Genomic DNA, 57,671 nt, shown 5'->3' on the forward strand with positions numbered 1-57,671 from the left:
GCCGGGAAGACGCAACGCCTGGGCATCAGCCCGGGCACATTCCCCGGAGGCGGCGCTGGCGCGTCTGTCCGGGCTACCGGACCGCAGACGGCTGTGCCCGGTAGCCCGGCTAAGCGCAGCGCGAGCCGGGTAAGATCGTATCCAGGAAAATACCGTGAAACAGAGACTTATTTCAGCGGGCACGCTGGCGGCGCTGCTGGTGCTGGTGGCATTGCCGCTGCTGTTTATTGTCCTCCAGGCAATTTTTCCCCAGTTTAGCGCCGGTTCGCTGGGCGGCGCGTTTAGCGGCGTATCAACGCTGATTGCCGACCCGCAGCTGCCGACGATGCTCGGCGGTACCCTGTGGGTGGCCTGCGGCGTGGCGCTGATGAGCGTGGTCATCGGTCTACCGCTGGGCGTCTTGCGGGGATTGTTTACTATCCCGCTGCCGCGGCTGTGGGATCTGCTCTTTCTGATCCCGTTTCTGACGCCGCCCTATATTGCCGCGCTGTCGTGGATGCTGATGCTGCAAAGTCATGGCTATCTCCAGCAGCTGACCGGCTGGGATCTTAACGATCTGCTTTTTAGCCGCATCGGGATCGTGCTGGTGATGACCCTCAATATCTTTCCGGTGGTCTACTTTGCCGTCTCGCGCAGCCTGTTGGCCAGCGGTCAGCGGCTGGCGATTGTCGCCCGGGTGCACGGCGCCAGCGCCTGGCGAGCGTTCTGGCACATCACGCTGCCGATGCTTTCTCCGGCTCTGGCGGCGGGGATGCTGCTGGCGTTTACCCTGGCCATTGAAGAGTACGGCGTTCCGGCGGCCCTGGGGGCGCGGGCAGGGCTGGTCATGCTAACCGTAGGCATTGAGAAAAAGCTCGCCGACTGGCCTGTCGATCTGCCCGGCGCGTCGCTGCTTTCGCTGCTGCTGATCGCGGTGGCGCTGCTGGCCTGGTGGCTGCAAAAACGGCTGACCGGCGATAAAGAGGTCACCAGCGTCACCGGCAAGCCGGGAGAGAATAGCGGGGCGGAGTTGGGCTGGCTGACGCTTCCGGCGGTGCTAGTGATGGCGGGCGTCGGGGGGCTGGCGGTGGTGATGCCGGGCGCGTCGATGGTGCTGACCAGCCTGATGAGCACGCTGTCGGGCGGTATCCACGCTGACAACGTTACCCTTCATCATTTTGCCGCGCTGTTTGCTCAGCAGGGCGACGCGCTGTCGGCACTGGCAACCAGCCTTTCGCTGGCGCTGGCTTCGGCAGGGGTTGTCGGCCTGGTGGGGCTGCTCGCCGCCTGGCTGGTTGTGGTGCAAAAAATGAAGGGGTGCGCCTTTGTTGATGCGCTATCGCTGCTGCCGGCGGCGCTGCCGGGCGTGGTGGTGGGCGTCGGGCTGATTCTGCTGTGGAACCAGCCGTTCTGGCCGGTGTCCCCCTACAACACCTGGTTTATGCTGCTGCTTTCCTACTGCTGTCTGCTGCTGCCCTGGCCGGTGCGCTACGTCAGCAGCGCGCTGCGTCAGCTTGGCAATAATCTCGAACCCGCGGCGCGGGTGCACGGCGCAACGGCCCTGCAGGCGCTGCGTCTGATCGTTCTGCCGCTGGTCTTTCCCGCGCTGCTGGCGGCGATGCTGATGGTGTTCGCCGTTGCCTCCCGCGAGCTGGTGACCTCGTTGCTGCTTGCGCCGGCCGGGACGCAAACCGTCTCGGTGTTTATCTGGCGCCAGTTTGAGCAGGGCTCGGCGGGAGAGGGAATGGCAATGGCATCGCTGACGCTCTTTACCGGTCTGGGGCTGATGCTCTGCGCGCTGGCGCTGATGCAGCGGGGCACGCGCGGATAAATACGATCGCACAAAATAGCTGGTCAGGCGGGAAAAACAGGCTATAAATGTCGGACACCGATTGCTGGAGGCATTGATGAGTCCCTTTTTAAGCGCCTATTTTTCTCGTCTGGGCTGGACGGGCACCCCGGACGTTTCACTTCACACCCTGCGCGAACTGCATATTCACCATAACGGCGCGATCCCCTTTGAAAATCTGGATGTGCTGCTGCCCAGAGAGATACATCTCGACGATCGCACCCTCGAAGAGAAGCTGATTCACGGTCGTCGCGGCGGCTACTGCTTCGAGCAAAACGGCCTGCTGGAAAGAGCGCTGCGCGAGATCGGCTTTACCGTGCGCAGCCTTCTGGGGCGCGTGGTGCTGGCCAATCCGCCGCATATGCCGCCGCGTACCCATCGGCTGCTGCTGGTGGAGGTAGAGGGGGAACGCTGGATTGCCGACGTTGGTTTCGGCGGCCAGACCTTGACCGCGCCGATTAAGCTGCTGGCAGATATAGAACAATCCACCCCGCACGGCGAATATCGCCTGATTTACGAAGGGGAAGAGTGGGCGCTGCAGTTCAGCCATCACGGCCACTGGCAGTCGATGTACCATTTTGATTTAGGTCGCCAGTACGCTTCCGACTATGTGATGGGCAACTTCTGGTCGGCGCACTGGCCGCAGTCGCACTTCCGCCATCATCTGCTGATGTGCCGCCACTTGCCGGACGGCGGCAAAATGACGCTAACCAATTTCCACTTTACCCATTGGGATAAAAACCACGTCGTCGAAAAGCTCGATTTAGCGGACGTTCCGGCGCTGTATGAGGCGCTGCAAACGCGTTTTGGCCTCGGCGTGGATGATGCCAAATACGGCTTTAGCGAAGCGGAGCTGGCGGCGGTGATGGCGGCGTTTGATACCCATCCCGAGGCCGGAAAATAAATATCGTTCAGGAACCGTTGGCTGGATAAGGGGTGACGGTCAAACGGGGATGTTACCCGGCTTGCGCTACGCATAGCCGGGCTACGGGGCGATCCTGTCGCCCGGGTTAGGCGTTTTTGCCGCGACCCGGGATGATTGCGGATTTTGCTCAGCGTCTTGAACGTACCACCTGGTAGCGGCGGGTGAAATATTCAAACGGCGCGCTCCAGACGTGAACCAGCCGGGTGAACGGGAACAGCAGGAAAATCGTCATCCCCAGCACCAGATGCACGCGGAAAACAAAGGCCACGCCGCTGAGCATTTCTGACGAGCCGCCGCGGAAGGTGACGATGCCCTGCGCCCAGCCCACTAGCTTCATCATTTCACTGCCGTCCGGATACTGCGCCGAGAAAGGGATGGTGCTCAGCCCGAGCAGGCACTGAATCAGCAGAATGCTCATGATGATGATGTCCGGCGCGGTCGAGGTGGCGCGAACGCGCTGGTTGGTCAGACGACGCCAGAGCAAACCGGCGCCGCCAATCAGCGTCAGAACGCCGCAGACGCCGCCGAGCACCATCGCCATCTGCTGCTTGACCGCAATGGGTAAAAACCAGGCATACATCCAGTGCGGCGTTAACATGCCGAACAGATGGCCAAAGAAAATGCCGAGTATGCCGATATGGAACAGATTCGACCAGATCACCATCCCGCGTTTATCCAGCATCTGGCTGGAGGAGGCGCGCCAGGTGTACTGGCCGTAGTCATAGCGCAGCCAACTGCCGAGAAAAAAGACCGTCGCGCAGATGTAGGGGTAGATGTCGTAAAAAAAGACGTTCAGATACTGTATCATTTCGGGCCTCCCGCGCTGACGTCGACGTACTGCGGCGCCACGTCCTGGCTAAAGCGTCGTTGATATTGCTGTAACGGTGAGCTGTCACAGGCCGTGGCGTTGTCTTCGATAAATTTCACCTGTTCTTCTTCCCAGACCGCATCCAGCGCCTGCCGGGTGTCATCGCGGGACTCGTTGTTGACCTGCTGCGTGACACTGTCACTTGATAGCGGGATCCCGCCGAGGCTGAGCAGGGCGTCAAACAGCTGATACCAGGGGACACCGCGCTGCTTCAGCCGCCCGCCCAGCAGCGCCAGAATCGGCGCGACGTTTTGCAGACCTTCGCGCGCTTCGTTTTCCGGCAGGATGCTGAGGTATTCCAGATACAGCGGCAGGTGGTCGGGAAGCTCGCGACAGTTGAGCACCAGGCCCGCCTTTTCATACTGAGCGAGCAGGTCGACCATCGCCTGACCGCGGTCGCGAGACTCGGCGTGCACGTGTTCAAACAGCAGTAGCGACGTGGCGCGGCCCCGGTCGAACACTTCGCACCATTCGGCCTGCTTGTCCAGCAGCGGGGCATTCAGCATCTCAGCGGCGAAGTCGTTGAGCACAGGGGCGTCGTGACGCACCATGCTCAGCACCTCGTCCTTGCACTGCCAAAGAAACTCATCCGGGTACTCCATCAGCAGGCCGATCGCTTTGAGGATTTGCATTATTCGCCCTCCGCTTTATCGCGTACTTCGGTGATGTTGATGGCGTCAATGCGGCTACTGTTGAACAGGTTGAATTTGGTGTCGGAGCCGTGGCAGCCGTCGCCGAAGGTAAAGCCGCAGCCGTTGCGCTCGGGGAAGGCGTCGCGCGCCATTTCGCGGTGGCTGGTCGGGATCACGAAGCGGTCCTCGTAGTTGGCGATCGCCAGATAACGGTACATCTCCTCGACCTGTTCAACGCTCAGGCCCACCTCCTCGATGGCGCGAGTATCGGTGACGCCTTCCACCGTTTGCGAGCGCATGTAGTGACGCATCGCCATCATGCGCTTCAGCGCGCGCAGTACCGGGCCGGTATCGCCCGCGCTGAGCATATTGGCGAGATACTGCACCGGAATGCGCAGGCTTTCGATGGCCGGAAGCACGCCGTCGCTTTTCGGCAGACCGCCGGCGTCGGCGTAGGACTGAATCGGCGACAGCGGCGGCACGTACCAGACCATTGGCAGGGTGCGGTATTCCGGATGCAGCGGCAGCGCCAGCTTCCAGTCCATCGCCATTTTGTACACCGGCGAGCGCTGGGCGGCATCAATCACGTTTTGTGGAATCCCCTGTTTCAGCGCTTCTTCAATCACCGCCGGGTCGTGGGGGTTGAGGAACACCTCGCACTGCCGCTCGTAGAGGTCTGTTTCGCGCTCGGTGCTGGCGGCCTCTTCAATGCGGTCGGCGTCGTACAACAGCACGCCGAGGTAGCGGATACGTCCCACGCAGGTTTCGGAACAGACGGTGGGCTGTCCGGACTCGATACGCGGGTAGCAGAAGATGCACTTCTCCGATTTGCCGCTTTTCCAGTTGAAGTAGATTTTCTTGTACGGGCAGCCGCTGATGCACAGACGCCAGCCGCGGCATTTGTCCTGGTCGATCAGCACGATGCCGTCTTCTTCACGCTTGTAGATGGCGCCGCTGGGGCAGGTGGCGACGCAGCTCGGGTTCAGGCAGTGCTCGCACAGGCGCGGCAGATACATCATGAAGGTATTTTCAAACTGGCCGTACATCTCCTTCTGAATCTTGTCGAAGTTACGGTCGCGGGCGCGCTTTTCAAACTCGCCGCCGAGCAGCTCTTCCCAGTTGGGGCCCCAGATGATTTTATCCATCCGCTTGCCGTCGATAAGCGAACGCGGACGGGCGGTGGGCAGGTGTTTTCCCTCCGGCGCGTTGTGCAGATGCTGGTAATCAAAGGTAAAGGGTTCATAGTAGTCGTCGATCTGCGGTATCACCGGATTGGCGAAAATTTTGGTGATGACGCCCATTTTGCCGCCCAGACGCGGGCGTATTTTGCCATTAACATCGCGCACCCAGCCGCCTTCCCACACCTCCTGATCTTCCCAGTTTTTCGGATAGCCGATGCCCGGTTTGGTTTCGACGTTGTTAAACCAGGCGTATTCCATCCCTTCGCGTCCGGTCCAGACGTTTTTACAGGTGACGGAGCAGGTGTGACAGCCGATGCATTTATCGAGATTGAGAACCATACCGACCTGTGAACGTATTTTCATTTTTTCGCCTCCTGTACCCCATCGCGACCTTCGTCATCCAGCCAGTCAATATTTTTCATTTTGCGGATCATGATGAACTCGTCGCGGTTGGAGCCGACGGTGCCGTAGTAGTTGAAACCGTAAGCCAGCTGGGCGTAGCCGCCAATCATATGGGTCGGTTTCGGGCACACGCGGGTGACCGAGTTATGGATCCCGCCGCGCCGTCCGGTGACTTCCGAGCCCGGAATATTCATCAGGCGCTCCTGCGCGTGGTACATCATGGTCATCCCCGGCGGTACGCGCTGGCTGACCACCGCGCGGGCGGTGAGCGCGCCGTTGGCGTTGAAGGCCTCGATCCAGTCGTTATCTTCAATACCCAGCTCGCGAGCGTCGGTTTCGCTGATCCACACGATCGGCCCGCCGCGCGACAGGGTCAGCATCAGCAGGTTTTCGCTGTAGGTGGAGTGGATGCCCCATTTCTGGTGCGGCGTCAGAAAGTTGAGCGCTTTTTCCGGGAAGCCGTTAGGCGGAATCGCTTTCATCTGGCTGACGCTGCGGGTGTCAATGGGCGGACGATAAACCACCAGGCTTTCGCCAAAAGCGCGCATCCAGGGGTGATCCTGATACAGCTGCTGGCGGCCTGAGAGGGTGCGCCAGGGGATCAGCTCGTGGACGTTGGTATAGCCGGCGTTGTAGGAAACATGCTCGCTCTCGAGGCCGGACCAGGTCGGGCTGGAGATAATTTTGCGCGGCTGGGCCTGAATATCGCGGAAGCGAATTTTTTCATCCTCTTTATTCAGCGCCAGGTGCGTATGCTCGCGGCCGGTAAACTCGCCGAGCGCTTGCCAGGCTTTGACCGCCACCTGGCCGTTGGTTTCCGGGGCGAGGGCGAGGATCACTTCCGAGGCGTCAATGGCGCTGTCGATGCGCGGGCGACCTTTGGCCGGGCCATCAAGCTTGACGTAGTTAAGCTTGCCGAGGAAGTCGACCTCGTTCTGGGTGTTCCAGGTGATGCCTTTACCGCCGTTGCCCAGTTTGTCGAGCAGCGGCCCGAGGGAGGTAAAGCGCTCATACGTCGCCGGATAATCGCGCTCAACGACGGCAATCGACGGCGCGGTTTTACCCGGCGTCAGCTCGCATTCCCCTTTCCGCCAGTCCAGCACGTCGAAGGGCTGCGACAGCTCCGCCGGGGAGTCGTGCTGCAGCGGCACCAGCACAACGTCGGTCTCTTTATCGAGGTGGCCGACGCAGACCTCGGAGAAGGTTTTGGCGATATCTTTGTAAATTTCCCAGTCGCTTTTCGCCTCCCACGCCGGGTCAACGGCGGCGGAGAGCGGGTGGATAAACGGATGCATATCCGAGGTGTTCATATCGTCTTTTTCATACCAGGTGGCGGTCGGCAGAACGATATCGGAGAACAGGCAGGTACTGGACATGCGGAAATCGAGCGTCACCAGCAGGTCGAGCTTGCCTTCGATGGCCGCGGTCTGCCACTCCACCTCTTCGGGCTTCACGTCATCGCTGGCGCCCAGCTCATCGCCCTGAATACCGCTGTCGGTGCCCAGCAGATATTTGAGCATATACTCGTGGCCCTTGCCGGAGGAGCCCAGCAGGTTGGAGCGCCAGATAAACAGATTACGTGGATGATTTTTGCCGTTATCCGGCTGTTCGCAGGCGAAGCGGATCTCGCCGGACTTCAGCGCCCGGGCGGTGTAGTCGGCGGGAGTCAGTCCGGCCGCGGCGGCCTGCGCTTTGATGGTCAGCGGGTTGACGCCCAGCTGCGGCGCGGAGGGCAGCCAGCCCATGCGCTCGGCGCGAACGTTAAAGTCGATCAGATGGCCGCTGAATTGGCTGGCATCGGCCAGCGGCGACAGCAGCTCCCGGGCGGTCAGCTTTTCATAGCGCCACTGGCTGGCGTGATTGTAAAAAAAGGAGGTGCTGTTCATCTGGCGCGGCGGACGATTCCAGTCAAGGGCGAACGCCAGCGGCAGCCAGCCGGTTTGCGGACGCAGCTTCTCCTGGCCGACATAGTGCGACCAGCCGCCGCCGCTCTGGCCGACGCAGCCGCAGAACACCAGCATATTGATCATCCCCCGGTAGTTCATATCCATGTGGTACCAGTGGTTGACGCCGGCGCCGAGGATAATCATCGACCGTCCGTGGGTTTTATGCGCGGTATCGGCAAATTCACGGGCGATCTGCTCGATGTGCTGGCGCGGGACGCCGGTAATCTGTTCGGCCCACGCCGGGGTATAGGCTTTCATCTCACTGAAGTCCTGCGCGGCGTTGGGATCGTCTAAACCGCGATCGAGTCCGTAGTTGGCGAGAATCAGATCGTAGACGCTAACCACCAGGCCGGATTCACCGTTGGCCAGCGGGAGCTGCTTAACCGGCAGCTGATGCAGCGTCACCGGATCCTGCTTGATGCTGCGAAAGTGCGGGTTTTCGTTGCCGCCGAAGTAGGGAAAGCCCACCGTCACCGCGTCGTCACGGCTATCCAGCAGCGATAGTTTGAGTTCAATGGCTTGCCCGGCGGCCTGCTGTTCAAGGTTCCATTTGCCTTTCTCTCCCCAGCGGAAGCCAATCGAACCGTTGGGCGCCACCAGTTCACCAGCGCTGTTATAGGCGACGGTTTTCCACTCCGGGTTATTGCTTTCGCCCAAATCGTCAACCAGATCGGCGGCGCGGACCATCCTGCCGGGAACGTAGAAACCCTCCTCGCGACGCTCAAGCATCACCAGCATCGGCATATCGGTGTAGGTGCGGCAGTAGTTGAGGAAATAATCGCTCGGGTTATCAAGGTGAAACGTTTTGAGGATCGCGTGGCCCATCGCCATGGCCAGCGCGCTGTCGGTACCCTGTTTCGGCGCCAGCCACTGGTCGCTGAGCTTGGCTACCTCCGAAAAGTCCGGGGTAATCGCGATAGTTTTGGTGCCCTTGTAGCGCACTTCCGTAAAGAAGTGGGCGTCCGGGGTTCGGGTCTGCGGGACGTTGGAGCCCCAGGCGATAATATAGCTGGAGTTGTACCAGTCGGCGGACTCGGGAACGTCGGTCTGCTCGCCCCAGGTCATTGGCGAGGCGGGGGGAAGATCGCAGTACCAGTCGTAGAAGCTCAGGCAGGTGCCGCCGAGCAGCGACAGATACCGGGTGCCGGCGGCGTAAGAGACCATCGACATCGCCGGGATCGGCGAAAAGCCCGCCACGCGGTCCGGGCCGTAGTTTTTGATGGTCCAGACGTTGGCGGCGGCAATCAGCTGGTTCAGCTCCTTCCAGCTTGAACGGATAAACCCGCCTTTGCCGCGTACCTGCTTGTAGCTGAGGGTTTTGACCGGGTCCTGCATGATGCTGTCCCACGCCTGCACCGGGTCCGGGTGCTGAGCCAGCGCTTCGCGCCATAGCGCAATCAGCCGCTTGCGCGCCAGCGGATACTTCAGGCGGTTAGCGCTGTAGAGGTACCAGGAGTAGCTTGCGCCGCGCGGGCAGCCGCGGGGTTCGTGGTTGGGCAGGTCCGGGCGGGTGCGGGGGTAGTCCGTTTGCTGAGTTTCCCAGGTGACCAGCCCGTTTTTGACGTAAATTTTCCAGCTGCAGGAGCCTGTGCAGTTCACGCCGTGCGTTGAGCGGACGATTTTGTCGAACTGCCAGCGCTGACGGTAGCTGTCTTCCCAGTCGCGGTTGGTGTTGTACACCTGACCGTGGCCGTTGGCAAAGCTCTCGCCTTTCTGCTTAAAGTAGCGAAAGCGATCCAGTAGTTTACTCATGACCTTCCTCCTGCTCCGATAATGTCCGGCCTGAAAAGACCGTACGATCCCCAGGCCGGATAGGGCGTCAGCCGCCATCCGATGAATATGCCGTTATTGTTTTGCCGGTTTACGACGGCCGTAGACCAGCCAGGTCACCAGCACGCAAACCACGTAGAAAACCAGGAAGACCTTCATCGCCCCGACCGGGGAGCCGGTCATCGCCAGCGAGGTACCGAAGGCTTTAGGGATAAAGAAACCACCAATCGCGCCGATGGCGGAGATAAAGCCGAGCGCCGCCGCGGTGTCGGTCACCGCTTCGTGCTGGGCCTGTTCGTCGCTGCCGCCGCGTTTCTTCACGCTGTCGAGGGTGATTTGGCGAAAGATCACGGCGATCATCTGGAAGGTGGAACCGCTGCCGAGACCGGCGGTCAGGAACAGCCCCATAAACACCACGTAAAAGGCGAGAAAACTGCCTGAGCCGCTGCCGGGGAGGGTGAGAAACAGCAGGCCGGTAAACAGCGCCATCAGCACAAAGTTCACCAGCGTGACCCGTACGCCGCCGAGACGGTCGGATATAATCCCGCCGAAAGAACGCGCCAGCGCGCCGATAAACGGCCCGAAGAAGGCCAGCTTAAGGATGTTAACATCAGGGAACTGCGTTTTCGCCAGCATGGCGAAACCGGCGGAGAAGCCGATAAACGAGCCAAAGGTGGCCAGATAGAGCAGGCTCAGCAGCCACATATGCGGGCGTTTCAGCACCGGCAGCTGCTCGCGAATCGAAGCCTTTGAGCTGGCGATGTCGTTCATTCCTACCCAGGCGGCGAAGGTGGCTATCACCAGCAGCGGAACCCAGACGAGGGCGGCGTTGCTCAGCGCGAGAAGAGAGCCATCCTCCTGAGGCACGCCATGGATGCCAAGAAAAGCGAAGATGGGCAGAAAAATCGCCGCCGGCGCGATCATCTGCATCACGCTGACGCCGAGATTGCCGAGGCCGCCGTTGATACCCAGCGCGCTGCCCTGTTTCGCTTTGGGAAAGAAAAAACTGATATTTCCCATGCTGGAAGCAAAGTTCGCACCGGCAAAACCGCACAGCAGGGCAATGGTGATAAATACCCAGAATGGAGTAGCGGGGTTTTGAATGGCGACACCCAGCCAGATACAGGGCACCACCAGAATAATCGTGCTTAATACCGTCCAGTAGCGCCCGCCAAATATAGGTACCATAAAGGAGTAGGGGACGCGTAATATTGCGCCGGAAAGCGAGGGCAGAGCGGTTAATAAAAAGAGCTGATCGGTGGTGAAATTAAATCCGACTTTATTGAGATTGACGGCGACGGCGCTGAATAGCATCCAGACGCAAAAGGCGAGTAGCAAACAACCTACGGAAATGCAAAGATTTCTGCGCGCTATTTGCTTTCCCTTATTCTCCCAAAACGCCGCATTTTCTGGTTTCCACTCTTTTAAAAGATAATGATTCTTTTTCTCATTTTTGCTCAGCATATTGCCCTCGAATGAACAGTAACCCGTCAAAAAAGAATAAACTGGTAAAACAGCAAATTAATAAAAGAAATAAAATCAGGGATGGGGATGTATCTGTTGTAATAAATGAAGAATAGATAAGAAAAGCGCGCCGAAAGAGGACGCGCGAATATTAGCTCAGGATTATTTGTTACTAAATGTAACTTAAAATTAAAAAAGTTCCATCGAGATAGAATAATTGATATGCCGATTGAAGGCGGCATCATCTATTTCCTGCATTCCCAGCGCATAAATACCGTCGAGGCCGCAGACGAGAGCAATGAGCCGCCAGGCAATGCTTTCCATATCGTCCCCTGGCTTAAACTCACCGGCAGCGGTTCCCTGGCGGATGATCTTCAGGGTCTCTTCATGCCACATGTTCATGGTGAGCAGATAGGCCCCTTTGATATCGCTGTCGCTATCGGCCAGCAGCTGCGCTTCGCGCCACAGGCGAATGTATGGCTCAAGCCTGCCGTCGTCGCTGCCCACCATAGAAAACAGGCGTTCACGCCACGTGGCGTCGTCGGCGACCAGCGGCATATCCATCATTTCGCGGATCAACCGTATGAAGGCATGGGCTTTTAGCTCGCCCGCGGAGGTGAAATGATGGTGCAGCTGACCGGCGGAGACGCCGGCTTCGGCGGCAATCTGGCGGACGGTCATAGCGCTAAACCCGCCCCGAAGCGCTACGCGCATGGCTGCCAGCACAATAATTTCCCGACGCGCATCGCGATTTAAGTAGCCCATAACGTTAGTGACCCCCGGTTTTTTTGGCGATAGTAACAAAAAGTTGGACACTCGTTCAACAATCCGGCAGGATCCGTTTCCTGGACGCTTGTCCAGTTTTAACGTTGAGGGAAAGTAGTATGTCTCGGCAATGGTTGACGCTGATGGCGATTTTGCTGGTTTATATTCCGGTGGCGATTGACGCCACTGTTCTCCACGTGGCTGCGCCAACGCTCAGCGTAGCGCTGGGGACCAGCGGTAACGAGCTGCTGTGGATTATTGATATTTATTCGCTGGTAATGGCCGGTATGGTGCTGCCTATGGGCGCATTGGGTGATAAAATCGGCTTTAAACGGCTGCTGCTGCTCGGCAGCGGTATTTTTGGCACCGCGTCGCTGGCGGCGGCGTTTTCGCCCACGGCAGAGACGCTGATTGCCTCCCGCGCGCTGCTGGCGGTGGGGGCGGCGATGATCGTGCCTGCGACCCTGGCCGGGATCCGCAGCACCTTTTCGCAGGCGCACCAGCGTAATATGGCGCTTGGTCTGTGGGCAGCTGTCGGTTCCGGCGGCGCGGCGTTCGGTCCGCTGGTTGGCGGCATGCTGCTGGAGCATTTTTACTGGGGATCGGTTTTCCTGATCAACGTGCCGATCGTCCTGCTGGTGATAGCGATTAACGCCAAAGTGGTGCCGCGTCAGCCCGCACGACGCGAGCAGCCGCTGAATCTTTTCCAGGCGCTAATCCTGATCGCCGCCATTTTGATGCTGGTCTTTAGCGCCAAAACGGCGCTCAAAGGGCAAATGGCGCTGTGGTTAACCGGGCTGGTGGCACTATCTGGCGCCGCGATGCTGTTCTGGTTCGTGCGCAAACAGCTCTCGGCATCGCGTCCCATGGTCGATATGCGCCTGTTTACCCATCGCATTATTTTAAGCGGCGTGATGATGGCGATGACCGCGCTGATTACGCTGGTGGGTTTTGAACTGCTGATGGCGCAGGAGCTGCAGTTTGTGCACAGCAAAACGCCTTTTGAAGCCGGGCTGTTTATGCTGCCGGTGATGGTGGCGAGCGGTTTCAGCGGGCCCATTGCCGGCATGCTGGTATCGCGGCTGGGGCTGCGCGAGGTCGCCACCGGCGGAATGCTGCTCAGCGCCCTGAGCTTCCTCGGCCTGTCGATGACCGATTTCAGTACTCAGCAGTGGCAGGCCTGGGGACTGATGACGCTGCTGGGCTTCAGCGTCGCCAGCGCGCTGTTGGCCTCCAGCTCGGCGATCATGGCCGCCGCGCCGAAGGAAAAAGCGGCGGCGGCAGGGGCCATCGAAACCATGGCCTATGAGCTGGGCGCGGGACTGGGGATTGCCCTGTTTGGCCTGATCCTGACCCGCAGCTACACCTCGTCAATTGTTCTGCCGGGTGGAATCGAGGGCGCGGCGGCGGAGCAGGCGTCGTCCTCCATCAGCGAGGCGATTAAGCTGGCGCAGTCGCTGCCCGCCATACCGGCGCAAAGCCTGCTTGAAGCGGCGAAGGCAGCGTTTATTCATTCGCACAGCATCGTGCTGGCGACGGCTGGCGTCCTGCTTCTGCTGCTGGCGGCCGGCATCTGGCGTAGTCTGGCAAAAGCGCCTGAGCTGAATTAACCCTTTAGACAGCCGACTGCCAGATGATTGAAGACGTGCCCATCCCGGGAATTGCCATCAGGGATGGGCTGAAGTCAGTCACGGATCTTGTAGGCCGTTAAGGCGTCGGCCGCCGCCGTTTTAGCGCCGGGTCGCCTGCCAGCAAAGCAGGGAGCCGGCGCACACCATTCCGGCGCCCTGCCAGAACGACCACGACAGCGCGGCGCTGAGCAGTGCCGCCGCCAGCGCCGAGGAGAGCACCGGCGTAAAGTAGGAAGCGGCGGCCAGCAGGCTGACGTTGCCGTGCAGGATCCCGACGTTCCACGCCGCGTAGCCTAATCCCAGAGCAACGGACAGCGCGATCAGTTTGGCTATCACCGGCCAGCTAAAGACCATGGGCGGCTGTTCGCTGAACAGGAACTTTAGCCACAGGGTCAGGGCGGTAAGCAGAACAAAAAGGGTAATCCCGTTTTTGCCCTTCGCGTATTTAGCGGTGACCGTGCAGTAGGCCGCCCAGATAAACGCGCCGATGAACGCCAGAATATAGCTCAGCGGGCTGGAAACCACGTTGCGGGTAATTTCATCTACATTCAGACCATGCTCACCGCCTAATACCCAGGTGACGCCGAATAAAGCGAGAAATAACCCCGGGATAACCAACCAGCTGCTTTTTTGGCCGTTAAACAGAATGGCGAATAAAATCGTCAGGCTGGGCCACAGATAATTAACCATGCCCACTTCAATAGCCTGCTGGCGGCTACCGGCTAATCCGACCGACAGCGCCAGGCAAATTTCATAGCTGACGAACAGCAGGCTCCCTGCCAGTAAATAGGGGCGAGGGATCTGGCGTATTTGCGGGAAGCCGACGGTAAAGATCAGCAAAAGGCCGCTCAGGCTGTAGATCATCGCCGCGCCGCCCACCGGACCAAGCCCTTCGCTTACGCCACGAATCAGCCCGACCATGGTGCTCCACAAGACGATAGCGGCCAATCCAATGAGCGTGGCTCTCTTCTTCTCCATATTTAACCTGATGTTGGTTCAAACGCAGTCGGGTTTTATAACACTTTTTTTTCGCTTTCGGGGGATATTTTCCTCCGCGCTTAATCCTAATGGAGTAACGAAATTTAAGGCGGCTGACTATTAAGGGGTCATGGGTTCAGGACATTGATTTGACGCAAATAAAACAGGGTTATTGCTGTTAATTTCCACTCCCGCAATGAATAAACATCCCGCATGGAGGGGAACAATGGACGTCAGCCGCAGAAAGTTTTTTAAAATCTGCGCAGGCGGTATGGCCGGAACAACAGCCGCTGCATTGGGTTTTGCGCCCAAAATGGCCCTGGCTCAGGCGCGTAATTACAAATTGCTGCGCGCCAAAGAGATCCGCAACACCTGCACATACTGCTCCGTGGGCTGCGGGCTATTAATGTATAGCCTGGGCGACGGCGCGAAAAACGCGAAAGAAGCGATTTACCACATTGAAGGCGACCCGGATCATCCGGTGAGCCGCGGCGCGCTGTGCCCGAAAGGCGCGGGGCTGCTTGACTATGTTCATAGCGACAACCGCCTGCGCTATCCGCAGTACCGCGCGCCGGGTTCGGATACATGGCAGCGCATCTCCTGGGATGACGCGTTTACCCGCATCGCCAAACTGATGAAAGCCGACCGCGACGCCAATTTTATTGAAAAGAACGAACAGGGCGTGACGGTTAACCGCTGGCTGTCCACCGGGATGTTATGTGCCTCTGCGGCCAGTAATGAAACCGGCATGCTGACGCAAAAATTTGTGCGCTCCCTCGGCATGCTGGCGGTAGACAACCAGGCGCGCGTCTGACACGGACCAACGGTAGCAAGTCTTGCTCCAACATTTGGTCGCGGTGCGATGACCAACCACTGGGTTGATATCAAAAACGCTAACGTCGTGGTGGTGATGGGCGGTAACGCCGCCGAAGCCCATCCGGTGGGATTCCGTTGGGCGATGGAGGCGAAAAACAACAACGATGCGACGCTGATTGTCGTCGACCCGCGCTTTACGCGCACGGCGTCGGTGGCCGATATTTATGCGCCGATCCGTTCCGGTACCGACATTACCTTCCTGTCGGGCGTGCTGCTGTACCTGATCGAAAATAACAAAATCAATGCCGAGTACGTTAAACACTACACCAACGCCAACCTGCTGGTGCGCGACGATTTTGCCTTCGAAGATGGCCTGTTCAGCGGCTACGATGCCGAAAAGCGTCAGTACGATAAATCGTCGTGGAACTATCAGTTCGACGAAAACGGCTACGCCATGCGCGACGAGACGCTGCAGCATCCGCGCTGCGTCTGGAACCTGCTGAAGCAGCACGTTTCGCGCTATACGCCGGAGGTGGTGGAGAATATCTGCGGTACGCCAAAGGCGGACTTCCTCAAAGTGTGCGAAGTGCTGGCGTCAACCAGCGCGGCGGACCGGACCACCACCTTTCTTTACGCGCTGGGCTGGACGCAGCATACCGTCGGGGCGCAGAACATCCGTACCATGGCGATGATTCAGCTGCTGCTCGGCAATATGGGGATGGCGGGCGGCGGCGTCAACGCGCTGCGCGGGCACTCCAATATTCAGGGGCTAACCGATTTAGGCCTGCTCTCGACCAGCCTGCCGGGCTACCTGACGCTGCCGTCGGAACAGCAGACGGATCTGCAAAGCTATCTCGCCGCCAATACGCCGAAGGCGACGCTGGCCGAACAGGTGAACTACTGGAGCAACTATCCGAAGTTCTTCGTCAGCCTGATGAAATCGTTCTACGGCGACGCGGCGCAAAAAGAGAACGACTGGGGCTTCCACTGGCTGCCGAAATGGGACCAGGCTTATGACGTTATCAAGTATTTCAATATGATGGATAACGGCAACGTCACGGGCTATATCTGCCAGGGCTTCAATCCGGTGGCGTCCTTCCCGGACAAAAACAAGGTGGTCCGCAGCCTGAGCAAGCTGAAGTACATGGTGGTTATCGACCCGCTGGTGACCGAAACGTCGACCTTCTGGCAAAACCACGGCGAGTCGAACGATGTTGACCCGGCGGCGATTCAGACCGAAGTGTTCCGCCTGCCGTCCACCTGCTTCGCCGAAGAGGATGGTTCAATCGCCAACTCCGGGCGCTGGCTGCAGTGGCACTGGAAAGGCCAGGACGCGCCGGGCGAAGCGCGCAACGACGGCGAAATTCTGGCCGGCATTTACCACCGTCTGCGCGAGCTGTATCGCACCGAGGGCGGCAAAGGCGTCGAGCCGCTGCTGAAGATGGGGTGGCACTACAAGCAGCCGGATCGTCCGGAATCAGAAGAGGTCGCGAAAGAGAACAACGGCTACGCGCTGGCGGATCTCTTCGACGCTAACGGCGCGCCGCTGGCGAAGAAGGGCCAGCTGTTGAACAGCTTCGCGCTGCTGCGCGATGACGGTACCACCGCGTCGTCCTGCTGGATCTATACCGGCAGCTGGACCGAGCAGGGCAACCAGATGGCCAACCGCGATAACGCCGATCCGTCAGGCCTTGGCAACACGCTCGGCTGGGCATGGGCGTGGCCGCTCAACCGGCGCGTGCTGTACAACCGCGCGTCGGCGGATATTAACGGCAAGCCGTGGGATGCGAAGCGGATGCTGATCCAGTGGAACGGCAGCAAGTGGGTTGGCAACGATATTCCGGACTTCAATACCGCGCCGCCGGGCAGCAAAACCGGGCCGTTTATTATGCAGCCGGAAGGACTGGGGCGCCTGTTTGCCCTGAATAAGCTGGCGGAAGGTCCGTTCCCGGAACACTACGAGCCGATGGAAACGCCGCTTGGCACCAACCCGCTGCACCCGAACGTGGTCTCCAGCCCGGTGGTGCGCCTGTATGAAGAGGATGCCCTTCGTTTAGGTAAGAAGGATAAATTCCCGTACGTCGGCACCACCTATCGCCTGACCGAGCATTTTCATACCTGGACCAAGCATGCGCGGCTCAATGCGATTGCGCAGCCGGAACAGTTTGTCGAAATCAGCGAAGGTCTGGCGAAAGCGAAGGGGATTGCCAACGGCGATCGGGTGACGGTCAGCAGCAAGCGCGGCTTTATTCGCGCGGTAGCGGTGGTGACGCGTCGTCTGCAAACGCTCAACGTTAACGGCCAGCAGGTTGAAACCGTCGGGATCCCGCTGCACTGGGGTTTTGAAGGGGTAGCCCGCAAAGGTTACATCGCCAATACCCTGACGCCAAACGTCGGGGATTCCAACTCGCAAACGCCGGAGTACAAGGCGTTTCTGGTCAACATCGAGAAAGCGTAAGGAGCGAATGCATGGCGATGGAAACCCAGGACATTATCAAACGCTCCGCCACCAACCCGATCACGCCCGCGCCGCGCGCGCGGGATTTTAAGGCGGAAGTGGCGAAGCTGATCGATGTCTCCTCCTGCGTAGGCTGTAAAGCCTGTCAGGTGGCCTGTTCCGAGTGGAACGATATCCGCGATGAGGTTGGGCACTGCGTCGGGGTGTACGACAACCCCGCCGATCTGAGCGCCAAATCCTGGACGGTAATGCGCTTTAGCGAAACCGAACAGAACGGCAAGCTGGAGTGGCTGATACGCAAAGACGGCTGCATGCACTGCGAGGACCCGGGCTGCCTGAAGGCGTGCCCGTCCGCCGGGGCGATTATTCAGTACGCTAACGGCATCGTCGACTTTCAGCAGGAGAACTGCATCGGCTGCGGCTACTGCATCGCCGGGTGCCCCTTTAACGTCCCGCGCCTCAATAAAGAGGATAACCGGGTCTATAAGTGCACCCTGTGCGTTGACCGGGTCAGCGTCGGCCAGGAACCGGCCTGCGTGAAAACCTGCCCAACCGGCGCGATTCACTTCGGCAGCAAGAAAGAGATGCTGGAAGTGGCCAACGAGCGCGTGGAAAAGCTGAAGAAACGCGGCTATCCCCATGCCGGGGTGTATAACCCGCCGGGCGTCGGCGGCACCCACGTGATGTACGTGCTGCATCATGCGGACCAGCCGGAGCTGTACCACAACCTGCCGAAAGAGCCGCAGATCGATACGTCGATCAACCTGTGGAAAGGCGCGCTGAAGCCGCTCTCGGCGGTCGGGTTTATCGCCACCTTTGCCGGGCTGATTTATCACTACATCGGGATTGGGCCGAATAAAGAAGCGGATGACGATGAGGAGGAGCATGATGAGTAAATCGAAAATGATTGTGCGCACGAAGTTTATTGACCGCGCCTGTCACTGGACGGTGGTCATCTGCTTTTTCCTGGTGGCGCTATCGGGGATCTCGTTTTTCTTCCCGACGCTGCAGTGGCTGACCGAAACCTTCGGTACGCCGCAGATGGGTCGTATTCTGCATCCGTTCTTCGGGGTACTGATTTTCGTGGCTCTGATGTTTATGTTTGTGCGCTTTGTCCATCACAATATTCCCGACAAGCAGGATATCCCCTGGCTAAAGGGCATTATTGAGGTACTGAAAGGCAACGAGCATAAAGTGGCGCGGGTAGGGAAATATAACGCGGGGCAGAAAATGATGTTCTGGACCATCATGAGCATGATTTTTGTGCTGCTGGTGACCGGCGTGATTATCTGGCGGCCCTGGTTTGCCCACTATTTCCCGATTCAGGTTATTCGCTATAGCCTGCTGATTCACGCGACCTCGGCGATTATTCTTATTCATGCGATTCTGATCCACATGTATATGGCGTTTTGGGTGAAGGGATCGATTAAGGGCATGATTGAAGGGAAGGTGAGTCGCCGCTGGGCGAAGAAGCATCATCCGCGCTGGTATCGCGAGGTGGAGCGTCAGGAAGCGAAGAAAGAGAGCTGTGAAGGGCTGAAGTAAGCGTAACTGAGCAACCCGCTCTGGCTGAAGCCGGAGCGGATCGGGTATTGGTAACAAGGGCGTCAATGGCGGAAATAACTTCGCCTCTGGCGCTTTTTAAGTTACAGATAAAATCTTCGCGCTTGATCGGCTTATTATTAAGGTTTGTCATCATCGGCGAACAAAGCATAAACGCTTCAAATTCAATATTTACCTCAGGAACTAAAGGATGCTGCCATAGTGGCAGATGAGCATTACGCATCAGGGGAATAATTACCCTGGTGGGTAGGTCTTCATAAAAATCATTTTGCACAATCATAAAATAGGGTAGAGAGTGCTTCGTTTGCGAAGAAGGGTTCCGATACACGTCGAATTGTTTAAGCATCAGAGCACCCTGAAGTATTCATCTTCGGTGATGGACCCATGCTCGTCGACGAATTCATTCATTAACCGGATCAACTCGTTACTGGGATGAATTGACTGACTTTCAGCTGTGGGTATCGAGGATAAACGGTGCTTTTTGCTCGTTGATATCGCCTGCTGGAAGCTATCATCCGCTGTGTACTCTTTCATTATCCTGCCTCCGTGTGGTTAATGTCGCCATTATCAACCTACTACCTAAAAAAACAATACAGATTGTCCTGGTTAAGTCGCATTTGCGAGACAGGTTCCATTGAAAAGCAACGGCATGAAATGATGAAATTTTTATGGAACCGCGGTTGTGAATTGTTATCGCTATGCCGTTGCTGGCGACCGGGCAGCGGCGGGGCACGAAATGGCTTTATTGGTTTTTTAATCTGCAAATAAGCCTATGAAATAATCACGCCGTTTTATGGATAAATATGCCACCCGGCGTTTTTATCTGGTCTGCCGTTTAATAATGCACAATAATGCCGGCGGTATGTTTTATAACAAGTGATTAGTTGTATGAAAAAGACTATTTTTTCGTTAGCGCTTGGCACTTTTGGTCTCGGAATGGCGGAATTTGGCATCATGGGCGTATTACCTGAAATTGCCCATGACGTCGGGATATCTATTCCCGCCGCGGGCAATATGATCTCCTGGTATGCGCTTGGCGTCGTCATCGGCGCGCCGGTGATGGCGCTGTTCTCCAGCCGCTTTTCGTTAAAAGCGGTGATGCTGTTCCTCGTGGCGCTGTGCGTTATCGGCAATGCCATCTTTACGTTATCTTCCAGCTATTCGATGCTGGCGCTGGGGCGCCTGATCTCCGGTTTCCCGCACGGCGCCTTCTTTGGCGTGGGGGCGATCGTTCTGTCGAAAATTGCGCCGCCGGGGAAGGTCACCGCCGCGGTGGCGGGAATGATTGCCGGAATGACGGTCGCTAATTTGCTGGGGGTTCCCGCCGGAACCTGGCTTGGCCATCAGTTTAGCTGGCGCTATACCTTTCTGGCGATTGCGGTGTTTGACATCGCCGTGCTGGTCGCCATCGCCTGGTGGGTGCCCACGCTGTTTGATAAACCGACGACGCGCTTGCGCTCGCAGTTTCATTTTTTAACATCGCCCGCACCGTGGTTAATTTTTGCCGCGACGATGTTCGGCAATGCCGGCGTATTCGCGTGGTTTAGCTATATTAAGCCGTTTATGATTAACGTCTCTGGTTTTGGTGAGAGCGCCATCATAGCCATTATGCTGCTGGCGGGGCTGGGGATGGTTCTGGGGAATTTATTTAGCGGTAAAGTCTCCGTCCGTTATAGCCCGTTACGCATTGCCGCCGTGACGGATGGCGTGATTGTCGTGACCTTATTACTTCTGTTCCTGCTGGGTGAGAATAAAGCCGCCGCATTAACCCTCGCGTTTATTTGCTGCGCGGCCCTGTTTGCCCTGTCGGCACCGCTGCAAATTCTGCTGCTGCAAAATGCGAAGGGCGGCGAGATGCTGGGCGCGGCGGGCGGCCAGATCGCCTTTAATCTCGGCAGCGCCATTGGGGCGCTATTCGGCGGGATGATGATTACGGCCGGTCCTGGCTGGCGTTTCGTTGCCTTACCGGCCGCGCTGCTTTCGTTTCTTGCGCTCAGTTCGCTGCTGATTTATGCCCGCCATCAGCGGCGTCTGGCCTGATTAAGCCCGCTGGCGCCTATTCCTGCCACGGCTCGCCGAGGGTCAGCATTAACCGGTTGGCCCAGGCAAAGAAAGCCGCCGATTGCAGTAAATCCAGTTGGGCGAGGGTATCCAGCCCCTGTTGCTCGACGGCGGCAAGGTGGTCAACGGACAGAGCGGGAGGGGTAACGGAAATCGCGGCGGCGAAATCGATCTGCGCCTGCCATCCCGGCGTCTGCCCGTCGCTTAACTGCTCTCCCGGCGTCACCGCCAGCAGCGTCTCTATCGCCGTTTCATCTTTAGCCAGCTGCGCCGCTTTGCGCGCATGCACCGAGGCGCAATAAATACAGCCGTTGATTTTGCTTGCCACCGTCGCCGCCAGCTCGCGCTCGGCGCGCGGCAGGCCGCCGGGAGTATAAAAGATCCCTTTGTCGGTTAACGTACGCTGCTCGAGGAGCGGCAGGTTGCGCGCCAGCAGGCGGAAGTAGGGCGAATCGCTGTGGCCGAATTTCGCCAGCAGCGCCTGCTCGTCGGGGGTAAATTCCGCCAGCGGTTTAGCCGCCAGCCAGGGCTCCCAGTGCAGTTCATCGCGGGTGAAGTGCACCGGCGCCTTCTTACCGCTGATGGTTTGCGGCGAGGTATGCCAGAATCCCGCCACCGTCGGGGTTTGTGCGACGTGGATATTTTTGCCGTTAAGCAGGCGCAGCCCGACGACCAGCCGGCTCTGGAAGCTGACAAACGCGATAAGCTGGGCGAGGGTGACGATGCCGCGCAGGCTCCATCCGGCGCGGATTAAGGCCTCAAGCGCCGACGGCGTGGCCTCCACGGGCGTAAAGGTCAACAGCCGGGAAAAGGCCAGCGCCGGCGCCAGCCGCGGCGATGTGGGGTCGGCAATGCCAAAGCCGGCGTAGTGGGCGGCCAGCGCATCGCTCTCATGCAGCTTCGCCACCCGCGCGGCCACGGCAAAACGCTCGTCGAGCGGAAAGTCGTTATCCTGCTGACCAAACAGCGTTTCATAACTTCCCTGAGCATGGCGGGTGGCCGCCTCGCGCACGGCTCGCGCCGCCGCTAAGGCGGAATCGGGGGCAATTTCTGCCAGTTCGGCCAATATATCCTGACTGAGCGTCATGGTGACTCCTTATCGTATCTGCGGGGCAATATGCTGAGCGATCAGCTCAATGGAACGAAGCGTGTCGCGGTGCGAGGGTTCAACGGAGTGCACCTGAAACGAAATATCGGTTACCCGCCGCAGGACGCTATCGCGGGCCAGCGAAGCGGCGACGTGCTGCGGGTCGCCAACGTGCGCGTCAAGCTGCGGCAAAAAATCAGTGACAGTGTCACCAATAATATCATGACCTGCGGCGCGATGCTGGGCAGCCTGCTGGCGCAGGCCGGGTTCAGCGACCTGCAGCGCATACTGCTGGCTATCGGCGACAAAGGCCGTCCGCGAGGCGAGGATCCTTGGCTCGACGCCCGCCGGCAGCGCGGCGAAATAGGCGTCAATAATCTGATTCTGGATAGCGTCCAGCGGCAGCGTGGGCTGTCCAGCCGGACGCGGCTGCGTGCGCGAGAGCATCAGCCCGTGCCCGGCATGAGCCGCGCGAACCGCCCCCTCAATGGAAAAGGTGGCAATCCAGATGCGCTCCGCTAGCTGCGGCGCCTGAGGGTACAGATGATTATCCGGGTGCGAGAGCGAATCCCCGCGCCAGGCGCTTTGAATCAGATGCAGGTGTTCGGCAAATACCGCGCTGCGCTGGTCCATCGTCAGCCCGAAGGGTAAAAACGAGGTGGGGGTGCCGCCGGAGCCGAAGCCCACCTCCAGCCGTCCATCGGCGAGCAGATCCAGCACCGCCGCATCCTCCGCCACCCGCAGCGGGTTTTCCATGGGCAGGGTGATAATGGCGGTGCCAAGACGAATGCGCTCGGTGTGCGCCGCGGCGTGGGCGAGAAAGACCAGCGGCGACGGCAGGCCGCCTTCGTGCTCATGAAAATGGTGCTGAGCGATCCACGCGCTGTCGAATCCCAGGCGTTCCGCGTGGCGAATTTGCTCGGTGGCCAGCCGGTAGCGCTCTTTAGGCGTGGCGTGGTCCAGCAGACGGGTGAAAAAGCCCAGTCGTTTACGCGTCATGCAACCTCCTTGCTCGGGGATGAAAAGTGGGGAATCGCGGCGATAAGCTCGCGGGTATAGTCATGCTGCGGGGCGCTGAACAGTCGGCTGACGTCGCCGTGTTCAACCACCTGGCCCGCCCGCAGCACCGTCACGCTGTGGGCGATACGGCGCACCGTCGCCAAATCGTGAGTGATAAACAGATAGCTCAGCCCCAGCTGCTGCTGAAGCTGCTGCAGCAGCGCGAGAATTTGCGCCTGCACCGTGACGTCCAGCGCCGAAGTCGCTTCATCGAGGACAAGGATCGTCGGTTCAAGGATTAAGGCGCGGGCGATGGCCACCCGCTGCCGCTGGCCGCCGGAAAGCTCACGGGCGGTTCGCGACAGCAGCTCCGGAGCGAGCGCCACGCGGGCGGCGACCGTTTCGACGCGCTGGCGCCGCACTTCGGTGTTGAGGCGGTCGAAGTTTTTTAACGGCTCTTCGATAATCTCAAACAGCGTTTGCCGCGGGTCCAGCGAGGCAAAAGGATTCTGGTAAACGAACTGAATTTTACGCCGCAGCTGGCGGAGCGCCTCGCGGCTGAGATGCCCGGCATCGATACCGTCGATAGCGATATGGCCGCTATCGGCCTTTTCGAATCCCAGCAGGATCCGCGCAAGCGTCGTTTTGCCGGAGCCGGACTCGCCGACCAGCGCGTGGGTGCTACCGCGCTTCACCTCGAAGCTCACGGCGTCCAGCGCCTGCAAATGCGCGCGGCCTAATGAGAAGCGCTTGCTGATGCCCTCCACGCGGATCGCCGGGGTCGCCAGTACGCGCCCGCTGGCCGGGGCAATGGTCAGCGTCGAACCCTGGAGATCGCTCAGCAGCTGGCGGGTATAGGTATGCTGCGGCGTACGTATGACGTCGCCGGTCGCGCCCTGTTCCTGAATCTCGCCGTGGCGAAAGACCAGCAGACGGTCGGCGCGTTCCGCCGCCAGCGCCAGATCGTGGGTGACGAACAGTACCGCCGTGCCGGACTCCCGGCGCAGCGTATCCAGCAGGTCGAGGATCCGTTTCTGTACCGTCACGTCGAGGGCGCTGGTGGGCTCATCGGCAATGATTAAGTCGGGTTTCAGGGCGATTGCGATAGCAATCAGCACCCGCTGCTTCATACCGCCTGAAAGCTGGTGGGGATATTGATCGATGCGCTGTTCCGGGTGGCTCAGCCCAACTTTGGTCAGCAGCGCCAGCACCTGCGCTTTACGCGCCGCGGCGCTGCTTTTTTGATGCAGACGCAGGATTTCGCCCACCTGCGCGCCGATGGTTTTTACCGGATTCAGGGAGTTGCCCGGATCCTGAGGCACCAGGCTAATCCGCGCGCCGCGCAGACCGTCGAGGCGTTTAGCGGACCAGCCGCTGATATCTTCGCCATTAATCAAGATACGCCCGCTGTCCCGGCGCGCGTTATCCGCCAGCAGGCCAATAATCGCCTGTGCGGTGGTGGTTTTACCCGAGCCGGATTCACCGACAAACGCCAGCATTTCGCCGCGTTTGACCTGAAAACTCACGTCGTGCACGACCTCGCGCCATTCACGCTGTGAACGATAGCTGATGCGCAGATGCTCTACGCTTAAAACATTCATCGGCGTTCTCCGCTAAATTGACGGCTAATACGGTTGGCGGCGAGCACGACCGCAATCACCGCAATACCGGGCAGGGTGGTCAGCCACCAGGCGGTGGAGAGATAGTTGCGGCCTTCGGCGATCAGCAGACCCCACTCCGGGACCGGCGGCGGCGTGCCGTAGCCGAGAAAACTCAGGGTCGAGAGCGCCAGAATGGCCTGGCCGAACTGGAGGGTGGCAAAGGCCAGCACCGCGGTGAGCGAGTTGGGCAGAATATGCCGCCAGAAAACGGCGAAAAAGGTGCCGCCGCTGCCGTAGGCCGCTTCGACGAAGTCGCTGTGGCGTACGCGGACCACCTCCGCTCGCGCCAGGCGGGCAAAGCTGGCGACGGCCGCCGCGCCTACCGCGACGGCGGCGTTGAGCGTGCCGAAACCGAGCAGAATGATGACCGTCAGCGACAGCAATAAAGAGGGGATCGCCAGCAGCACGTCGACCAGGCGCATAATTGCCGACTCCACGCGTCCCGCCAGCGCGCCGGCCAGCGTGCCCAGCGCGGTACCGATAAACAGGCCGATCGCCACCGCCGCCAGCGCGGCGGAAAGCGAATGAACGGCGCCGAAGACGATGCGGCTCCACAGATCGCGGCCCAGCTGGTCGGTTCCCAGCCAGTGGCCGGCCTGCGGGGCCAGCCGCTGGGCGCCGGGGAACCCTTCCAGCGGGCTATAGTCGGTAAACAGCTGCGGAGCGATAGCCATCAGCGCGGCAACGATCATTACCGCCCAGGCCAGCAGCAGACCGGGCTGGACGCGCCGTGTACGCCAGTTTGACGTGCGGCGGCGCGCGGCGGTTGCGTAATCCACCAGGCTCATACGGCACCTCCGATAACGGTTTTCAGGCGCGGGTCGAACAGCGGCATCAGCAGGTCGACCAGCAGGTTAATCAGCACGAAACCGAGGGCAGAGATCATCACCACCGCCTGCAGTACCGCGATATCCTGATTATTGACGGCCTGCTGCGTCAGCAGCCCCAGACCGCCGCGGCCAAACACGGTTTCGGTAATCAGCGCGCCGGCGATCAGTTCCCCCAGCAGCAGACCGGCGATATTGAGCACCGGCAGCAGGGCGTTGCCGGTAACGTGCCGCCACAGGGCGCCGGTTTCGCTCAGGCCTTTGGCGCGGGCAACGGCGACAAACGGCTGCGCGGCGACCTGATCCAGACTGCGCATCAGGATTTGCGCCAGCGGAGCGGAAATCGGCACCGCGACGGCAATAATGGGCAAAATCAGCCCCTCAATCGGCCCGGGATTGATCACCGGGATCCAGCGCAGTTGAAAGGAGAAAATCTGAATCAGGGCGATGCCGAGCCAGAACGTCGGCAGCGAGATAAACAGCGCCGGCAGGGATTGCAGCGCGTTGCTGAGCCAGCGCAGGCCCGGCAGCCGTGAGGCGAAGGCCAGCGCCACCGCCAGAGCAAAGGCGGGCAGCGCCAGGCTTAATGTTTCCGGCAGGTTGCTGGCGATAAGCGCGCTGACCGGCAGCCCGGCCTGCAGCGAATAGCCAAAATCGCCACGCAGCATGGCCATCAGCGTGTGGAAGTACTGTCTCCACAGCGGGCTATCGGCCCCGTAGGCGAGGCGCATTTCGGCGATCTGCTCAGGGCTGAGCCCCAGATCCGGATTCTGAAACTTGATCAGTACCGCATCGCCGGGTAGCACCTGTAACAGGATGAAGGAGAGGGTAAACGCGGCCCACAGCACCAGTAAACCCTGACCGGACCGCCGCAGAAGATAGTGGCTCATCGCGGGCTCCTTAGTGCTTTTCCAGCCACGCGCCGTAGAACGACGGGCGGCCTACCGCTTCAAAACTGACGCCTTTCACCCACGGCGCGCCGGCAAAGACCTGCGGCTCTTCAAATATCGGGATCACGTAGGCGTTGTCCAGCAGGTAGCGCTGGGCGTCGCCGGTGAGCTGGAGGCGTTTTTGCGGCTCGACTTCGGCTGAGATCGCGGTCAGCAGCGCGTTGAGCTTATCGTCACGGAAGCGTTGGACTTTGTCGCTGGAACCGCCTTTTTGCAGCAGCGCGTCGCGGTTAGCGGGGAAGAACATGCTTTTCACCACGTCAGGGTCGGCGCGGCCCACTTCCGACACGGTAAGCGGCGTTTTCAACGGGTCGAGGCTGTCCAGCGTACGGCTGCCGGCATCACCGGCTTTGACCGCCAGCGCAACGCCGACCTGGCGCCACTGCTGGGCGACAAGCTGGAGTACCTCTTTGTTTTGCGGCTGGGGCAGGGATTCATAGACGGTTAATGCCAGGCGCTGGCCATCTTTGACCCGTATACCGTCGGCGGCCGGTTTCCAGCCCGCCTCATCAAGCAGCTGTTTCGCTTTGGCCGGATCGAAAACCAGCTTATCGCTGAGGTTAACGTATCCGGCCGCGGTGCTGGCGACGACGGAGGTCGCCTGCGGATAGTTGGCGGAGAACAGGGTTTCAACCACCTGTCTGGCGTCGGTGGCGTGCAGCAGCGCCTGACGAACGCGCAGGTCGGCAACCAGCGGATTATCCGGGCGGAAGCTCAGGCTGTCGTTAACGCCGCGCGTCGGGGCGGCATAGATTTTAAAGCCCCGATCGGTTGCCTGCTTTTCATCATAGGCCTGCACCTGGCGAATAAAATCGGCCTGGCCTGCCAGCAGCGCGCCAACGCGTACGCCATCTTCCGGGGTGACGATATAGGTTATGCCGTCGAGATTCGCTGGCCCCTGCTGGGCGAGACTTTTCGGCCCCCATTGATAATCCTGACGTGCGACCAGAGCGAGTTCACGTCCCGGCTTTTCATCTTTAACCGTAAAAGGCCCGGAGCCAATAATATGGCGGGCGTCGCCCAGCTCTTCAAAATTTCGCGCCAGGGTGCTCAGGGAAACCAGCCCGGAGCCGATGGTCGCGGTGCCCTGCAGAAATCCCGGCGAGGGCTTTTTAAAGTAGAACTTAACCGTCAGCGGATCGATGACTTCGCTGCGATCGTAGTTATTAATCACCTCGGACACCGGCAGGCGGTGCGCTTTATTACCGAGGCCGTAGGTATCAAAGTTTTTGGCAACCGCATTGGCGTCAAGCGGGGTGCCATCAGAAAAGGTGACGTCAGGGCGAATCTTAAAGGTATATTCGGTTTTATCCGCGTTGGCGCTCCAGCTTTCGGCTATCCACGGTTCGACTTGTAAGGTTTTTGGATTTTGCCAGGTCAGCTTATCGGTTATTTGATTAAGAATACCGCCGTTAGGGTAAAAGCCTCCGGCCGGGGGATAAAGATTGGTATGCGGCTGCTGCTCCAGATAAATTAACGTGCCGCCTTTAACCGGCGCGTCGGCGGCCCACGCGGAAAACGCGCCGCTCAAAAAAAATGCCGCCAGCGCGGGCAGGCGAAAACGGGTGTGCATGGTGAATTCCTTTGTTATCTCTTGTTTGGCCATCATCGGGCGCGCGTTTTAACAAAGGAAGTAAGGATTTGCGCTAAGCATTTGCATAAAAAGCATTTATACCCGGCTCGATTTTTAGGGGCTGGTATTTACATGCCTTTCAGCTGAAACTCATGCTGGATAATTTAATGACTGAGAGATAGTCAGCGTAATAAAGGGAGAGCGACGATGCTGAAGTATTTACTGATGTTGGCGATGACGGTGCTGGCGGGCTGTACCAGCGCACCCAATTTGCCCTCTACCGATACCATTGTTAAGGTTAAACCTATTGAGTCGGGCATCATTGCCAATTCAAACAAATACAGCTATCGATTCTTCCGTAAAGGGGTGCCGCAGGAGTACCAGCGTTATAATACTTTCTACGAACGCTTCAATAAGGTCGCATCCGGCGTACGGGTGAATTTTGTCGTGAAACAGCATGAGGTTGTTGCGGAATATCTGGTGGTGCTCGACAAGCGCAGGCTGGATGCCAGTCAGCTAAGTCTGTTAACCAGCCAGTATCACGCGACCGCGCTGGACAACGACCATCTTGGCGTACTGTTTAAAGCGACCGGTTTCTGGTCAACCGTTGATCCCAATGAGCTGGATGACGCTTATCGGCTTGCCAGACCCGTCGTCGTGTCAATTAACGATAAAACGCAGACCATTAGCCCTCTGGGAGAGATTGCCCTGATCCCGCTGGTGCCGCTATTTCCGCTGGTGATGATGTACGGTTGCGCAACGGGGCCGTGCGTGTAAAGGGACAATTAAACCTCTCCCGTAGCGGGAGAGGTCCGAAGATTAGCGGCGGAAATCAATGACCATACGGCCGCGAATCTGTCCCTGTTCCATCTCTTTGAAGATGGCGTTGATATCGCCCAGCGGACGCAGGGTCACTTTCGGTACGACTTTCCCTTCCGCGGCAAACTGGAAGGCTTCGGTCAGGTCCTGACGGGTACCGACCAGCGAACCCACCACTTCGATACCGTCGAGGACCAGGCGCGGAATGTCCAGGCTCATCGCTTCCGGAGGCAGGCCTACCGCCACCACGCGTCCACCCGCGCGAACCGCATCCACCGCTGAGTTAAACGCCGCTTTGGCGACGGCGGTTACCACCGCGGCATGCGCGCCGCCGGTTTTCTCATGAATAATTTTGGCTGCGTCTTCGCTGCGGGAGTTGATGGTCAGGTCCGCGCCCATTTCCGCGGCCAGCTTCAGCTGTTCATCATTAACGTCAAGGGCGATGACTTTGGCGTTAAACACGTTTTTGGCATACTGCAGCGCCAGATTGCCGAGGCCGCCGAGGCCATAAATGGCAATCCACTGGCCGGGTTTGATATGTGAGACTTTGACCGCTTTATAGGTGGTGACGCCCGCGCAGGTGATGCTGCTGGCCGCCGCAGAATCGAGCCCGTCCGGCACTTTGACCGCGTAGTCGGCCATGACGATACACTCTTCCGCCATACCGCCATCCACGGTATAGCCGGCATTTTTCACCGAGCGACACAGCGTTTCGTTGCCGCTGTTACAATATTCACAATGCCCGCAGCCTTCGAAGAACCACGCCACGCTGGCGCGATCGCCCGGCTTCAGAGAATGAACGCCGGGGCCGACCTGCTGCACAACGCCCACGCCTTCATGGCCCAGAATGACCCCGGTTTTATCGCCAAAGTCGCCGTTCTTAACGTGCAGGTCGGTGTGACATACGCCGCAGCAATCCATTTTTAAAAGGGCTTCGCCATGTTGCAGGGGACGAAGCGTTTTTTCCGTAACATTGACCTGATGATCTTGCGTGACGACAGCAGCTTTCATTCTGTTCTCCTTATTGAACATAAGCGTATTAACACAATTTTGTTTTTTACGCATGCTAAGGTTTAGCTTAAATCTTCATTAAATCAAGGGAATAATAGATATTCCTTGCCGGGGTGAGCTTGGTGCGCCGATTTTTTAATCAGAATTATTAATGAAATTCGCGTCACATCACTGTCATCGTTACGTCATACACGCTTCATTTGCGGCCTCTATCGTTCTGTTTTTCAATTTCTTATAACGATAGAGCGACACGACAATGCATCTGGTAAAAACACTCCTTGCCTCAGGCCTTCTGCTTTCCGCTACCGTTCAGGCGCAGAACGTACTGGATTTCCCGCAGCCGAAAAACAACCCTGAAGAGTTTTATGCCGTGACCGAAATTCCCGCGGGCGGCATTATCAAATATGAAACCGACGCCAAAACCGGCTTTTTGATCGCCGATCGTTTCCAGTCAATGCCGGTGGCCTATCCGGCTAACTACGGTTCGCTGACGCAATCCCTGGCAGGGGATGGCGATCCGCTGGACGTGGTGTTTTATACCCGCGCGCCGATGGCGCCGGGAACGCTGATTAAGCTGCGCGCGATTGGCGTGCTCAAGATGATTGATGGCGGCGAGAAGGACGACAAAATCATTGCCGTTCCGGCAAGCAAAATCGACCCAACCTACGATGACATCAACACCATCGGCGATCTGCCGAAAATCGAGCAGGAGCGTTTGCAGGCTTTCTTCCGCGTTTACAAACAGCTGCCGGAAGGGCGTAAAAAAGTGGAGCTGAACGGCTTTAACGATGCCGCCGCCGCGAAGCAGGAAATTAAAGCGGCATGGGATGCCTGGAAAGAGAAAAATCCGCAATAAGCGGAAAAACAGGCATCGCCCGGTGCCTGTCGCTTTTTCTTCGCCTTATTCTCCGCAGAGTGAGGTAATACGGGGGACTACGCCGGAACCGCCGAAATTTCCGTTACCCTGCGTCCTTTTCTTCAGCCCCAGCGTGGCGACGATGCGCTCGAAATTGCTTTTTTCACGGGTAATAAGTCCAGGTCAATCTCACTGCTGACGTTGTCTCATATCACTGGTACGATATAAATCTCTTTCACGGCCCTTATACGTACATATTTATGACAGAAATACGCATTGGCTATGCCCGATGTTCAACTGACCGCCAGGATCTGGCTCAGGCTCTGGCGGCAGTTCGCCAGGGAGACACGCTGGTCGTACCGAAACTGGACAGGCTGGCCCGTTCAGTTCCGGATGCAAGAGATATTGCTGATGCCCTTCAGGCCCGTGGCGTGAAGCTGGCGCTGGGCAACAGCCTCTACGACCCTGCAGATCCGATGGGTAAGATGTTCTTTAATGTGCTGGCGACGTTTGCCGAGTTTGAAGGCGACCTGATACGTCTTCGCACGCGCGAAGAGATGGCCATCGCCCGGGCTAAAGGAAAACTGCGGGGGAAGCAGCCGAAGCTGTCAGATAAACAGCAGAAAGAGCTTTGCATGATGCGCGGAAGCGGCGAGTACTTGGCTGAATTATTCTCCGTCTCCCGCCCCACGGTCTATCGGACGCTTTCTCGTGGGAAATAATGGTTAACCGGATTTAATGAAATAAGCAAGGAGCGGCTATGTACTACAGAAATGAAGTTATAAGTTATTTGCAGGCTAATAAAATTCTTGCGTTAGAACTCGACCACGCATTAAAGGATGTAGGAAAAGACGTATCAAATCAGATTGAAAGGATCGGTGCAGGCGCAACGCGTGTGCTGTATTATACATCCTGCTTTACTGATGAATATCAGGACGTATGCCAGAAACAAAAGTCCGAAGATATCCGATTTACTAAAGGCGTTTATCATATTATAAGACATGGAGATGTTGTGTATGAAATGCTTAGGATTTACTTTGAAGACGTATTCCGATACAAAACGTCCGATCAACTAGAGCACATCAAACAACTGTTAATGGCAGTAAATATTCATATTGCCGCAAGTTCACTCACAAATACAGGATTTGCTTTAGCAACAGCATCATTTGTCGCTGCAGGCATGAATTTAAGCCTTGAACTCAGTGCACTGGCAGGGAGAAGAGCGGGAGGTGTTGTTGGGGTTATTGGTTTATATGGCGTTGTGCAGAAAGCGGCAGATAGTGCGCGTCGTCTTCATATTACTTGTCCAGCGTACTACTCGGCGCTATATGCACAAGAGCTGGAAATGATGTACTTCCTGATAGAGCCATTGTTTGAACGAGCTGAGGCGTTTAATGCACAATGGGTATCGGATGGTGAGATTGCAGACATCATCACCAGGATGATTCGATAATCATGATGAGTCTTATTAAAAGGTTTTTCAGACGGATATTCAGGTCATTGATATCGATGTACGGTCCTGCCTTATTGACACTTTTATTTGCAATTGTCCTTTTTCAAATTTTCCCTGATGGACCAATATGGCCTGTCCCCATATTCTGCATTTTTGTGATCGTTGTTTTTTATCGATACGTGAAATGGTAATCATCAAAACATCAAAATTTAGCATTGTTTGAAATTTATTTATAAGGAAATGCTATGTCTACACCCGCACATTTATGGCTCGAAGATGAAAATGGTTCGCCGATTGTTGGCAGTTGCCTAATGCCACTTCGCCTGGGTTCAATCGAATTAAAATCATTCTCTCACGGTGTCACTATTCCGGTTGACCCGAGCTGGGGAAAACTTACAGGTACACGCGTTCACCGCCCTATAACGATAGTGAAAGAATTTGATCAGACAACACCACTTCTGTACCGCGCGGTCTGTGAAGGCCGGACCATGAAAAAGGCTACAATTAAGATGTACCGCATTCTGGAATCGGGCATCGAGGCCGAGTATTTCAATATCATTCTTGAAAACGTCAAATTCACAACGGTCGCACCATTCCTGTCTCCTAACGGTATGAGTAGTACTCACCTTGAAACGCTTGAATTGCGTTATGAAGCAATTACATGGAAGTATACGGAGGGTAATATTGTCTATCGTGATTCATGGAACGATCGTTGTTGTGCCTGATGACAAGGGGTACCAAGGGAGGCCATTGCCTCCCTTGGCTCTGACGAGGAGATAAAATGATCGACTTAACCGCCAGGATTGATATCGTTACCGGCTATCGTCCGGGAATGATTGGCCGCATTACGCAGATGCACGGCGAGTACTATGCGAAGCATTATGAATTTGGTCACTTTTTCGAGAGCAAAGTGGCCAGCGGGCTAGCGGAGTTTTCCGGTCGTCTTGAGAAACCGTGCAACCGGGTTTGGCTTGCCGTTCAGGGTGAGCAGATTGTCGGATCGGTGGCGATTGACGGCGAAGATCTTGGTAATAATGAAGCGCATCTGCGCTGGTTTATCCTCGACGATAGCTGCCGGGGAAGCGGCGTTGGCCGACGTCTGCTGAATGAAGCGATGGCCTTTTGCGATAGCCAGAACTTCGCCGCGGTGCGGCTGTGGACCTTCAGCGGGCTGAACGCCGCCCGCAGGCTGTATGAATCCTTTGGCTTTACGCTGGATAAAGCGTGGCAGGGGGATCAGTGGGGGCGGATGATGACCGAGCAGCAGTTTAGTCGGGTCAAACCGGCTTCGCCTGCCGGCGCGGAATAATCTCCCGGCGCGGATCGCCGCGCCGGGAGAGCGCCTGTTAGCCTAATAACGTCGCAATCGTTGTTATCTCCTTACGCCACTGCGCCTGCAGCTGCGGTTTTTGATGTTTTGGCTTGCGCGCCAGATCGTCGGCCAGCAGCTGCTCAAGCGTGACTAACCGCTCCAGCAGCGCATCCTGGTCCTCCTCCGGTTCGCTACTGTTCACCGTCGCGGCCTGCGTCGCCGGACGACGAACGGCGGTGCGCAAAATCTCATACACCTCTTCGCTGCTGTGCCATTCGCTCAGCCCGCGCTCGTCGATAAGCCAGAAGCGATTGCAGCTGCGGTTAATGAGCTCGCGATCGTGGCTCACCAGCAGCAGGCCGCCGGGATAGTCGCGCAGCGTAGCCGCCAGCGCCGTTTTGCCATCCATATCTAAATGGTTGGTGGGCTCATCCAGCAGCAGCAGGCTATAGCGGGCCAGAGAGAGGCCGACGAACAGCAGGCGCGAACGCTCGCCGCCGCTTAAGGTGGCGACCTTTTGCCCGTGACGCGGCCAGCTGAATCCGGCGGAAATCAGCGCCCGCCTGCGCGCATCCGGGCCTGGTTCAAAGGGCTCCAGCGCGTCGAGAAGGGTATCGTCATCCGCCAGCTGATGCAGGGTCTGGTCGTAATAACCCGGCTTCAGCCGCGGATGCAGGCGCAAACCGCTCTCCGCCGTTTCCTGCTGCATTTGCCGCCACAGCAGACGCAGCAGCGAAGACTTGCCGCCGCCGTTACGGCCCATCACCGCCACCCGATCGCCGCTTTTCAGGCGAGCCAGGCCCGCGGTAAACAGGGCCGGCAGACCGGGCGCGGGGGGAACGGGGAGCTGTTCCATCTCCAGCAGTCGGTCAGCCCGCAGCATGTCGCCGTGGAGCGCCAGCCGCCAGGGGGTGCCCATGGTCAGCTCGGTTTGGCACTCCTTCAGGCGTTGAACCTGCTTCTCCATCTGCTTGGCTTTGCGGGAGAGATCTTCGTTGTCATAAGTCCGACCCCAGATAGCCAGCCGTTTGGCGCTGGCGGCGACCCGGTCGATCTCCTTTTGCTCGGCTTTATGGCGCTGCGCATCGCTGGCGTCCTGCTCTTCCAGCGCCCGGCGGGCGGCGCTGCAGGGCAGGGAGAAGGCGTGCAGCGTTCTGTCGCGCAGGATCCAACTGGAATTAGTTACAGCATCCAATAAGATATTATCATGCGACACCAGAACGAAGCTCCCCTGCCAGGTTAGCAGGAAGCTTTCCAGCCACAGGAGGGTCGGCAGGTCGAGGTGGTTTCCCGGCTCATCCAGCAGCAGGAGATCCGGCTGCTGAATCAGCGCCCTGGCAAGCAGCAGCCGGGTATGCTGACCGCCGCTCAGGGTTGACGCCCGCTGCGCGGCCTCATCTGGCGTAAAGCCCATCTCTGCCAATAGCCTCTCCGCTTGCCAGCGCTGACTCTCACGCTCAGGGGCGGGAAGTTTCGCCAGTACTACCTGCAGCAGGGGCTGCGCTAACAGCGCATCGGGTAGATGCTGTTCCACACGCGCCATCAGACAGTGACTGGCCAGCGCCACGCAGCCCGAACTGGGCACGATCGTGCCGTCCAGCACCTGTAGCAGGGTACTTTTTCCGCAGCCGTTATAGCCAATCAGGCCAATACGGTCGCCTTTTTTCAGGGTAAAGGAGAGGTTTGTGAACAGCGGGCCAAACGCCGTATCAACATGAAGAGATTGTGCAGTTAGTAATGTGCTCATTGTGAACTTACTCAAGAGTTACAGGCATGTGAATGCCTCGTCAAACATCGCTGACGATAACCCGGTAAGCCCGAGGGAAGGGAGTTAGTCTATGGTTTCTTCGCTCAAGCTGAAGTTATCGCAGCACGATACCGATAACGCTTGAGCAGGTGCGATCGCCAAATGCACGTGAAAAAAACATTTCACAGTACGACATGGGATCCTCCTTTTTTATTCAGTGAGTTGATGGGTGCTGGCAGTGTAGAGGGAGAAAGCGGTTTTGACCAGATGAGAATAAAAAAAGGCCTGCAAAGCAGGCCCCCTGTATGACTCATCTACCGGTTAAATCGACGTGCGGCGGTAGTTCCGGTACTCCGGCTGCCAGAAGTTATCGGCGATCGCCTGCAGCAACGCTTCGGCGGAGGTTTTCACCGCCACGCCCTGTTCCTGGGCGATTTTGCCCACCGCAAACGCGATAGCGCGTGAAACGCTCTGAATATCCTTCAGCTCCGGCAGAACCGGGCCTTCACCGTTATTCACCAGCGGCGAATGTTTCGCCAGGGTTTCGCTGGCGGCCATCAGCATCTCATCGGTCACGCGCGATGCGCCCGAAGCGATAACGCCGAGGCCAATTCCCGGGAAGATATAGGAGTTATTGCACTGGGCGATAACGTACTGTTTGCCTTTGAGGGTGACCGGGGCAAACGGGCTGCCGGTGGCGACCAGCGCCGCGCCGTCGGTCCAGCTGAGGATATTCTGCGGCGTGGCCTCCACCCGGGAGGTCGGGTTGGACAGCGGCATCACGATTGGCCGCGGGCAGTGCTTGTGCATCTCGCGGATAATCTCTTCGGTGAACAGCCCCGGCTGCCCGGAAACGCCGATCAGGATATCCGGTTTGACGTTGCGCACCACGTCGAGCAGCGACAGCACATCATTCGTGGTGTCCCACGCTTGCAGGTGCTCACGCTTTTGCACCAGTTTGCTCTGGAACGGCAGCAGGTTCGGCATGGCGTCGGTCAGCAGACCGAAACGGTCAACCATAAAGACGCGTTTACGGGCTTCCTCTTCGCTTAACCCTTCGCGCTGGATTTGCGCGACGATCTGCTCTGCGATACCGCAGCCCGCGGAGCCGGCGCCGAGGAAGACAATTTTCTGCTCGCTCAGCTGGCTGCCCGCGCCGCGGCTGGCGGCGATCAGCGTACCGACGGTGACCGAAGCGGTGCCCTGGATATCATCGTTAAAGGAGCACACTTCGTGGCGATAGCGGTTGAGCAGGGGCATGGCGTTTTTCTGCGCGAAGTCTTCGAACTGCAGCAGTACGTCCGGCCAGCGGGCTTTAATCGCCTGGATAACGTCGTCGACAAACTGATAGTACTCGTCGTCGGTGATGCGCGGGTGGCGCCAGCCCATATACAGCGGATCGTCCAGCAGCTGCTGGTTGTTAGTACCGACGTCCAGCACCACCGGCAGCGTGTAGGCCGGGCTGATACCGCCGCAGGTGGTATACAGCGACAGTTTGCCGATAGGAATGCCCATCCCGCCGATACCCTGGTCACCGAGGCCGAGAATACGTTCGCCGTCGGTCATCACGATAACCTTAACGTTGTGGTTCGGTACGTTTTGCAGAATATCGTCGAGGTTATTGCGGTTCTGATAAGAGATAAACACGCCGCGGGCGCGACGATAGATCTCAGAGAAGCGTTCACAGGCGGCGCCGACGGTTGGGGTGTAGATAACCGGCATCATTTCGTCAAGGTGGTTGCCGACCAGGCGGTAGAACAGCGTTTCGTTGGTATCCTGGATATTGCGCAGGTAGATGTGCTTGTCGATCTCGGTTTTAAATCCCTGGTACTGGATCCACGCGCGTTCGGCCTGTTCTTCGATGGTTTCGACCACTTCCGGCAGCAGGCCCAGCAGGTTGAAGCTGCTGCGCTCTTCCATGCTGAAGGCGCTGCCTTTGTTGAGCAGCGGAAATTCAAGCAGCACGGGGCCGGCGTAAGGGATGTATAGAGAGCGGTTTTTCTTATGAGTGAATTGCATCGCACTAACTCCTTGATAATCGCTTCAGCCCGGGCGCGGCGACAGGCGGGGGGCTGGCAGGGAATGGCAGCGGGCAGAGTATAAAGCAGAAGACATCAAAGGAGGGTAAACATGAGGCCGATAGTCTTAAAAAAACACCATCCCGGGGAGAGGACGGTGTTTTTATCATCATTCAGCTGAAAAGTTAGCCACCGCGGCGCTTGCGGCCGGTGGCGCGAACATGGTTAACCGTGGTTTCCGCATCGCCTTCCAGCAGCACTTTTTTCTGCTGAGAAAGCTTGTAGTTCAGACCAAGAAGATGACGTGCCTGTTGGTTCGATTTCATTCTTACTCCTTTATCCTGTGTCGGTTTCAAGGACAAGCCCGACGGGTGTCGGACGAAATTTAACCCTTAAGTACGCCGCGCATTTTTAGCGCGGCGATAATCATCGTGGCCCATTTTGCCGGGTTTAGCAACGTTGAGTCGGCAGATTAAGAACAGTCTTTTTAGCGGACCCCGGTTCGTCGGCCGGGCAGGTGGTCACCCGCCATCCGGCAGAAAGACCCGCACGTTAGCCAGTCTTACCACTTCATTTCGCCGGTATTCACTTTGGCGCTCAGATCCAGCGAACTCTCTTCCGCGAGTCCCGGCCAGCGCTGTTTCATCGCCTTGATAACGCCGGCGGAATCTTTGTGCGCGTTGAGCGCCTGCTCGAACTGGGTCAGATAATCGCGGGTAAAGGTAATCGCGCGGTCGCCTGCGGGCGGAGTCCTCAGGTAATGGCCGGGGATCACCTGCTGCGGATGCAACGCGGCCATCTCGTCGAGCGTACTTATCCACTGCTGGCGGCTTTCGACGCTCTGGGTGTCCGCCGTCCAGACGTGCATGCCCCACGCCACGCCGGTCCCGCCAAGAATGGCTTTATTCGCCGGGATCCAGACATAGGCGGCATAATTTTGCGGCTGGCGGATCTCAACCTTTTCGCCGTCGATGGTGAAGGTGTTTGCCGTCAGCGCTTGCGGGACGTAAACCTGCTTCGGCGCGCCGTCCTTCATCTGCGGGCCCCAGTAGGCCAGTTTGGCCGCTTTGGTGGCGTTAATGTGTTTAACCACTTCCGCGGTCGCCACCACGTTGACATCCGGGAAAGCCTTCACCAGCGGCTCGAGGCCGAAATAGAAGTCCGGATCGCCGGAGGTAATCACGATGCGGGTCAGTTTTTTACCGCTTTTCTTAATCATTTCAACCAGCTTCTCGCCATCTTTGACGCTGAATTGAGCGTCAAACAGCACCGCTTCATGCGGGCCGGAGGCGAGGGTGGAGTTAACCGCGAAAATGCCGTTCTCCTGCGGGTTGTAGGTTTGCAGCGTTAGGGGCGCGGCCAGAACCGACGTGCTGAACAGCGTGGTTGCGATAGCAAGGGCAGATAATTTCATATTCGTTTTCTCTTGGTCAGGTGAATGAGCGCTATTGTACGGATTTCATGATTTGCGAAAATTCCTGAAAAAAGAGATGCTGAGTTTCATAAAACGTGCAGATGGAAATCAGTTATGGATCGGGTAATTGCCGCGCAGGTGTATATGCGCATTTGTGAACTGGGGAGCTTAAGCGCCGCCGCCCGCGCGCTGGGGATGTCGCGTCCGATGGTCAGCCGCTATCTGGAACAGATGGAGCAGTGGGCGGGAACCCGGCTGGTCCATCGCTCAACCCGCAAACTGACGCTCACGGCTGCGGGGGAAAAGGTGCTGCAAAAAACGCGCACCCTGACGCAGCTGTCGGATGAGATCGCCGGGCAAAGCGAGCGTGCGATCCCCAGCGGGACGCTGCGCGTCGCCTGCGCTCACTTTACGGCGATGCAGCTGATTTCGCCGCTGCTACCCGATTTTCTCGCCCGTTATCCGCAGCTGCGCCTTGAGCTGGATATCAATAATCACCCGGTCAGCCTGATCGGCGAACGGATCGACGTGGCGATTCGGATCACCGACAATCCGGAGCCCGGGGCTATCGCCCGCCGCCTTGGCGTGTGTCGTTCGGTGCTGTGCGCGTCGCCGCGCTGGCTTCAGCAGAACGGTCCGCTGCAAACGCCGGAAGATCTCGCTCGTCACAACTGCCTGCATTACAGCCATTTTGCCAGCCAGACCTGGCAGTTTAGCGACGCCAGCGGCGAAAGCGTGGCGGTGGCGGTTTCCGGCAACCTTAGCGCCGGGATCTCCTCGCTGCTGATGGAGGCGGCGGTCGCCGGCTGCGGCATCGCGATGCTGCCGGAGCTGGAGGCGCAGCGGGCGCTCAACAGCGGGGCGCTGAAACAGGTTTTACCGGCCTGGCGGCCAAAAGCGCTAAGCGTATATGGTATTTACCTTTCTCGGGACTATCAGCCAACCGCGCTGCCGCTGTTTCTCGGTGAGATTCAGCAGAAACTGGCGCAAACTCACGATATAAAAGGAACCCTTTAATGATAGTGCTTCGCCCAATGCGCGATACGGAATACCCCGCGTATCTCGACTACTTTATCCCCGACTACGCGGCGGAAATCTCCGCCAATTACGCGCACTCGCCGGCGGCCGCGTTAGCCCAGGCGCAGCGCGAAATCGCCGCGGATCTGCCCGACGGCGTCAATACTCGCGGCCAGGTTTTATGCTGCTTATTCGATGACAGTGACGGCGCAGAAAAGCGGGTCGGCTATCTCTGGTACAAGCCTGACGAAGAAATGCGCTCCGCCTTTATCTGCGATTTTTATATTTATCCGGCGTTTCAGGGACAGGGCCTGGGTAAACAAGCGATGGCGGCTTTTGAGCATGCGCTGAAAAGCCAGGGGATCGGCCAAATTAAACTGCGCGTCGCCGGGGATAATCAGCGCGCGCGCCATCTCTACGACGCCGCGGGTTTCCGCGTTACCGGCGTTAATATGAGTAAAAATATCCCGACGGATTGATCTGAAAAACGCCGCGCGCCGCCCAAATGCCTTAGGGGGTTCTATACTTAACCCTTTCATATCAAAAAAGGAGCGATATTATGGCAATCCATAAGAAAGGTCAGGCGCACTGGGAAGGGGATCTGAAAAGCGGAAAAGGAACCGTCTCGACCGAGAGCGGCGCGCTGAACCAGCAGCCTTATGGTTTTAACACCCGTTTCGAAGGCGTCAAGGGCACCAACCCGGAAGAGCTTATCGGGGCCGCCCATGCCGCCTGTTTCTCCATGGCGCTCTCGCTGATGCTGAGCGAAGAGGGTTACACCGCCACCTCCATTGATACCGTGGCGGTGGTGACGCTGGATAAATCCGGCGGCGGCTTCGCCATCACCCAAATCGCGCTGCAGAGTAAAATTGTGCTGCCAGGCATCGAGGCCGATGCGTTTGACGGCATCATTCAAAAAGCCAAAGCCGGTTGCCCGGTGTCGCAGGTGCTGAACGCGGAGATAAGCCTCGACTACCAGCTCAATCCATAAGCTCGCTGGCGCCCGCTATCGGCGGGCGCTCCTGCCCTAAAAGCCATCGTTGGCAAATGCCCCCGGCGTTAATAAATGCTATCTTTCTCGCTCACGGATCAGAGCAGGTGGGTAATGACCAGCATACGCGGAATGATTGAAGCTCAGGTTCTGGGCTTAACCGGCATGGCGCTAAAAGAGATCGATTTTGAACACCCCAAAGGCGAACCGGGGCTATTTGGTCCGCAGTCGGCCATCTGGCAGGTTCATGGCGATTTTACCTCCATGCTCTGCGGCGGCGTCAGCGCGCTGCTGTTACAGATGCTGCATCCTCTGGCGCTGGCGGGCGTCTGGGATCACTCAAACTTCCGCGAAGATATCTTTGGCCGCCTGCGCCGTACCAGCCAGTTTATTTCCGCCACCACCTTTGGTACCACCGCCGACGCCGAACGGCTGATCGCAAAAGTGCAGGGGATCCACCTGCGGGTGAGCGGCAAGGATAAAGACGGCACGCCCTATCAGGCCAGCGACCCGGCGCTGCTCACCTGGGTTCATGTCGCCGAATGCAGCAGCTTTATGGCCTCGCACCTGCGCTACAAGCGGACCGTGGTCAGCGCCGCCCGCCAGGAGCAGTATTATCAGGAGGCCGCCGAAATTGCCCGCCACCTTGGCGCTCGGGATATCCCGGTAACGCCGCGTCAGGTTGCCGACTACCTGCAGGATATGCGCCCAACGCTGCGCTGCGATGAGCGAACGCAGGAGGTTGCCGACGTCCTGCTATCGACCCGTCTGCCGGGGCGCCTGAGTCATCCCGTCGGGCGAATGATGATGCGCGCCGGGATTGACCTGCTGCCGCCGTGGGCGCAGGCGATGCTCAATTTGCCGATGAGCGCGCTGCAGCGGCACAGCGCACGAATTGCGGTACACGGCGTCGCCCGCGTACTGCGCGTGTCGGTGCGTAACGGCGCGTATCATTGCGCAATGCGCCGGATGAATCAGTTTTAATTATTCCGGCTGCGTTTTTACGCCAAAAATATAGCCACGGCTATTATTGTCATGGCTATATTTTTTAAAAACAAACTATTCTCATTTATATATTTGACAGCAATAAAAATAAGTAAACATTCTCTTAACGGCGGCGGATTATTCAGGAAAAATTAAGCTAAATCGCGTACGTTATTTCTTTTTTTACGGGGACGTCATCATGGCGAAAATGACTGACGATGGTCAGCGCGCCCAGATTGCGCGTAAAACGACGCTGGTCAGCGTGGTGGTCAATCTTTTTTTATCCAGCGCCCAGGTTCTGGCGGGCGTTTTTTCCGGTTCGCAGGGATTAATTGCCGATGGTATTCATTCTCTTTCCGATTTAGTCGCTGATTTCGTCGTGCTGTTGGCCAATAAAAAAAGCGGCAAACCCTCGGATAGCGATCATCACTACGGACACCGGCGCTATGAAAACGGCGCTTCACTGGTGATTGGCGCGCTGCTGTTACTGGTTGGCGCGGGTATGCTGTGGTCCGCCTGCGGCAAACTGCTGCATCCGGCGTCTATCCCGAGCGTGCATATTACCGCTCTGTGGGTGGCGCTCGCCGCGCTGACCGCCAAAGAGATGTTATTCCGCTATATGCTCAGGGCGGCTAAACAAATTCAGTCGTCCATGCTGATTGCCAATGCCTGGCACGCCCGCTCGGATGCCGCGTCGTCGGTGGTGGTCGCGGTCGGCATCATCGGTAACCTGGCCGGCTTCGCCTGGTTCGATCCGGTGGCCGCGCTGGCCGTCGGCGCGCTGGTCACCCGCATGGGCTATACCTTTTCGTATGACGCCCTCCATGACTTGATGGATCGGTCAGTGGATAGCGACAGCGAGCAGCAGATAATCACCACTATTCTGGCAACGCCCGGCGTCGTGGCGCTGCATGACCTGAAAACCCGACGCGCCGGCGATGGGATCCTGGTCGATGTACATATCGAGGTGCCGGGAGATTTATCGGTGGCGGAAGGGCACGATATTGCGCTGTTGGCCCGCGCGCGGGTGCTAAACAGCCAAAACGTGCTGCATATGATGATTCATATTGACCCTTGCCGCGCGGATAGCGACGCGATTATCGCTTAGGTTATTCCCCTGAACGCTTGAGGGCTTTGTCAGCCTGCGGATAATATTGCCTGTGAAATAAAAAAGGACCATAATCCAGCGGCTATTCTTTCATCGCTGATAAATAGCCGGCTGACGCCGTGTCGTGTTTTTAAACAATATAAAAAGGCAATCGCATAATAGAAAGTATCTATTATTCGTTCGAAACTTCAGGAAGTAAAACAATGATTATCCGGCCAGAACAACACTGGTTCCTTCGCTTGTTTGACTGGCACGGCTCCGTGCTGTCAAAAATCGTCTTTCGCCTGCTGCTTAACCTGATGATGTCGATTATCGCGATCATCAGCTATCAATGGTACGAACAGCTGGGTATCCATCTTACCGTCGCGCCGTTTAGCCTGCTGGGGATCGCCATTGCCATTTTTCTTGGCTTTCGCAATAGCGCCGGATACAACCGCTTTGTTGAAGCGCGCAATTTGTGGGGAACGGTGCTGATTGCCCAGAGAACGCTGGTGCGCCAGCTGAAGAATATCCTGCCGGCCGAAAGCGCAGCCCATCAACGCCTGGTGAGCTACCTGGTGGCGTTTAGCTGGAGCCTGAAGCATCAGCTGCGCAAGACGGATCCGAGCGCCGATTTAGCGCGTCTGCTGCCGGCGCAAAGCGTGGCGGAAATTCTCGCCAGTTCGATGCCAACCAACCGCATTCTGCTGCTGGCAGGCGATGAGCTTGGGCGCCTGCGCGCAGAAGAGAAGATCGGCGATGTCACCTTCAGCCTGATGGACAATAAGCTTGATGAGCTGGGGCACGCGCTGGGCGGCTGTGAGCGCCTCGCCAGCACCCCGGTGCCCTTTGCCTACACGCTCATTTTGCAGCGCACCGTGTATCTGTTCTGTACGCTGCTGCCGTTTGCGCTGGTCGGCGATCTTCACTATATGACGCCGTTCGTGTCGGTGTTTATCTCCTACACCTTTCTGTCGTGGGATTCGCTGGCGGAAGAGCTGGAGGACCCGTTCGGTACCGCAGCCAACGATTTGCCGCTGAACGCGATGTGTAACACCATTGAGCGCAACCTGCTGGATATGACCGGCCAGCATCCCTTACCGGAGAAACTGGCGCCGGATCGCCACTACAATCTGACCTGATTTTTGTATGTTTATTATTCGTTAAATAAGTTAAATCTAACGCGTGATAGATAACATTGATTATACAGCCACCGCCCTGATTGTTATGCTTTCGTTAACAAAAAACACCCGTTACCCTGGCTGGTAACGGGTGATAAGAGATCGTGCGGCGTTTCACCTGCCATACGCCGCCGAAAGCGCATCAGGAGTGAACATGAGTAACAGAAGACGCGTCGTTCCCGGCGTCCATCCCTATGATGGTCCGGCGGGCGGCTGGGGTGCCTTAAAAGCCACCGCTATCGCCGTTCGTACGCAAATGGATGCGCTCGATGCCCCCGCCACGCTGCTGCGGACCAATCAGCCGGATGGCTTTGATTGTCCCGGCTGCGCCTGGCCCGACAAAGAGCATAAATCGACGTTTCAGTTCTGCGAAAACGGCGCCAAAGCGGTGACCTGGGAAGCCACCAGTAAACGGGTCACGGCTGAGTTTCTCGCGGCTAACACCGTGACGTCGCTGCTGGCGCGCAGCGATTTTGAGCTGGAAGGCTACGGGCGCTTAACCCAGCCCCTGGCCTACGATAAGGCCAGCGATACCCTGCGTCCGGTCTCATGGGACGCGGCGTTTACCCGCATCGGCGCCATTCTCCGTACGCTGCAGCCCAATGAAGTCGAGTTTTATACCTCCGGGCGCGCCTCTAACGAAGTGGCCTTCCTGTTCCAGCTGTTTGCCCGCGAATATGGCACCAACAACTTTCCGGACTGCTCCAATATGTGCCACGAGTCGACCAGCGTCGGCCTGCCGCAGTCCATCGGCATCGGTAAAGGGACGGTCTCCCTCGATGACTTTGATAAGACCGAGCTGGTTATCTCTATCGGCCACAATCCCGGAACCAACCATCCGCGCATGATGGGCACGCTGCACGAACTGGCGCGCCGGGGGGTGCCGATTATCGTCTTCAACCCGCTAAAAGAGCGGGCGCTGGAGCGTTTCGCCGATCCGCAGAACGTCATTGAGATGGCGACCTACGGCTCAACCAACATCGCGTCGACCTATTTCCAGGTCAAAGCGGGCGGCGACGCGGCGGCGCTTAAGGGTATCGCGAAGGCGCTGCTCCGGCTGGAAGCAGAGCAGGGCGATGTGCTGGATCGGGCGTTTATCGATGAGCATACGCTGGGCTTTACCGAGTTTGCGCAGGATGTGGACGCGACGCCGTGGCCGGATATTGAACGGGAGTCCGGCCTGACGCGCGGCGATCTTGAACGGGTGGCGGCGGCTTACGCTAAATCTAACGCCACGATTATCACCTACGGCATGGGCATCACCCAGCACAATAAGGGCACCTCTAATGTACGCCTGATAGCCGACCTGCTGCTGATGCGCGGGAATATCGGCAAGCCGGGGGCCGGGATCTGCCCGCTGCGCGGACACTCCAACGTACAGGGCAACCGTACCGTCGGCATCACGGAAAAGCCGAGCCCCCAGTTTCTCGCCAACCTGCAGCGGGTGTTTGGTTTTACGCCGCCGCAGGAGCATGGTCACGATGCGGTAAAAGCGCTACAGGCGATGATCGACGGCGAATCGAAAGCGCTGCTCTGCCTTGGCGGGAACTTCGCGGTGGCTATGCCGGATAGCGAACGGGCTTTTCCGGCGATGCGGGGGCTGGATCTGAGCGTGCATATTGGCACCAAGCTCAATCGTTCGCATCTTCTGGTGGCCAATGAGACCTTTATCCTGCCGTGCCTTGGCCGAACCGAACTCGATATTCAGGAGACGGGACGCCAGTCGATCACCGTGGAAGATTCGATGTCGATGGTGCACGCGTCGTCGGGCAAGCTGAAACCCGGTTCGCCAGAGCTGCGATCGGAGCCGGCGATTGTCGCGGCGATGGCCATGGCGACGCTGCCGGAAAGCAGCGTTGACTGGCTGTCGCTGGTCGCCGACTACGATCGCATTCGCGATCTGATCGAGCAGACCATTCCCGGCTTTGACCAGTACAACCAGCGTATTCGCCATCCCGGCGGTTTTCGCATGCCGCTGCCGCCGACGGAGCGTATCTGGCCGACGCCGACCGGCAAAGCGATGTTTTCCGTTTTTCACGGGGTGCACGAAAACCAGCAGGTAGCAGGGCATGACGTGATGCGCCTGGTGACGCTGCGCAGCCACGATCAGTACAACACCACCATTTACGCCATGGACGACCGCTACCGCGGCGTGTTTGGCCGTCGCGACGTGTTGTTTATGAACGAGCAGGATATGGCTGAGCAGGGATTCGAACACGGCGATCGGGTGGATATCAGCTCCGCGCTGCCGGGCCACCATCAGCGGCTGGAAGATATCACCCTGGTCGCGTACAGCATCGCGCCGGGCACCGTTGCCGCCTATTACCCCGAAGCCAACGTGCTGGTCCCTCTGGATTATCTCGATAAAGAGAGCGGCACGCCGTCGTATAAATCGGCGCCCGTCCGTTTAACGCTGCGCTCGAAAGAGATCCGCGCGCTGGCGGGGCTTCGCTAAAGCGCCGTTTGCCCGCGGCGATCGTCGCGTCGTGGGCAAAATCGCTACCTCTGCGCCAGAATCAGCTTAATCCCCAGCCCGACAAAACCGGCGGCAAAGCAGGCTCTCAGCCCCTGTAACACCCGCGGACGCGACAGCACGTATCCGCGCATCGCCGCCGAAAAGGCGCCATAGAGCATAAAAACCAGCAGCGTCATCAGCATAAAAACGGCGCTCAGGATCAGCATTTCCCCGATCGGCGAAGCCGAGCCGCGCTGGATAAACTGCGGCAGAAAGGCGAGAAAGAAGAGCGGCAGCTTGGGGTTAAGCAAATTAATCAGAATCGCGTGGCTGATGACCTGGCGCGGGTTGCGTTGCTCGACGCCTTCCACGTTCAGGCTGCCGCGCTGGGTCAGGGTGGCCCATGCGAGGTACAGCAGCCAGGCGACGCCGGCGTACTTCACCAGCTCGAAGGCGCCGGGGGTGCTGTGGAGGATGGCCGCCAGCCCGGTTATCGCCGCCAGCATATGCGGAATAATGCCCAGCGTGCAGCCGAAGGCCGCGGCAAAACTCATGCCTCTGCCCGCCGCCAGGCCGGTGGCAATGGTGTAAAGCGTCCCGGTGCCGGGGGCGATGACCACAATCAGCGAAGTCAAAAGAAACTCAGGGGTGATGAACGCCATGATGTCATTCCTGTTGCAGAGAATCGAGGCCCTGAGTATTTCGCAAAGCCGCGCGCCGGTATTGAACAAAATTGCACAGCGTCGGCTAGCGGCTCGCCTGATAGCTGCCTGGGGTCATGGCGAACTGCCTTTGAAACGCGCGGGTCAGATGGCTTTGATCGGCAAAGCCGGCCATGAAGGCGGTATCGGCGGGGGAGTGACCTTCGGCGAGCAGGCGGCGCGCCAGGCGCAGGCGGGCCTGTACCAGATAAGCGTGCGGCGTGATGCCGGTTTCGCGAGCGAAGCCGCGGATCAGCTGAAAGCGGCTGAGACCGCAGAGGGTAGCAAGCACCTCGAGAGAGATTTTCTCTTCGGGGGCATCATCGAGATATTGCCTGGCCAGCGCGATGGAGGGGGTACCGCTTTTATCAGGCCGCCGTGCGCAGAGATGGTATCGGCTTACCCGCATCAGGCAGAGCAGTAGCGCCTCTTCTACGGCGGTATCCTCGGGGGCGCTGGCGACAATCTCGCTAAACAGCCGCAGCATCAGTCCGCGCAGCTGCGGGTCCTCGACCACCGGGCGCAGGAGAATATCTTCGGCCTTTATCGCTCCCTGAAATTCAGCGGCAACCCGCTCGGGATCGAGATAGATCATCTGCCAGCTGCGCGGGCCATTCAGCGGGATACCGTCGTGCATCTCCCCCGGGTTAACCATAATGATATTTCCGGCGGCGGCCTCAATTTTGCCCAGATGGCTCCACGAACGCTGCGCGCCCTGAGTGAAAATCCCGATGCCGAACTGGTCGTGGGAATGGCGCGGAAAACTCTGTTCCGTGACTAACGACATGGCTTCCAGTCCCGGCATGGCGAGCCGGTGCTGCTGAACGTGATGAAGGCGAGTTTTCAACGGTTTCTCCTGCCGGGGCATAGCATGAGTGTAGCCTCAGGCACGCGGGACGAGCAACGGTCCACCGGCGCTTGAATTTCATCAACGCAGAACATAACATTTAGCTAACATTTTACCTGCTGCGCTGCCAGCAGATTGCGCAAACAGTGGATGATAATGGATATTAAACAGCTTAAGTACCTGATTGCGCTCGACAGAACACGACATTTCGGCCAGGCCGCGGCGGCCTGCCATATCACCCAGCCCACGCTATCGATGCGTATCCGCAATCTTGAAGAAGAACTTAATCTGACGCTGATTCAGCGCGGGCAGCGGTTTGAAGGGTTTACCCCAGAGGGTGAGCGTATTCTGGCCTGGGCGCGAGCGCTGCTGGCGGCGCACGACGGGCTGGAGGCGGAGGCGGCTATCTGTCGCGGGCAGATGGTCGGCCAGCTAAGAGTCGGAATGGTGCCTTTAGCCAGCCTGAATCCGATGCAACTGATCAAGCCGCTGGCGGATAAATACCCGGAGCTGCAGTTCAGTCTGCTGTCCATGACCTCGGAACAGATTATCGACGGCGTTAGCCGCAACCAGCTGGATCTGGGGATCTGCTATCTGCACCACGTCGATAGCCAACTGTTCAACGTGGTCTGGCTGCCGAATACCCGCATGGGGCTGCTGCACGATAGGCGTCATTATCAGTTTGCCGACGCGACGCCTGAGTGGGATACCCTGGCCGCGCTGCCGCTGGGCTTTCTGACCAAGGGCATGTACTACCGTGAATCGATTGAGATGAGCTTTAAGGCCAAGGGGCTGGCGCCAAAATACGTTTTTGAAAGCGACTCCACGTTTCAGATCATCCAGGCGGTGCAGGCCGGGATCTGCTGTGCGATTATGCCGCTGAACAACGGCCTCGAAGCGCTAAGCGATAATCTGGAAATCAGGCCGATCCCCGAGACGGAGGTCGACTCGATGCTGGCGCTGATCATGCGCAACAAAGAGCCGGTGTCGTCGCTGGCGGAGAAATGCTTCGCCGATGCGCAGGTGATTTTTAGCGAACGCCAGTCGGCTGACGGCGCTTAGCTGGCCATCTGCGACTGGATAAATTCAAGCCAGACGCGCGTTCTGGCGGGCATAAAGTGGCGCTCCCGATAGAGGGCGGAGAGCTGTAACGGCGCCGGCGGCAGCTCCAGCGTGACTTCCTGGAGTTCACCGCGATCGATAAACGGGCGGCAGGGTTTCTCCCCCAGAATAGCGAAGCCAACGCCGGCAAGCGCGGCATGCAGCGCCATTTCGCCGCTGTTGACGCGATAGTGCCCGTTGACGTTAACCTTTTTAAAGCTACCGTCCGCCGCGGCAAATTGCCAGGCTTGCCCCGCGAGGGCGCTGACGGTGGTAATGCAGGGCTGCGCGGTTAATTGCTCGCTGTGTGTCGGCATACCCGTTCTGGCAATCAGCTGCGGAGAAGCGACCACGCAGCAGGGAAACGAAAAGAGCGGGCGCGCAATGACGCTGGCGTCTTCCATTTTGCCGCGGGTGATAATCACCGCAATATCCACATCCTCTTTTAACACCTCCGTTCCCGCCAGATTCGTGGTACAGCTGACGATTATTTTTGGATAGCGCATGGCAAATTGCGCCATCAGCGGCGCAAACAGCGAGGGGCCAATTTCGTTCGGAAGACACAAGCGTAGCGGCCCTTCGGGTTCGGCCTGCTGCTGCGTCAGTTCAGCTTCCGTAGCGGCAAGTTGCTCCAGCACCGGTCGCATACTGGCGAGCAGCGTCTGACCGGCAGGGGTCAGCTTCATGTGCCGGGTACTGCGCTGTATCAGGCGCAGCTGAAGGCTCTCCTCAAGCTGCGAAATCTGTCGGCTCACGTTCGATGAGGGCATCTGCAGCGCTTTTGCTCCGGCGCGAAAGGAGCCATTTTCCGCCACGGTGACGAACACCCGCAGGGCGTTGAGATCCAATTTTTTCACTCTCGATTATCCCGATTTTGATAATTAACAACGTCATTTTTACCGTCTTATGCCCGGTTTTGCCAGACGCTAGACTCTCCGCATTACATAGTCAGGAGTCTTACATGCCCGGATATCTGGTACGAATAACGTTGATCGTGGCCTTTGTTCAATTCATCAACGCCCTCGAATATATGATTTTTAATCCCTTATTTACCTGGATGGCGCCGACGTTTCAGGTGCCGGTAAGCCAGGCGGGTTACGTCACCGGCGTTTATACGCTGGCTTCCGTCATTGCTGGGGTAAGCGTCTGGCGATGGGTCGGTAACGTTAAACCGCGGCGCTTTTTGCTCTGCAATATGGCCCTGTTGGGGGGATTAACGATGATGACGCTGACTACCACCCGGTTTGACGTATTATTGTTCTGGCGTTTTCTTGCCGGTCTGGTTGGCGGGACCACAATGGGCGTGGGCAGCAGTCTGTTAATCAACATTATGCCGCCGCACCTGCGCCCGCGGGCATTGGCCTCCACGATTGCCGCATTCTCGCTGGTCAGTATTGTCGGTATGCCGACGATGCTATTTCTCAGTGCAAAAATCGGCTGGCAGATAGCCCCCGCGACGATCGGCGGACTCTGCTTAATCGCGTTACCGCTGATACAACTGGCGCTGCCGGAGCAACCCATCGAGGCGAGCCGTCAGGCGGGTTTGCGCTGGTCGTCATCGGTGCTGTTTTACGCCTCCGGCAACGCGCTCGCGCAGTTCAGTCCGATGTTAATCATTCCGCTGCTGATACCGTTACTGACGGTGAAAATGGGGGCCAGCGGCGATGAATTGCCGTGGCTCTTTTTCGGCGGAGGCGTGGCCGGACTATGCGCAACTAAACTCACCGGCAAGCTATGCCAGCATTACAGCGGCTACCGCATCAGCCTGCTGGCCAGTCTGCTGTTTATACTGAGCCTGAGCATCGCTTTTACCTGCAACCGCGGAGGCGCACTGTTTATGGTGCTGTTTCTGGCCGCCGCCTACTGTCGTCTGGTGGCCTCATCGGCTGTGGCAATGCGTTTTCCAGCGGATAGCGCCAGGTCCGGGTTTACGCTTTTACAGAATACCCTGATGTCATTAAGTACGGCGGCGGCCTTTCTGCTTTCATCGTGGGTGCTCTCGGTTGACGGCAACGGCGAGCGGGCGATGCAGGGGATATTGCTGCTCTGCGCCCTGAGCGCATTGCCGCTGCCGTGGCTGCTGCGGGTTCAGGAGAAAAGATTAGCCACGCGCGCCGCCGGCTAACCCGGCGGCGGCTACCGTCAAATATTCTCCAGGCTGATCCCGCGGGTTTTCGGACCAAAGATGCCCACCGACAGCATCACCATCAGCATACTGGCGACGATAAAGCTAATCACGCCTGGGGTACCGGCGTATTGCAAAATAATGCCGATCAAAATGCTGGTGATCGCCGTCGACAGCCGGCTGAAGGAGTAGCAGAAGCCGACCGCCCGCGCGCGAATATGGGTCGGGAAAACTTCGGCCTGGTAGGCGTGATAGCTAATGGTCAGCCAGGCGTTTGACCAGGTGATCATAAACCCGCAAATCACCAGCAGCACCGGGCTGTTCTGCAGGGCAAACAGGGTACCAAACACCACCGTCATCAGCGCGGAAAGCACAATTTGCCATTTGTTTTCAAAACGATGAACGAAGCGGGTGCAGAACAGACAGCCAATCGGATAGGCGAGGGTAATAAAGAACGCGTACAGCAGGCTGTGGGTGATGCTCGCCCCCTGACCGGAAAGCAGGGCCGGTAGCCAGTTGCCGAAGCCAAAGAAGCCGATGGCCTGGAAGAAGTTCATTACCATCAGCATGATCGTACGTTTGCGGTACTGCGGCGCCCAGATCGCTTTAAAGCTTCCCAGCCCGCGCGGGTTATCCTGCGTCTCAACCTGGTGGCGCGGCGAGGGAGAAACGCCGCAGCGCTGTTCCATTTCGCACATCACCTTATGGGCTTCCTCGTGGCGGCCTTTTTCATCCAGCCAGCGCGCCGACTCCGGCAGCTTCTTGCGGATAACCCAGATAATCAGCGAACAGAGCGCGCCGAAGATAATCACCCAGCGCCAGCCGGTCAGGCCGAAAAGGGTAATCGGCACCAGCAGCCACGACATCAGCGCCACGGCGGGGACCGATAAAAACTGAATAAAGAAGGCGAAAGCGAAGGCTTTATTGCGCAGATGCGTCGGCACCCATTCGCTTAAATAGGTGTCGATGGTCACCAGCTCAATGCCGAGACCGACGCCGACCAGAAAGCGGCAGAAGATAACCCCTTCGGCGCTGCTTTGCAGGGCCATCATCAGCGAAAATACGCCGTACCAGGCGAGGGCAAACATAAACGTCAGGCGGCGGCCCAGTTTATCCGCCAGCGGCGCAAGCAGGCTGGCGCCAATAAACAGCCCCATAAAGGTGGACGACGCGAAGGCGGCCTGGTCGGAGATACCGAAGATACCCTGCTCGCCGGTATGGAAAATATCCTCTGCCAGCAGCCCGGTACTGATATAACCGGTCTGAAAAAGATCGTACAGCTCGAAGAAGCCGCCCAGCGCCAGGAGGGTGATAAAAGACCACAGGCCAACGGAGGCGGGCAGCGCATCGATGCGAGCGGTCAGGCTGGAGTGGGGATGTCCTGGGGCGGCGAACGCGGCGTCGCCCAGAACCTGGGTGGTAGACATATTATTATTTTCCTCAGATAAAATGTTTGCCTGCTAATGTTATTTGATTGTTAATGGTTTTAAATTTTTAATCGCATCGGGGGAGAGAGATTTGCAGAATAAAATAATGCCAATGTGGTTTGGCTGGCGTTGTATGCTGGTTTTCGCCTGTGGCCCGGCCGCGGAGTGAAGGAATTCACCATCGGGCCGCAAAGTTTGACCTGAAATAAATTTAAGATAACGAGAGATTGTTGCGCTCAGGTTATTCACCTACATTCAAAGCGAGTACTCCCACTCAGGAAAATAATCATGTCTAGCAAGAAAATTTTACAAGCAGCGCTGGCGGCGGCGCTTTCGCTGTCAATGATGGCCACGCCGGTTTTCGCCAACCCGGGTAATGGCAACGGCGGCGGTAATCATGGGAATAGCGGTAACCATGGCAATAACGGTAACAACGGCAATAGCGGTAAAAACAACGTTGATAAGGGCAACCAGGGTCATAAAGAAGGAAATCCGGGGCAGAGAAAAAACTACGGCAAACCCGATCATGTCTCCGCTGATATCAGCTTCTCCAGAGCGCGTTCGCTGGCGGTAAACTACGGTTTAACCGGCTATCAGTCGCTGCCGCCGGGAATCGCCAAAAATCTGGCTCGCGGTAAACCCTTACCTCCGGGGATTGCAAAAAAAGCGGTTCCGGCATCGATGCTCAACGAACTGCCTTACTATCCTGGCTATGAATGGCGCGTGGTGGGCCAGGATTTAGTGCTGATCGCGCTGAGTACGGCGATCGTGACGTCGATAATTAATGGCGTCTTTGACTAGTGAATTAACCCCGGTTCGCGCCGGGGTTAATCCTGACGGGCAGGCTTAGCGCATTAAGGTCATTCTAAACAAATCGTCACTAAAGCGAGATTTTAACTTTACTCAAATAATTGAATGACTATAATGAGCACAAATTCACACAGGAGAAATATGTTGGACAGTCACCCTTACTTAAACATCAAGGCAAGCTGACGCTATTTTTTCTGCGCTGCTTGCCAACCGGCGGGCAGCAATCTCCTCATCCAGACGATTGCATCCCATAAAAAATAACGCAGCATGGCTGCGAGGATAATCGTCATGTTCATGTTTAAAAATACATTATTCCCTCCACCGTCAACGCGACGTTAATCGCCTCTCTGGCGACAATTTGTCGTGTGCTTAATAAAGCACGTAGTTAATTCTTCCAGCAAAAATGGAGGAAGCTATGTTGATGTTTCCTTATATCGCAAATTTACTCGCCGCGATGCTGTTGGGCGCGCTGATTGGCGCCGAAAGACAGTGGCGTCAGCGGATGGCTGGCCTGCGCACCAATGCGCTGGTCGCCACCGGCGCGGCGGTTTTTATTCTGAGCTCTATCTCCACATCGCCGGATAGTCCGGGACGTATTGCCGCGCAGGTGGTTTCCGGAATTGGTTTTCTCGGCGCCGGGGTCATCATGCGGGAAGGCATGAACGTGCGCGGCCTGAATACCGCGGCAACCCTGTGGTGCTCTGCGGCGATTGGCGTCCTGTGTGGCTTAGGCCAGTTCTGGCAAGCGGCGGCGGCAACGCTGATCATCCTGTGCGCCAATATTCTACTGCGCGAAGCGGCGCAGAGAATTAATCAGATCCCCGGCGCGACAGAAGAAGAAAAATGCTACGTCCTGAATATTATCTGTCATAGCGAACATGAAAACGCGATTCGTCAGCTATTGCTTAATATCAGTAAAGAGATGACGCTCAGCTTGCAGGGGCTGGTGTCGATAGCAGCAAAAGAACAAGGACATAAAGAAATCCGCATCGAACTGGTTGGTAATACCGACTCCCGCAAAGCGCGAGATCTTATTATGTCAAGAATTGGCGGTGACGAAAACATTACGTCAGTGCGCTGGTGCGTCGAGGGGAGTTAGCCTCCCTGATATTCTACTCTGGCAATGATTTGTCTAAGGAGGGAATGATGGATATTCCCAGGCAATTAAAGTAATAAGCGTTTAATAACGTAAAAATGAATTATGCATAAGTCAATTATGCAGGGATAACGACGTCTTAAATTTGAGGAATAATCATGACTGACATGAAAATAGAAAACCGGAAAATAAACCGGTCTGCGTCAGAAAATGATAAGCAGCATAAAAAAAGCTTCGCCATTGAAACCGAGGCATTTAACAGCCCGGATCATACGCTGGCGCGGCTCAACAGCAGCCGTCAGGGGCTCACCACCGAAGATGCCCTTGAACGTCTGAATGAATATGGCCGCAATGAAGTCGCGCACGAGCAGGCGCCGCCGGCGCTAATCCAGCTTTTGCAGGCATTCAATAACCCGTTTATCTATGTCCTGATGGCGCTGGCCGCCGTCAGCTTTGTGACCGATTACTGGCTACCGCTGCGTAACGGCGAAGAGACCGATCTGACCGGGATTATCATTATCGTCACGATGGTCAGCCTGAGCGGGTTATTGCGTTTCTGGCAGGAGTTTCGTACCAACAAAGCGGCGCAGGCGCTGAAATCCATGGTTCGCACCACGGCGACGGTGCTGCGTCGCGGTCCTGGTAACATGGGGCCGGCGCAGGAGGAGATTGCCATTGAGGAACTGGTGCCCGGTGACATCATCTTCCTGGCGGCGGGGGATCTGGTTCCGGCGGATGTCCGCCTGCTGGAGTCCCGGGATCTGTTCGTTAGCCAGTCGATACTTAGCGGCGAATCGCTACCGGTGGAAAAGTATGATGTTCTGGCCAGCGTGTCCGGCAAAGGGTGCGACAGGCTTCCCGAACCGAACAAAGATAAAAGCCTGCTGGAGATGGGCAATATCTGTCTGATGGGCACCAACGTGACCAGCGGCAGGGCGCAGGCGGTGGTGGTGGCCACCGGAAACCGCACCTGGTTTGGTTCGCTGGCGAAGTCCATTGTCGGTACGCGCACCCAGACGGCGTTCGACCGTGGGGTAAACAGCGTCAGCTGGCTGCTGATCCGTTTTATGCTGGTGATGGTGCCGATTGTGCTGCTGATTAACGGCTTCAGCAAAGGAGACTGGGTTGAGGCATCGCTGTTTGCCCTGGCGGTCGCGGTGGGTCTGACGCCGGAAATGCTGCCGATGATCGTCAGCTCAAACCTGGCGAAAGGCGCTATCGCCATGTCGCGGCGCAAAGTGATCGTCAAGCGGCTGAACGCTATTCAGAACTTTGGCGCCATGGACGTGCTGTGCACCGATAAAACCGGCACGCTGACGCAGGACAATATCATTCTTGAGCATCATCTTGACGTCAGCGGCAGCGAGAGCGACCGGGTGCTGACGCTGGCGTGGCTCAACAGCAGCAGCCAGAGCGGGGCGCGCAACCTGATGGACCGGGCGGTGCTGCGCTTTGGCGAGGGGCGGATTGCGCCAGCGACCAAAGAACGCTTCGTAAAGCTTGATGAACTGCCGTTTGATTTTGTCCGCCGTCGGGTCTCGGTGTCGGTGGAAGATGTCCGCCACGGCGATAAAAGCCTGATCTGCAAAGGCGCGGTCGAAGAGATGCTGATGGTGGCCACGCATCTGCGCGAAGGCGACCGCGTGGTTGCGCTGGATGAAACCCGCCGCGATCTGCTGTTAGCCAAAACGCAGGATTACAACGCCCAGGGTTTCCGCGTGCTGCTGGTCGCGACCCGCAAGCTGGATGACTCCGCCCTGACAACCCCGCTGTGCGCCGCGGATGAGCAGGGGCTGACGGTCGAAGGGATGCTGACCTTCCTCGATCCGCCGAAGGAGAGCGCGGGAAAAGCGATTACCGCGCTGCGCGATAACGGCGTGGCGGTCAAAGTGTTGACCGGCGATAACCCGGTGGTCACGGCGCGTATTTGCCTGGAAGTGGGGATTGATGCCCACGGTATCCTGACCGGCGCACAGATTGAAGCGATGACGGATAACGAACTGCAGCGCGAAGTGGAAACGCGTTCGGTATTCGCCAAACTGACGCCGCTGCAGAAGTCGCGCATCCTGAAAACGCTGCAGAAAAACGGCCACACCGTCGGCTTCCTCGGCGATGGCATCAACGATGCGCCGGCGCTGCGCGATGCGGACGTCGGAATTTCGGTCGACAGCGCGGCGGATATCGCCAAAGAGGCATCCGATATCATCCTGCTGGAAAAGGATTTGATGGTGCTGGAAGAAGGGGTGATCAAAGGGCGTGAGACCTTTGGCAATATCATTAAGTACCTGAATATGACCGCCAGCTCTAACTTCGGCAACGTCTTCTCGGTACTGGTGGCCAGCGCGTTTATTCCGTTTCTGCCGATGCTGGCGATTCATCTGCTGATCCAGAACCTGATGTACGATCTCTCTCAGCTCTCGCTGCCGTGGGACAAGATGGATAAGGAATTCCTGCGTAAGCCGCGCAAGTGGGATGCGAAAAATATCGGCCGCTTTATGCTGTGGATTGGCCCGACGTCGTCCATTTTTGATATCACCACCTTCGCGCTGATGTGGTACGTGTTTGCGGCGAATCACGTCGAAGCCCAGGCGCTGTTCCAGTCCGGGTGGTTTATTGAAGGGCTGCTGTCGCAAACGCTGGTGGTGCATATGCTGAGAACGCAGAAAATTCCGTTTATCCAGAGTCGAGCGACGTTGCCGGTGCTGCTCACCACCGCGGTCATTATGGCGATGGGCATCTACATTCCATTCTCGCCGCTGGGGGCGATGGTCGGGCTGGAGCCGCTGCCGCTGAGCTACTTCCCGTGGCTGATCGCGACGCTGCTCAGCTACTGC

The 57,671-nt window shown here is 57.8% G+C and carries 47 protein-coding genes and 2 pseudogenes (1 of these 49 running past the window's edge); 26 read left to right on the forward strand and 23 right to left on the reverse strand.

Annotation, left to right across the window (positions count from 1 at the left end):
• Window positions 1-154 precede the first annotated feature (154 nt).
• Together F8562_RS15290 and nhoA are read left to right on the forward strand one after the other, a co-directional pair.
• Complete coding sequence (locus F8562_RS15290) at window positions 155-1,810, forward strand: ABC transporter permease (protein ID WP_014838418.1); 1,656 nt, start codon at window positions 155-157, stop codon at window positions 1,808-1,810.
• 76 nt (window positions 1,811-1,886) lie between these two features.
• Window positions 1,887-2,732: an N-hydroxyarylamine O-acetyltransferase gene (nhoA, locus tag F8562_RS15295; protein WP_014229271.1), complete on the forward strand. Its 846-nt coding sequence runs from the start codon at window positions 1,887-1,889 to the stop codon at window positions 2,730-2,732.
• 148 nt (window positions 2,733-2,880) lie between these two features.
• On the opposite strand, the gene narI is transcribed toward nhoA, so the two are convergent.
• The 6 genes from narI to F8562_RS15325 form a co-directional block, all read right to left on the reverse strand.
• Window positions 2,881-3,561 carry a respiratory nitrate reductase subunit gamma gene (gene narI, locus F8562_RS15300; RefSeq protein ID WP_014838419.1) on the reverse strand — a complete coding sequence of 227 codons (681 nt, stop codon included), beginning with the start codon at window positions 3,559-3,561 and terminating at the stop codon, window positions 2,881-2,883.
• Window positions 3,558-4,253, reverse strand: a complete 696-nt coding sequence (gene narW / locus F8562_RS15305; protein ID WP_014229273.1) for a nitrate reductase molybdenum cofactor assembly chaperone — start codon at window positions 4,251-4,253, stop codon at window positions 3,558-3,560. The genes narI and narW overlap by 4 nt, the downstream gene beginning before the upstream one ends.
• Window positions 4,253-5,797, reverse strand: coding sequence for a nitrate reductase subunit beta (gene narH, locus F8562_RS15310; RefSeq protein WP_004101903.1), 1,545 nt, complete (start codon window positions 5,795-5,797; stop codon window positions 4,253-4,255). The genes narW and narH overlap by 1 nt, the downstream gene beginning before the upstream one ends.
• On the reverse strand, window positions 5,794-9,534 hold the full coding sequence (locus tag F8562_RS15315; protein WP_014838421.1) for a nitrate reductase subunit alpha: 3,741 nt from the start codon (window positions 9,532-9,534) through the stop codon (window positions 5,794-5,796). The genes narH and F8562_RS15315 overlap by 4 nt, the downstream gene beginning before the upstream one ends.
• Before the next feature lie 93 nt (window positions 9,535-9,627).
• Entirely contained in the window at window positions 9,628-11,016 is a 1,389-nt protein-coding gene (locus tag F8562_RS15320; RefSeq protein ID WP_014838422.1) for a NarK family nitrate/nitrite MFS transporter, read from the reverse strand.
• A 189-nt stretch (window positions 11,017-11,205) separates the two neighbouring features.
• Window positions 11,206-11,781 (reverse strand): TetR family transcriptional regulator, encoded by a 576-nt coding sequence (locus tag F8562_RS15325; protein WP_042934093.1) that lies wholly within the window; start codon window positions 11,779-11,781, stop codon window positions 11,206-11,208.
• A 119-nt stretch (window positions 11,782-11,900) separates the two neighbouring features.
• On the opposite strand from F8562_RS15325, the gene F8562_RS15330 reads away from it, so the two are divergent.
• Window positions 11,901-13,391 carry an MFS transporter gene (locus tag F8562_RS15330; RefSeq protein WP_004850706.1) on the forward strand — a complete coding sequence of 497 codons (1,491 nt, stop codon included), beginning with the start codon at window positions 11,901-11,903 and terminating at the stop codon, window positions 13,389-13,391.
• Window positions 13,392-13,511: 120 nt separating this feature from the next.
• On the opposite strand, the gene yddG is transcribed toward F8562_RS15330, so the two are convergent.
• Window positions 13,512-14,390 (reverse strand): aromatic amino acid DMT transporter YddG, encoded by an 879-nt coding sequence (gene yddG / locus F8562_RS15335; RefSeq protein WP_004850709.1) that lies wholly within the window; start codon window positions 14,388-14,390, stop codon window positions 13,512-13,514.
• Between the two features lie 226 nt (window positions 14,391-14,616).
• Between yddG and fdnG the strand changes: the two genes are divergently transcribed.
• The 3 genes from fdnG to fdnI are packed head-to-tail and all read left to right on the forward strand — an operon-like array spanning window position 14,617 to window position 19,209.
• On the forward strand, window positions 14,617-17,664 hold the full coding sequence (gene fdnG / locus F8562_RS15340) for a formate dehydrogenase-N subunit alpha (protein WP_014838424.1): 3,048 nt from the start codon (window positions 14,617-14,619) through the stop codon (window positions 17,662-17,664).
• A gap of 11 nt (window positions 17,665-17,675) precedes the next feature.
• Complete coding sequence (gene fdxH, locus F8562_RS15345; protein ID WP_014838425.1) at window positions 17,676-18,560, forward strand: formate dehydrogenase subunit beta; 885 nt, start codon at window positions 17,676-17,678, stop codon at window positions 18,558-18,560.
• Entirely contained in the window at window positions 18,553-19,209 is a 657-nt protein-coding gene (fdnI, locus tag F8562_RS15350) for a formate dehydrogenase-N subunit gamma (RefSeq protein ID WP_004120645.1), read from the forward strand. Before fdxH ends, fdnI begins: the two co-directional genes overlap by 8 nt.
• Before the next feature lie 46 nt (window positions 19,210-19,255).
• Here fdnI and F8562_RS15355 read toward each other — a convergent pair.
• Window positions 19,256-19,573: pseudogene (locus F8562_RS15355) on the reverse strand (CcdB family protein); the annotation flags it as partial.
• 542 nt (window positions 19,574-20,115) lie between these two features.
• Between F8562_RS15355 and araJ the strand changes: the two are divergent.
• A complete protein-coding gene (araJ, locus tag F8562_RS15365) occupies window positions 20,116-21,267 on the forward strand; it encodes an MFS transporter AraJ (protein ID WP_014229283.1) in 1,152 nt (383 codons plus the stop codon).
• 16 nt (window positions 21,268-21,283) lie between these two features.
• Here the strand turns inward: araJ and F8562_RS15370 are convergent, their stop codons facing one another.
• Genes F8562_RS15370 through F8562_RS15395 form a run of 6 tightly spaced genes read right to left on the reverse strand, consistent with a single transcriptional unit; the run spans window position 21,284 to window position 28,385 of the window.
• Window positions 21,284-22,375 carry an alkylhydroperoxidase domain protein gene (locus F8562_RS15370; protein WP_014838428.1) on the reverse strand — a complete coding sequence of 364 codons (1,092 nt, stop codon included), beginning with the start codon at window positions 22,373-22,375 and terminating at the stop codon, window positions 21,284-21,286.
• Between the two features lie 9 nt (window positions 22,376-22,384).
• Complete coding sequence (locus F8562_RS15375) at window positions 22,385-23,374, reverse strand: putative FMN-dependent luciferase-like monooxygenase (protein WP_014838429.1); 990 nt, start codon at window positions 23,372-23,374, stop codon at window positions 22,385-22,387.
• Window positions 23,371-24,975 (reverse strand): dipeptide ABC transporter ATP-binding protein, encoded by a 1,605-nt coding sequence (locus F8562_RS15380; RefSeq protein ID WP_014838430.1) that lies wholly within the window; start codon window positions 24,973-24,975, stop codon window positions 23,371-23,373. The genes F8562_RS15375 and F8562_RS15380 overlap by 4 nt, the downstream gene beginning before the upstream one ends.
• Window positions 24,972-25,823: an ABC transporter permease gene (locus tag F8562_RS15385; protein ID WP_014229287.1), complete on the reverse strand. Its 852-nt coding sequence runs from the start codon at window positions 25,821-25,823 to the stop codon at window positions 24,972-24,974. Before F8562_RS15385 ends, F8562_RS15380 begins: the two co-directional genes overlap by 4 nt.
• Entirely contained in the window at window positions 25,820-26,752 is a 933-nt protein-coding gene (locus F8562_RS15390) for an ABC transporter permease (RefSeq protein ID WP_094909381.1), read from the reverse strand. The genes F8562_RS15385 and F8562_RS15390 overlap by 4 nt, the downstream gene beginning before the upstream one ends.
• 10 nt (window positions 26,753-26,762) lie before the next feature.
• The gene (locus tag F8562_RS15395; RefSeq protein WP_014838432.1) at window positions 26,763-28,385 is read right to left on the reverse strand and encodes a TIGR04028 family ABC transporter substrate-binding protein; all 1,623 of its coding nucleotides are present in this window, start codon (window positions 28,383-28,385) and stop codon (window positions 26,763-26,765) included.
• A 207-nt stretch (window positions 28,386-28,592) separates the two neighbouring features.
• Between F8562_RS15395 and F8562_RS15400 the strand changes: the two genes are divergently transcribed.
• Entirely contained in the window at window positions 28,593-29,162 is a 570-nt protein-coding gene (locus F8562_RS15400; RefSeq protein WP_014838433.1) for a hypothetical protein, read from the forward strand.
• Window positions 29,163-29,204: 42 nt separating this feature from the next.
• Here F8562_RS15400 and adhP read toward each other — a convergent pair whose 3' ends face one another.
• Window positions 29,205-30,215, reverse strand: coding sequence for an alcohol dehydrogenase AdhP (gene adhP, locus F8562_RS15405; protein ID WP_004120604.1), 1,011 nt, complete (start codon window positions 30,213-30,215; stop codon window positions 29,205-29,207).
• Between the two features lie 256 nt (window positions 30,216-30,471).
• On the opposite strand from adhP, the gene F8562_RS15410 reads away from it, so the two are divergent.
• From F8562_RS15410 to F8562_RS15435, 6 genes and pseudogenes are all read left to right on the forward strand, one after another.
• Window positions 30,472-31,071, forward strand: coding sequence for an inorganic diphosphatase (locus F8562_RS15410; RefSeq protein WP_014229291.1), 600 nt, complete (start codon window positions 30,472-30,474; stop codon window positions 31,069-31,071).
• A 260-nt stretch (window positions 31,072-31,331) separates the two neighbouring features.
• Window positions 31,332-31,793 carry a recombinase family protein gene (locus F8562_RS15415; RefSeq protein ID WP_014838435.1) on the forward strand — a complete coding sequence of 154 codons (462 nt, stop codon included), beginning with the start codon at window positions 31,332-31,334 and terminating at the stop codon, window positions 31,791-31,793.
• 38 nt (window positions 31,794-31,831) lie between these two features.
• The gene (locus tag F8562_RS15420; RefSeq protein WP_094909382.1) at window positions 31,832-32,524 is read left to right on the forward strand and encodes a hypothetical protein; all 693 of its coding nucleotides are present in this window, start codon (window positions 31,832-31,834) and stop codon (window positions 32,522-32,524) included.
• Between the two features lie 2 nt (window positions 32,525-32,526).
• Entirely contained in the window at window positions 32,527-32,715 is a 189-nt protein-coding gene (locus tag F8562_RS29485; protein WP_042927132.1) for a hypothetical protein, read from the forward strand.
• 54 nt (window positions 32,716-32,769) lie between these two features.
• Complete coding sequence (locus F8562_RS15430; RefSeq protein ID WP_042934095.1) at window positions 32,770-33,249, forward strand: Hcp family type VI secretion system effector; 480 nt, start codon at window positions 32,770-32,772, stop codon at window positions 33,247-33,249.
• A gap of 77 nt (window positions 33,250-33,326) precedes the next feature.
• Window positions 33,327-33,833 (forward strand): annotated as a pseudogene (locus F8562_RS15435) (GNAT family N-acetyltransferase); the annotation flags it as partial.
• 37 nt (window positions 33,834-33,870) lie between these two features.
• On the opposite strand, the gene F8562_RS15440 reads toward F8562_RS15435, so the two are convergent.
• From F8562_RS15440 to F8562_RS15455, 4 genes are all read right to left on the reverse strand, one after another.
• Window positions 33,871-35,583: an ABC-F family ATP-binding cassette domain-containing protein gene (locus F8562_RS15440; protein WP_014838438.1), complete on the reverse strand. Its 1,713-nt coding sequence runs from the start codon at window positions 35,581-35,583 to the stop codon at window positions 33,871-33,873.
• A gap of 321 nt (window positions 35,584-35,904) precedes the next feature.
• Window positions 35,905-37,602: an NAD-dependent malic enzyme gene (locus F8562_RS15445; protein ID WP_014229295.1), complete on the reverse strand. Its 1,698-nt coding sequence runs from the start codon at window positions 37,600-37,602 to the stop codon at window positions 35,905-35,907.
• 184 nt (window positions 37,603-37,786) lie between these two features.
• On the reverse strand, window positions 37,787-37,927 hold the full coding sequence (sra, locus tag F8562_RS15450; protein WP_004101955.1) for a stationary-phase-induced ribosome-associated protein: 141 nt from the start codon (window positions 37,925-37,927) through the stop codon (window positions 37,787-37,789).
• 236 nt (window positions 37,928-38,163) lie between these two features.
• Complete coding sequence (locus F8562_RS15455; protein ID WP_014838439.1) at window positions 38,164-39,015, reverse strand: Vmh family MBL fold metallo-hydrolase; 852 nt, start codon at window positions 39,013-39,015, stop codon at window positions 38,164-38,166.
• Window positions 39,016-39,129: 114 nt separating this feature from the next.
• On the opposite strand from F8562_RS15455, the gene F8562_RS15460 reads away from it, so the two are divergent.
• From F8562_RS15460 to F8562_RS15490, 7 genes are all read left to right on the forward strand, one after another.
• Entirely contained in the window at window positions 39,130-40,032 is a 903-nt protein-coding gene (locus F8562_RS15460; RefSeq protein ID WP_014838440.1) for a LysR family transcriptional regulator, read from the forward strand.
• Window positions 40,032-40,511 carry a GNAT family N-acetyltransferase gene (locus tag F8562_RS15465; RefSeq protein WP_014838441.1) on the forward strand — a complete coding sequence of 160 codons (480 nt, stop codon included), beginning with the start codon at window positions 40,032-40,034 and terminating at the stop codon, window positions 40,509-40,511. The genes F8562_RS15460 and F8562_RS15465 overlap by 1 nt, the downstream gene beginning before the upstream one ends.
• Before the next feature lie 80 nt (window positions 40,512-40,591).
• Entirely contained in the window at window positions 40,592-41,023 is a 432-nt protein-coding gene (locus F8562_RS15470) for an OsmC family protein (RefSeq protein ID WP_004138064.1), read from the forward strand.
• A 114-nt stretch (window positions 41,024-41,137) separates the two neighbouring features.
• Window positions 41,138-42,007, forward strand: a complete 870-nt coding sequence (locus tag F8562_RS15475) for an oxygenase MpaB family protein (protein WP_094909383.1) — start codon at window positions 41,138-41,140, stop codon at window positions 42,005-42,007.
• A 199-nt stretch (window positions 42,008-42,206) separates the two neighbouring features.
• Window positions 42,207-43,115, forward strand: a complete 909-nt coding sequence (locus tag F8562_RS15480) for a cation diffusion facilitator family transporter (RefSeq protein ID WP_014229300.1) — start codon at window positions 42,207-42,209, stop codon at window positions 43,113-43,115.
• Window positions 43,116-43,318: 203 nt separating this feature from the next.
• Entirely contained in the window at window positions 43,319-44,236 is a 918-nt protein-coding gene (locus F8562_RS15485) for a bestrophin family protein (protein WP_014838443.1), read from the forward strand.
• A gap of 193 nt (window positions 44,237-44,429) precedes the next feature.
• On the forward strand, window positions 44,430-46,730 hold the full coding sequence (locus F8562_RS15490; RefSeq protein ID WP_014838444.1) for an FdhF/YdeP family oxidoreductase: 2,301 nt from the start codon (window positions 44,430-44,432) through the stop codon (window positions 46,728-46,730).
• Window positions 46,731-46,774: 44 nt separating this feature from the next.
• Here the strand turns inward: F8562_RS15490 and F8562_RS15495 are convergent, their stop codons facing one another.
• Entirely contained in the window at window positions 46,775-47,392 is a 618-nt protein-coding gene (locus tag F8562_RS15495) for a LysE family translocator (RefSeq protein ID WP_014229303.1), read from the reverse strand.
• Between the two features lie 85 nt (window positions 47,393-47,477).
• A complete protein-coding gene (locus tag F8562_RS15500; RefSeq protein ID WP_042934096.1) occupies window positions 47,478-48,278 on the reverse strand; it encodes an AraC family transcriptional regulator in 801 nt (266 codons plus the stop codon).
• Window positions 48,279-48,434: 156 nt separating this feature from the next.
• On the opposite strand from F8562_RS15500, the gene F8562_RS15505 reads away from it, so the two are divergent.
• Entirely contained in the window at window positions 48,435-49,340 is a 906-nt protein-coding gene (locus F8562_RS15505) for a LysR family transcriptional regulator (protein ID WP_014229305.1), read from the forward strand.
• Here F8562_RS15505 and F8562_RS15510 read toward each other — a convergent pair.
• Window positions 49,337-50,236 carry a LysR family transcriptional regulator gene (locus F8562_RS15510; RefSeq protein WP_014229306.1) on the reverse strand — a complete coding sequence of 300 codons (900 nt, stop codon included), beginning with the start codon at window positions 50,234-50,236 and terminating at the stop codon, window positions 49,337-49,339. The genes F8562_RS15505 and F8562_RS15510 overlap by 4 nt on opposite strands.
• Before the next feature lie 104 nt (window positions 50,237-50,340).
• Here F8562_RS15510 and F8562_RS15515 point away from each other — a divergent pair, with 104 nt between their 5' ends.
• On the forward strand, window positions 50,341-51,504 hold the full coding sequence (locus F8562_RS15515; protein WP_014838446.1) for an MFS transporter: 1,164 nt from the start codon (window positions 50,341-50,343) through the stop codon (window positions 51,502-51,504).
• 17 nt (window positions 51,505-51,521) lie between these two features.
• On the opposite strand, the gene F8562_RS15520 is transcribed toward F8562_RS15515, so the two are convergent.
• Window positions 51,522-52,931 (reverse strand): MFS transporter, encoded by a 1,410-nt coding sequence (locus tag F8562_RS15520; RefSeq protein ID WP_014838447.1) that lies wholly within the window; start codon window positions 52,929-52,931, stop codon window positions 51,522-51,524.
• 288 nt (window positions 52,932-53,219) lie between these two features.
• Between F8562_RS15520 and F8562_RS29490 the strand changes: the two genes are divergently transcribed.
• The 3 genes from F8562_RS29490 to mgtA form a co-directional block, all read left to right on the forward strand.
• Entirely contained in the window at window positions 53,220-53,732 is a 513-nt protein-coding gene (locus F8562_RS29490) for an anti-virulence regulator CigR family protein (RefSeq protein ID WP_014229309.1), read from the forward strand.
• A 412-nt stretch (window positions 53,733-54,144) separates the two neighbouring features.
• Entirely contained in the window at window positions 54,145-54,840 is a 696-nt protein-coding gene (locus F8562_RS15530) for an MgtC family protein (protein WP_025108277.1), read from the forward strand.
• Window positions 54,841-54,995: 155 nt separating this feature from the next.
• Window positions 54,996-57,671 carry the 5' portion of a magnesium-translocating P-type ATPase gene (gene mgtA / locus F8562_RS15535; RefSeq protein ID WP_049080919.1) on the forward strand. Its footprint extends 57 nt past the window's final position, so only the first 2,676 of its 2,733 coding nucleotides appear in the window; the start codon lies at window positions 54,996-54,998; its stop codon lies off the right edge, out of view.

Origin of the sequence: Klebsiella sp. RCJ4, from assembly GCF_009025755.1 — a bacterium.
Taxonomy (GTDB): Bacteria; Pseudomonadota; Gammaproteobacteria; order Enterobacterales; family Enterobacteriaceae; genus Klebsiella; species Klebsiella michiganensis.

Excerpts from the sequence above, each read along its gene's own strand:
- nhoA (WP_014229271.1), top strand. The coding sequence starts at position 1,887 with ATGAGTCCCTTTTTAAGCGCCTATTTTTCTCGTCTGGGCTGGACGGGC.
- narI (WP_014838419.1), bottom strand. The coding sequence starts at position 3,561 with ATGATACAGTATCTGAACGTCTTTTTTTACGACATCTACCCCTACATC.
- narW (WP_014229273.1), bottom strand. The coding sequence starts at position 4,253 with ATGCAAATCCTCAAAGCGATCGGCCTGCTGATGGAGTACCCGGATGAG.
- narH (WP_004101903.1), bottom strand. The coding sequence starts at position 5,797 with ATGAAAATACGTTCACAGGTCGGTATGGTTCTCAATCTCGATAAATGC.
- F8562_RS15315 (WP_014838421.1), bottom strand. The coding sequence starts at position 9,534 with ATGAGTAAACTACTGGATCGCTTTCGCTACTTTAAGCAGAAAGGCGAG.
- F8562_RS15320 (WP_014838422.1), bottom strand. The coding sequence starts at position 11,016 with ATGCTGAGCAAAAATGAGAAAAAGAATCATTATCTTTTAAAAGAGTGG.
- F8562_RS15325 (WP_042934093.1), bottom strand. The coding sequence starts at position 11,781 with ATGGGCTACTTAAATCGCGATGCGCGTCGGGAAATTATTGTGCTGGCA.
- F8562_RS15330 (WP_004850706.1), top strand. The coding sequence starts at position 11,901 with ATGTCTCGGCAATGGTTGACGCTGATGGCGATTTTGCTGGTTTATATT.
- yddG (WP_004850709.1), bottom strand. The coding sequence starts at position 14,390 with ATGGAGAAGAAGAGAGCCACGCTCATTGGATTGGCCGCTATCGTCTTG.
- fdxH (WP_014838425.1), top strand. The coding sequence starts at position 17,676 with ATGGCGATGGAAACCCAGGACATTATCAAACGCTCCGCCACCAACCCG.
- fdnI (WP_004120645.1), top strand. The coding sequence starts at position 18,553 with ATGAGTAAATCGAAAATGATTGTGCGCACGAAGTTTATTGACCGCGCC.
- araJ (WP_014229283.1), top strand. The coding sequence starts at position 20,116 with ATGAAAAAGACTATTTTTTCGTTAGCGCTTGGCACTTTTGGTCTCGGA.
- F8562_RS15370 (WP_014838428.1), bottom strand. The coding sequence starts at position 22,375 with ATGACGCTCAGTCAGGATATATTGGCCGAACTGGCAGAAATTGCCCCC.
- F8562_RS15375 (WP_014838429.1), bottom strand. The coding sequence starts at position 23,374 with ATGACGCGTAAACGACTGGGCTTTTTCACCCGTCTGCTGGACCACGCC.
- F8562_RS15380 (WP_014838430.1), bottom strand. The coding sequence starts at position 24,975 with ATGAATGTTTTAAGCGTAGAGCATCTGCGCATCAGCTATCGTTCACAG.
- F8562_RS15385 (WP_014229287.1), bottom strand. The coding sequence starts at position 25,823 with ATGAGCCTGGTGGATTACGCAACCGCCGCGCGCCGCCGCACGTCAAAC.
- F8562_RS15390 (WP_094909381.1), bottom strand. The coding sequence starts at position 26,752 with ATGAGCCACTATCTTCTGCGGCGGTCCGGTCAGGGTTTACTGGTGCTG.
- F8562_RS15395 (WP_014838432.1), bottom strand. The coding sequence starts at position 28,385 with ATGCACACCCGTTTTCGCCTGCCCGCGCTGGCGGCATTTTTTTTGAGC.
- F8562_RS15400 (WP_014838433.1), top strand. The coding sequence starts at position 28,593 with ATGCTGAAGTATTTACTGATGTTGGCGATGACGGTGCTGGCGGGCTGT.
- adhP (WP_004120604.1), bottom strand. The coding sequence starts at position 30,215 with ATGAAAGCTGCTGTCGTCACGCAAGATCATCAGGTCAATGTTACGGAA.
- F8562_RS15410 (WP_014229291.1), top strand. The coding sequence starts at position 30,472 with ATGCATCTGGTAAAAACACTCCTTGCCTCAGGCCTTCTGCTTTCCGCT.
- F8562_RS15415 (WP_014838435.1), top strand. The coding sequence starts at position 31,332 with ATGACAGAAATACGCATTGGCTATGCCCGATGTTCAACTGACCGCCAG.
- F8562_RS15420 (WP_094909382.1), top strand. The coding sequence starts at position 31,832 with ATGTACTACAGAAATGAAGTTATAAGTTATTTGCAGGCTAATAAAATT.
- F8562_RS29485 (WP_042927132.1), top strand. The coding sequence starts at position 32,527 with ATGATGAGTCTTATTAAAAGGTTTTTCAGACGGATATTCAGGTCATTG.
- F8562_RS15430 (WP_042934095.1), top strand. The coding sequence starts at position 32,770 with ATGTCTACACCCGCACATTTATGGCTCGAAGATGAAAATGGTTCGCCG.
- F8562_RS15440 (WP_014838438.1), bottom strand. The coding sequence starts at position 35,583 with ATGAGCACATTACTAACTGCACAATCTCTTCATGTTGATACGGCGTTT.
- F8562_RS15445 (WP_014229295.1), bottom strand. The coding sequence starts at position 37,602 with ATGCAATTCACTCATAAGAAAAACCGCTCTCTATACATCCCTTACGCC.
- sra (WP_004101955.1), bottom strand. The coding sequence starts at position 37,927 with ATGAAATCGAACCAACAGGCACGTCATCTTCTTGGTCTGAACTACAAG.
- F8562_RS15455 (WP_014838439.1), bottom strand. The coding sequence starts at position 39,015 with ATGAAATTATCTGCCCTTGCTATCGCAACCACGCTGTTCAGCACGTCG.
- F8562_RS15460 (WP_014838440.1), top strand. The coding sequence starts at position 39,130 with ATGGATCGGGTAATTGCCGCGCAGGTGTATATGCGCATTTGTGAACTG.
- F8562_RS15465 (WP_014838441.1), top strand. The coding sequence starts at position 40,032 with ATGATAGTGCTTCGCCCAATGCGCGATACGGAATACCCCGCGTATCTC.
- F8562_RS15470 (WP_004138064.1), top strand. The coding sequence starts at position 40,592 with ATGGCAATCCATAAGAAAGGTCAGGCGCACTGGGAAGGGGATCTGAAA.
- F8562_RS15475 (WP_094909383.1), top strand. The coding sequence starts at position 41,138 with ATGACCAGCATACGCGGAATGATTGAAGCTCAGGTTCTGGGCTTAACC.
- F8562_RS15480 (WP_014229300.1), top strand. The coding sequence starts at position 42,207 with ATGGCGAAAATGACTGACGATGGTCAGCGCGCCCAGATTGCGCGTAAA.
- F8562_RS15485 (WP_014838443.1), top strand. The coding sequence starts at position 43,319 with ATGATTATCCGGCCAGAACAACACTGGTTCCTTCGCTTGTTTGACTGG.
- F8562_RS15490 (WP_014838444.1), top strand. The coding sequence starts at position 44,430 with ATGAGTAACAGAAGACGCGTCGTTCCCGGCGTCCATCCCTATGATGGT.
- F8562_RS15495 (WP_014229303.1), bottom strand. The coding sequence starts at position 47,392 with ATGGCGTTCATCACCCCTGAGTTTCTTTTGACTTCGCTGATTGTGGTC.
- F8562_RS15505 (WP_014229305.1), top strand. The coding sequence starts at position 48,435 with ATGGATATTAAACAGCTTAAGTACCTGATTGCGCTCGACAGAACACGA.
- F8562_RS15515 (WP_014838446.1), top strand. The coding sequence starts at position 50,341 with ATGCCCGGATATCTGGTACGAATAACGTTGATCGTGGCCTTTGTTCAA.
- F8562_RS15520 (WP_014838447.1), bottom strand. The coding sequence starts at position 52,931 with ATGTCTACCACCCAGGTTCTGGGCGACGCCGCGTTCGCCGCCCCAGGA.
- F8562_RS29490 (WP_014229309.1), top strand. The coding sequence starts at position 53,220 with ATGTCTAGCAAGAAAATTTTACAAGCAGCGCTGGCGGCGGCGCTTTCG.
- F8562_RS15530 (WP_025108277.1), top strand. The coding sequence starts at position 54,145 with ATGGAGGAAGCTATGTTGATGTTTCCTTATATCGCAAATTTACTCGCC.